52 protein-coding genes, 2 tRNA genes, 1 other RNA gene and 1 pseudogene are annotated in these 57671 nt (G+C 64.9%); 34 read left to right on the forward strand and 22 right to left on the reverse strand.

What is annotated here, in order from left to right; all coding sequences use genetic code 11:
- The 8 genes from J5X07_RS03760 to J5X07_RS03795 all read left to right on the forward strand — a co-directional run.
- On the forward strand, nt 1–132 hold a 132-nt coding region (locus J5X07_RS03760; protein ID WP_208478801.1), incomplete at its 5' end, for an integrase core domain-containing protein.
- A gap of 9 nt (nt 133–141) precedes the next feature.
- The gene (lipB, locus tag J5X07_RS03765; RefSeq protein WP_124934572.1) at nt 142–882 is read left to right on the forward strand and encodes a lipoyl(octanoyl) transferase LipB; all 741 of its coding nucleotides are present in this window, start codon (nt 142–144) and stop codon (nt 880–882) included.
- A gap of 370 nt (nt 883–1252) precedes the next feature.
- A complete protein-coding gene (locus J5X07_RS03770; protein ID WP_243896444.1) occupies nt 1253–2242 on the forward strand; it encodes a lipoyl synthase in 990 nt (329 codons plus the stop codon).
- A 52-nt stretch (nt 2243–2294) separates the two neighbouring features.
- Nucleotides 2295–3020, forward strand: a complete 726-nt coding sequence (locus J5X07_RS03775; RefSeq protein WP_124934571.1) for a DUF4191 family protein — start codon at nt 2295–2297, stop codon at nt 3018–3020.
- A gap of 202 nt (nt 3021–3222) precedes the next feature.
- Nucleotides 3223–4647 carry a type I glutamate--ammonia ligase gene (gene glnA, locus J5X07_RS03780; RefSeq protein ID WP_124934570.1) on the forward strand — a complete coding sequence of 475 codons (1425 nt, stop codon included), beginning with the start codon at nt 3223–3225 and terminating at the stop codon, nt 4645–4647.
- Nucleotides 4648–4879: 232 nt separating this feature from the next.
- Entirely contained in the window at nt 4880–5800 is a 921-nt protein-coding gene (locus J5X07_RS03785) for an ABC transporter substrate-binding protein (protein WP_124934569.1), read from the forward strand.
- Between the two features lie 3 nt (nt 5801–5803).
- A complete protein-coding gene (locus J5X07_RS03790) occupies nt 5804–6811 on the forward strand; it encodes an amino acid ABC transporter permease (protein ID WP_208478730.1) in 1008 nt (335 codons plus the stop codon).
- Complete coding sequence (locus tag J5X07_RS03795; RefSeq protein WP_208478731.1) at nt 6808–7659, forward strand: amino acid ABC transporter ATP-binding protein; 852 nt, start codon at nt 6808–6810, stop codon at nt 7657–7659. Before J5X07_RS03790 ends, J5X07_RS03795 begins: the two co-directional genes overlap by 4 nt.
- A gap of 153 nt (nt 7660–7812) precedes the next feature.
- Here the strand turns inward: J5X07_RS03795 and J5X07_RS03800 are convergent, their stop codons facing one another.
- From J5X07_RS03800 to J5X07_RS03810, 3 genes are read right to left on the reverse strand one after another with little or no spacing between them, the layout of a single operon-like run.
- Nucleotides 7813–8451, reverse strand: a complete 639-nt coding sequence (locus J5X07_RS03800) for a histidine phosphatase family protein (RefSeq protein WP_208478732.1) — start codon at nt 8449–8451, stop codon at nt 7813–7815.
- A gap of 46 nt (nt 8452–8497) precedes the next feature.
- Nucleotides 8498–12157, reverse strand: coding sequence for a bifunctional [glutamine synthetase] adenylyltransferase/[glutamine synthetase]-adenylyl-L-tyrosine phosphorylase (locus J5X07_RS03805; RefSeq protein ID WP_208478733.1), 3660 nt, complete (start codon nt 12155–12157; stop codon nt 8498–8500).
- 22 nt (nt 12158–12179) lie between these two features.
- Nucleotides 12180–13520 (reverse strand): glutamine synthetase family protein, encoded by a 1341-nt coding sequence (locus J5X07_RS03810; RefSeq protein WP_124934564.1) that lies wholly within the window; start codon nt 13518–13520, stop codon nt 12180–12182.
- Between the two features lie 381 nt (nt 13521–13901).
- Here J5X07_RS03810 and panB point away from each other — a divergent pair, with 381 nt between their 5' ends.
- The 3 genes from panB (at nt 13902) to J5X07_RS03825 (ending at nt 17163) form a co-directional block, all read left to right on the forward strand.
- Nucleotides 13902–14792, forward strand: a complete 891-nt coding sequence (gene panB / locus J5X07_RS03815; protein ID WP_208478734.1) for a 3-methyl-2-oxobutanoate hydroxymethyltransferase — start codon at nt 13902–13904, stop codon at nt 14790–14792.
- A gap of 68 nt (nt 14793–14860) precedes the next feature.
- The gene (map, locus tag J5X07_RS03820) at nt 14861–15763 is read left to right on the forward strand and encodes a type I methionyl aminopeptidase (RefSeq protein WP_208478735.1); all 903 of its coding nucleotides are present in this window, start codon (nt 14861–14863) and stop codon (nt 15761–15763) included.
- A gap of 362 nt (nt 15764–16125) precedes the next feature.
- Complete coding sequence (locus tag J5X07_RS03825; RefSeq protein ID WP_341769397.1) at nt 16126–17163, forward strand: hypothetical protein; 1038 nt, start codon at nt 16126–16128, stop codon at nt 17161–17163.
- A gap of 307 nt (nt 17164–17470) precedes the next feature.
- Here J5X07_RS03825 and rnpB read toward each other — a convergent pair.
- Nucleotides 17471–17861: RNase P RNA component class A (rnpB, locus tag J5X07_RS03830), an RNA gene on the reverse strand.
- Between the two features lie 53 nt (nt 17862–17914).
- Between rnpB and J5X07_RS03835 the strand changes: the two genes are divergently transcribed.
- Nucleotides 17915–18721: a YaaA family protein gene (locus tag J5X07_RS03835; RefSeq protein ID WP_185732101.1), complete on the forward strand. Its 807-nt coding sequence runs from the start codon at nt 17915–17917 to the stop codon at nt 18719–18721.
- 65 nt (nt 18722–18786) lie between these two features.
- Here the strand turns inward: J5X07_RS03835 and J5X07_RS03840 are convergent, their stop codons facing one another.
- Both J5X07_RS03840 and J5X07_RS03845 read right to left on the reverse strand, forming a co-directional pair.
- A complete protein-coding gene (locus tag J5X07_RS03840) occupies nt 18787–19521 on the reverse strand; it encodes a zinc ribbon domain-containing protein (protein WP_208478737.1) in 735 nt (244 codons plus the stop codon).
- A gap of 60 nt (nt 19522–19581) precedes the next feature.
- A complete protein-coding gene (locus tag J5X07_RS03845) occupies nt 19582–20526 on the reverse strand; it encodes a Nif3-like dinuclear metal center hexameric protein (RefSeq protein WP_208478738.1) in 945 nt (314 codons plus the stop codon).
- A gap of 438 nt (nt 20527–20964) precedes the next feature.
- Between J5X07_RS03845 and J5X07_RS13225 the strand changes: the two genes are divergently transcribed.
- Complete coding sequence (locus J5X07_RS13225; RefSeq protein WP_279596042.1) at nt 20965–22983, forward strand: glycosyltransferase family 2 protein; 2019 nt, start codon at nt 20965–20967, stop codon at nt 22981–22983.
- Nucleotides 22984–23063: 80 nt separating this feature from the next.
- On the opposite strand, the gene J5X07_RS03855 is transcribed toward J5X07_RS13225, so the two are convergent.
- The gene (locus J5X07_RS03855) at nt 23064–23843 is read right to left on the reverse strand and encodes a class I SAM-dependent methyltransferase (protein ID WP_124934557.1); all 780 of its coding nucleotides are present in this window, start codon (nt 23841–23843) and stop codon (nt 23064–23066) included.
- A gap of 212 nt (nt 23844–24055) precedes the next feature.
- Between J5X07_RS03855 and J5X07_RS03860 the strand changes: the two genes are divergently transcribed.
- Nucleotides 24056–24147 (forward strand) — tRNA-Ile (locus J5X07_RS03860).
- A 47-nt stretch (nt 24148–24194) separates the two neighbouring features.
- Here the strand turns inward: J5X07_RS03860 and J5X07_RS03865 are convergent.
- Nucleotides 24195–25448 carry a DUF1266 domain-containing protein gene (locus J5X07_RS03865; RefSeq protein WP_124934556.1) on the reverse strand — a complete coding sequence of 418 codons (1254 nt, stop codon included), beginning with the start codon at nt 25446–25448 and terminating at the stop codon, nt 24195–24197.
- Nucleotides 25449–25715: 267 nt separating this feature from the next.
- On the opposite strand from J5X07_RS03865, the gene acs reads away from it, so the two are divergent.
- The 3 genes from acs (at nt 25716) to J5X07_RS13355 (ending at nt 28929) form a co-directional block, all read left to right on the forward strand.
- Entirely contained in the window at nt 25716–27614 is a 1899-nt protein-coding gene (gene acs / locus J5X07_RS03870) for an acetate--CoA ligase (protein ID WP_341769398.1), read from the forward strand.
- 140 nt (nt 27615–27754) lie between these two features.
- A tRNA-Leu gene (locus J5X07_RS03875) sits at nt 27755–27839 on the forward strand.
- Between the two features lie 559 nt (nt 27840–28398).
- Entirely contained in the window at nt 28399–28929 is a 531-nt protein-coding gene (locus tag J5X07_RS13355) for a hypothetical protein (protein ID WP_341769399.1), read from the forward strand.
- Here J5X07_RS13355 and J5X07_RS13360 read toward each other — a convergent pair.
- Nucleotides 28843–30045: pseudogene (locus J5X07_RS13360) on the reverse strand (recombinase family protein); the annotation flags it as partial. The gene J5X07_RS13355 and the pseudogene J5X07_RS13360 sit on opposite strands and share 87 nt — an antisense overlap.
- Nucleotides 30046–30804: 759 nt before the next feature.
- Here J5X07_RS13360 and J5X07_RS03885 point away from each other — a divergent pair.
- The 4 genes from J5X07_RS03885 to J5X07_RS13465 are packed head-to-tail and all read left to right on the forward strand — an operon-like array spanning nt 30805 to nt 33540.
- The gene (locus J5X07_RS03885; protein WP_208478739.1) at nt 30805–31344 is read left to right on the forward strand and encodes a hypothetical protein; all 540 of its coding nucleotides are present in this window, start codon (nt 30805–30807) and stop codon (nt 31342–31344) included.
- Between the two features lie 52 nt (nt 31345–31396).
- Nucleotides 31397–32164, forward strand: a complete 768-nt coding sequence (locus J5X07_RS03890; protein WP_208478740.1) for an alpha/beta hydrolase family protein — start codon at nt 31397–31399, stop codon at nt 32162–32164.
- A 1-nt stretch (nt 32165) separates the two neighbouring features.
- The gene (locus J5X07_RS03895) at nt 32166–32822 is read left to right on the forward strand and encodes a class I SAM-dependent methyltransferase (protein ID WP_208478741.1); all 657 of its coding nucleotides are present in this window, start codon (nt 32166–32168) and stop codon (nt 32820–32822) included.
- A 13-nt stretch (nt 32823–32835) separates the two neighbouring features.
- Complete coding sequence (locus tag J5X07_RS13465; RefSeq protein ID WP_208478742.1) at nt 32836–33540, forward strand: WbqC family protein; 705 nt, start codon at nt 32836–32838, stop codon at nt 33538–33540.
- On the opposite strand, the gene J5X07_RS03905 is transcribed toward J5X07_RS13465, so the two are convergent.
- From J5X07_RS03905 to J5X07_RS03930, 6 genes are all read right to left on the reverse strand, one after another.
- Nucleotides 33497–33841, reverse strand: a complete 345-nt coding sequence (locus J5X07_RS03905) for a hypothetical protein (RefSeq protein ID WP_208478743.1) — start codon at nt 33839–33841, stop codon at nt 33497–33499. The genes J5X07_RS13465 and J5X07_RS03905 overlap by 44 nt on opposite strands.
- Nucleotides 33842–34102: 261 nt before the next feature.
- A complete protein-coding gene (locus J5X07_RS03910; RefSeq protein ID WP_208478744.1) occupies nt 34103–34978 on the reverse strand; it encodes a replication-relaxation family protein in 876 nt (291 codons plus the stop codon).
- Between the two features lie 228 nt (nt 34979–35206).
- Nucleotides 35207–37441 (reverse strand): type IV secretory system conjugative DNA transfer family protein, encoded by a 2235-nt coding sequence (locus J5X07_RS03915; protein WP_208478745.1) that lies wholly within the window; start codon nt 37439–37441, stop codon nt 35207–35209.
- A gap of 476 nt (nt 37442–37917) precedes the next feature.
- Complete coding sequence (locus J5X07_RS03920; RefSeq protein ID WP_208478746.1) at nt 37918–38535, reverse strand: MT-A70 family methyltransferase; 618 nt, start codon at nt 38533–38535, stop codon at nt 37918–37920.
- 311 nt (nt 38536–38846) lie between these two features.
- Nucleotides 38847–39152 (reverse strand): hypothetical protein, encoded by a 306-nt coding sequence (locus tag J5X07_RS03925; protein ID WP_208478747.1) that lies wholly within the window; start codon nt 39150–39152, stop codon nt 38847–38849.
- Between the two features lie 26 nt (nt 39153–39178).
- Complete coding sequence (locus J5X07_RS03930) at nt 39179–39490, reverse strand: phosphoenolpyruvate carboxylase (RefSeq protein ID WP_208478748.1); 312 nt, start codon at nt 39488–39490, stop codon at nt 39179–39181.
- Between the two features lie 196 nt (nt 39491–39686).
- Here J5X07_RS03930 and J5X07_RS03935 point away from each other — a divergent pair, with 196 nt between their 5' ends.
- The 4 genes from J5X07_RS03935 (at nt 39687) to J5X07_RS03950 (ending at nt 44043) form a co-directional block, all read left to right on the forward strand.
- Nucleotides 39687–40508, forward strand: a complete 822-nt coding sequence (locus J5X07_RS03935; protein ID WP_208478749.1) for a hypothetical protein — start codon at nt 39687–39689, stop codon at nt 40506–40508.
- Between the two features lie 464 nt (nt 40509–40972).
- Complete coding sequence (locus J5X07_RS03940; RefSeq protein WP_208478750.1) at nt 40973–41449, forward strand: hypothetical protein; 477 nt, start codon at nt 40973–40975, stop codon at nt 41447–41449.
- 189 nt (nt 41450–41638) lie between these two features.
- Nucleotides 41639–42859 carry a hypothetical protein gene (locus J5X07_RS03945; protein WP_208478751.1) on the forward strand — a complete coding sequence of 407 codons (1221 nt, stop codon included), beginning with the start codon at nt 41639–41641 and terminating at the stop codon, nt 42857–42859.
- A gap of 44 nt (nt 42860–42903) precedes the next feature.
- Nucleotides 42904–44043, forward strand: a complete 1140-nt coding sequence (locus J5X07_RS03950; RefSeq protein WP_208478752.1) for a hypothetical protein — start codon at nt 42904–42906, stop codon at nt 44041–44043.
- A 142-nt stretch (nt 44044–44185) separates the two neighbouring features.
- On the opposite strand, the gene J5X07_RS03955 is transcribed toward J5X07_RS03950, so the two are convergent.
- Nucleotides 44186–44521 carry a DUF6907 domain-containing protein gene (locus tag J5X07_RS03955; protein WP_208478753.1) on the reverse strand — a complete coding sequence of 112 codons (336 nt, stop codon included), beginning with the start codon at nt 44519–44521 and terminating at the stop codon, nt 44186–44188.
- Between the two features lie 179 nt (nt 44522–44700).
- Here J5X07_RS03955 and J5X07_RS03960 point away from each other — a divergent pair, with 179 nt between their 5' ends.
- On the forward strand, nt 44701–45102 hold the full coding sequence (locus J5X07_RS03960) for a hypothetical protein (protein WP_208478754.1): 402 nt from the start codon (nt 44701–44703) through the stop codon (nt 45100–45102).
- A 149-nt stretch (nt 45103–45251) separates the two neighbouring features.
- On the forward strand, nt 45252–45473 hold the full coding sequence (locus J5X07_RS03965; protein ID WP_208478755.1) for a helix-turn-helix domain-containing protein: 222 nt from the start codon (nt 45252–45254) through the stop codon (nt 45471–45473).
- Between the two features lie 151 nt (nt 45474–45624).
- On the opposite strand, the gene J5X07_RS03970 is transcribed toward J5X07_RS03965, so the two are convergent.
- The gene (locus tag J5X07_RS03970; RefSeq protein WP_341769400.1) at nt 45625–46170 is read right to left on the reverse strand and encodes a GNAT family N-acetyltransferase; all 546 of its coding nucleotides are present in this window, start codon (nt 46168–46170) and stop codon (nt 45625–45627) included.
- Between the two features lie 140 nt (nt 46171–46310).
- On the opposite strand from J5X07_RS03970, the gene J5X07_RS03975 reads away from it, so the two are divergent.
- The 6 genes from J5X07_RS03975 (at nt 46311) to J5X07_RS04000 (ending at nt 51296) form a co-directional block, all read left to right on the forward strand.
- Nucleotides 46311–46511, forward strand: a complete 201-nt coding sequence (locus J5X07_RS03975) for an antitoxin VbhA family protein (RefSeq protein ID WP_208478757.1) — start codon at nt 46311–46313, stop codon at nt 46509–46511.
- Nucleotides 46512–46514: 3 nt separating this feature from the next.
- Complete coding sequence (locus J5X07_RS03980; protein ID WP_208478758.1) at nt 46515–47225, forward strand: Fic/DOC family protein; 711 nt, start codon at nt 46515–46517, stop codon at nt 47223–47225.
- Nucleotides 47146–48783, forward strand: a complete 1638-nt coding sequence (locus J5X07_RS03985; RefSeq protein WP_243896432.1) for a hypothetical protein — start codon at nt 47146–47148, stop codon at nt 48781–48783. Before J5X07_RS03980 ends, J5X07_RS03985 begins: the two co-directional genes overlap by 80 nt.
- A gap of 153 nt (nt 48784–48936) precedes the next feature.
- Complete coding sequence (gene rhuM, locus J5X07_RS12855) at nt 48937–49245, forward strand: RhuM family protein (RefSeq protein ID WP_341769401.1); 309 nt, start codon at nt 48937–48939, stop codon at nt 49243–49245.
- 112 nt (nt 49246–49357) lie between these two features.
- Nucleotides 49358–50137, forward strand: a complete 780-nt coding sequence (locus tag J5X07_RS12860) for a DUF6414 family protein (RefSeq protein WP_243896433.1) — start codon at nt 49358–49360, stop codon at nt 50135–50137.
- Nucleotides 50127–51296, forward strand: coding sequence for an AAA family ATPase (locus J5X07_RS04000; protein ID WP_208478760.1), 1170 nt, complete (start codon nt 50127–50129; stop codon nt 51294–51296). Before J5X07_RS12860 ends, J5X07_RS04000 begins: the two co-directional genes overlap by 11 nt.
- Nucleotides 51297–51429: 133 nt before the next feature.
- On the opposite strand, the gene J5X07_RS04005 is transcribed toward J5X07_RS04000, so the two are convergent.
- From J5X07_RS04005 to J5X07_RS12865, 3 genes are all read right to left on the reverse strand, one after another.
- Nucleotides 51430–51966 (reverse strand): hypothetical protein, encoded by a 537-nt coding sequence (locus J5X07_RS04005; RefSeq protein WP_208478761.1) that lies wholly within the window; start codon nt 51964–51966, stop codon nt 51430–51432.
- 38 nt (nt 51967–52004) lie between these two features.
- Nucleotides 52005–52595: an ImmA/IrrE family metallo-endopeptidase gene (locus J5X07_RS04010; protein ID WP_208478762.1), complete on the reverse strand. Its 591-nt coding sequence runs from the start codon at nt 52593–52595 to the stop codon at nt 52005–52007.
- Between the two features lie 392 nt (nt 52596–52987).
- The gene (locus tag J5X07_RS12865) at nt 52988–53476 is read right to left on the reverse strand and encodes a hypothetical protein (protein ID WP_243896434.1); all 489 of its coding nucleotides are present in this window, start codon (nt 53474–53476) and stop codon (nt 52988–52990) included.
- Between the two features lie 871 nt (nt 53477–54347).
- Between J5X07_RS12865 and J5X07_RS04020 the strand changes: the two genes are divergently transcribed.
- Entirely contained in the window at nt 54348–55172 is an 825-nt protein-coding gene (locus J5X07_RS04020) for a hypothetical protein (RefSeq protein WP_208478763.1), read from the forward strand.
- A 25-nt stretch (nt 55173–55197) separates the two neighbouring features.
- Here the strand turns inward: J5X07_RS04020 and J5X07_RS13365 are convergent, their stop codons facing one another.
- Both J5X07_RS13365 and ppgK read right to left on the reverse strand, forming a co-directional pair.
- The gene (locus J5X07_RS13365; RefSeq protein WP_208478764.1) at nt 55198–56382 is read right to left on the reverse strand and encodes a DUF418 domain-containing protein; all 1185 of its coding nucleotides are present in this window, start codon (nt 56380–56382) and stop codon (nt 55198–55200) included.
- A gap of 468 nt (nt 56383–56850) precedes the next feature.
- Nucleotides 56851–57597: a polyphosphate--glucose phosphotransferase gene (ppgK, locus tag J5X07_RS04030; protein ID WP_208478765.1), complete on the reverse strand. Its 747-nt coding sequence runs from the start codon at nt 57595–57597 to the stop codon at nt 56851–56853.
- Nucleotides 57598–57671 lie beyond the last annotated feature (74 nt).

Consider the following 57671-nt stretch of genomic DNA (forward strand, 5'->3'; position numbering starts at 1 on the left):
ACCAGCCAGACCCAGCGCGAGACCGCCTACCAGGACTGGCTGCACTCCTACAATCACCACCGCCCCCACACCGCCCTCGACGGCCAAACCCCCGCCAGCCGCGTCCACAACCTCACGGGGAAGTACAACTAGGCTGGGCCTGTGCGCCGTGAGGATGTCGAGCTGGGATCCAGGCTCATCCCCTACCGGGAGGGCCGCGAGCTCCAGCGCCGCGTCCACGAGCAGGTCGTGGCGGGCGCGGCGCCCAGCACGCTGCTGCTCCTGGAGCACGAGCCGGTCTACACGGTGGGGCGGCGCACCCGCTCCTGGGAGCGGCCCCCGGGCGACGTCGTCGAGCCGGGGGCGGTCCCGGTCATCGAGGTGGACCGCGGCGGCAAGACCACCTGGCACGGCCCCGGGCAGTTGACCGTCTACCCGATCGTGCGCCTGGCGGCACCGATGGATGTCATCGCCTACGTGCGCGCGCTGGAGGCCGCGGTCATGGAGCTGTGCGGGCTCTACGGGCTGCCGGCCATGCGGGTGGAGGGCCGCTCGGGAGTCTGGGTGCCCGGGCCCTCGGCCGACCCGGAGGAGAGCGGCGGGCCCGGGGCCGGCCGGGGCGGGTGCGACGGGGATCGGGCGGCCCGGGCGGAGCGCAAGGTGTGCGCCCTGGGGGTGAGAGTCTCGCGGGGCGTGACCCTGCACGGCATCGGCCTGAACGTCGATCCGGATCTGGAGGCCTTCTCCCTGGAGCGGATCATCCCCTGCGGCATTGAGGATGCCGGGGTGACCTCGTTGAGCCGGGAGCTGGGACGGCCCCTGGCCACAGCCGAGCCGGCCGACGCCCTGGTCCGGGCGCTGAGCGCCCATCTGTCGCCGCTGATGGCGGAGGCGCGGCCCTGAGCCCGACGCCATAGGCCTGAAGTCCTAATCCGGCCGGGTTGCGGTCTACACTGGTGCCCGCGCCCTGGGGCCCCATGAGGCAGCAGGTCAGGGCCGACCGATCCGAGGAGGATGCCCCGTGGCCACCACGCCCATCACAGCCACACCCGCGAGCGCGGCGCAGCAGGTCAGCGGCGCCGACCCGGGCCCCGGGCCCCGCAGCGCCATCCCCGCCGCGGGGGCCGTGGCCCAGGCCGCCGCCGGGGTCGCCGTCGAGCCCGTGGCGCCCACGGCACATGGCTGCGGCTCCGGATGCGGTTGCGGCCCCTCGCACGGGAGCGCCGGGAAGGCCTCCGGCGCCTCGGCGAAGGTCGCCCCCGAGGGCCGCCGGCTGCTGCGCGTCGAGGCCCGCAACGCCCAGACCCCCATCGAGTCCAAGCCCGACTGGCTGCGCACCAGGGCCGTGGTCTCCGAGACCTACCAGGAGGTCAGGGGCCTGGTGCGGGAGAAGAAGCTGCACACGGTGTGCGCCGAGGCCAACTGCCCCAACATCTACGAGTGCTGGAACGACCGGGAGGCCACCTTCCTCATCGGCGGGGAGCTGTGCACCCGCCGCTGCGACTTCTGCGATATCGCCACCGGCCGGCCCACCGAGTACGACGTCGATGAGCCAAGCCGCGTGGCGGCCTCCATCAAGGAGATGGAGCTGCGCTACGCCACTGTCACGGGCGTCTCGCGCGATGACCTGCCCGACGGCGGGGCCTGGCTCTACGCCGAGACCGCCCGCCAGATCCACCGGGTCTCCCCCGGCACCGGTGTGGAGCTGCTCATCCCCGATTTCAAGGTGGACCCGGCGGCGCTGGAGGAGGTCTTCTCCTCCCGTCCCGAGGTCCTGGGCCACAACCTGGAGACCGTGCCGCGCATCTTCAAGCGCATCCGCCCGGCCTTCTCCTACGAGGGCAGCCTCGAGGTCATCACCGCGGCCTCCGAGGCGGGCCTGGTGACCAAGTCCAATCTCATCCTGGGCATGGGCGAGACTCGCGCGGAGATCGAGGAGGCGATGGCCGCCCTGGTCGCCGCCAGGTGCGACATCCTGACCATCACCCAGTACATGCGCCCCTCCAAGCTCCACCACCCCATCGACCGATGGGTCAAGCCCCAGGAGTTCGTCGAGCTCAGCGAGATGGCCCAGGACATGGGCTTCGCCGCTGTCATGAGCGGCCCCATGGTCCGCTCCTCCTACCGGGCGGGCATGCTGTGGGGCCGGGCCATGACCAAGCGGGGCTGGCCCATCCCCGAGCACCTGGCCGAGCTGGCCAGGCCGAGCACTGCCCGCCAGGAGGCCTCCGCCCTCGTGGCCCAGCGCCTGGCAGCCTCCTGAGGCCGCAGGGCCCCCGCCCGCGCCCGCCCTCGAGTCGTCTATTGTGAGACCCGTGAGCACCACCCAGGACCCCAAGCCCGCCAAGAGGCGCCGCCTGGCGCAGTACGTCCAGAACGTCAAGGACTCCTACACGATCTCCCGGCGCACCTACCCGTGGGTGGGGTGGGCGATGCTGGGCGGCGCCCTGGCGGTCCTGGCGCTGGCCGTCGGGCTGTCCTACGCCACCGGGGTGGCGCTGTGGTACTGCCTCAGCCTGGGCCTGCTCGTGGCCCTGCTGGTGGTCATGACCATCCTGTCCCTCACGGTGCGGCCGGCCGCCTACAGCCAGCTCGAGGGGCACCCGGGCGCCGCCAAGGCGGTCCTGGACCAGGTGGGCCGCGGCTGGTACGTGGAGTCCGACCCGGTGGCCATCAATCCCAAGACCCAGGAGGTCGTCTGGCGCCTGGTGGGCCGCCCCGGCGTCGTCCTGGTGGCCGAGGGCGCGCTCCACCGGGCCCAGAAGCTCGCCAAGGAGGAGAACCGCGCCGTCCACCGCATCCTGTCCACCGTGCCGATCCACACCATCTACGTGGGCACGGGCACGACCCAGGTGCGGCTGAAGGACCTGCGCTCCGCGCTGCGCAAGCTGCCCACCAAGCCCCTGCGGCTGACCGACTCCGAGATCTCCCAGGTCGTCAAGCGCCTGAGCTCGCTGTCCAACCGGAGCATTCCCCAAGCCAACAAGGGCATCGATCCCACCAAGGCCCGCATCGACCGCCGCGCCATGCGCGGCCGCTGACGCCTGACGCCCATCATCGGCGGCGCCGTCTCCGGCCATCCAGGGCGGGGCCGGCGCAGGGCTCGCGCTGCGGTGGGGCGCACCCGGGCCGCGCATGCAGGCGAAACACCGGGGCAACATGCCCGCCACTCGCGCGTCACTGCCCGCTCCTAACCTTTTTCACGTCAGCCGCCGCCGTGCGGAGCCCCCTCCTGGAGGAAACATGTTCAAGGATGCAGCCGAGGCCCTGGATTTTATTGAGAAGGAGGGTGTCGCACTCATCGACGTCCGCTTCTGCGACCTGCCTGGCATCATGCAGCACTTCACCATCCCCGTGGCCGCATTCAAGGATGGGGCGCTGACCGAGGGGCTGATGTTCGACGGCTCGTCCATCCGGGGCTTCCAGGCGATCCACGAGTCCGACATGAAGCTCATCCCCGATGTCACCACCGCCTTCCTCGACCCCTTCCGCCGTGAGAAGACGCTGGTCATCAACTTCTCCATCGTGGACCCCTTCACCGATGAGGTCTACTCCAGGGACCCCCGCTCCATCGCGGCCAAGGCCGAGGACTACCTGCGCTCCACGGGCATCGCGGACACCTGCTACATCGGCGCCGAGGCCGAGTTCTATCTCTTCGACTCCGTGGAGTTCGAGTCCACCCCCGCCGTCTCGCGCTACGCCATCGACTCCGGCGAGGCCGCCTGGAACACCGGGCGCTCCGAGGAGGGCGGCAACAAGGGGTACAAGACCCGTTTCAAGGGCGGCTACTTCCCCGTGCCCCCCAGTGACCAGATGGCCGACCTGCGCGACGAGATGGTGCGCGTGTGCATGGAGGCCGGCCTGGACATCGAGCGCGCCCACCACGAGGTGGGCACCGCCGGCCAGCAGGAGATCAACTACCGCTTCAACACCCTGCTGGCCGCGGGCGATGACATGATGAAGTTCAAGTACCTCATCAAGAACGTGGCCTGGCACAACGACAAGACCGCCACCTTCATGCCCAAGCCGATCCTCGGCGACAACGGCTCGGGCATGCACTGCCACCACTCACTGTGGAAGGACGGCAAGCCCCTGTTCTTCGACGAGCGCGGCTACGGCCAGCTCTCGGACCTGGCGCGCTGGTACATCGGGGGGATCCTGGCGCACGCCCCCGCGCTGCTGGCCTTCACCAACCCCTCGGTCAACTCCTTCCACCGGCTGGTCCCCGGCTTCGAGGCCCCGGTCAACCTGGTCTACTCCGCCCGCAACCGCTCGGCCTGCATCCGCATCCCGGTCACCGGCTCCTCCCCCAAGGCCAAGCGCGTGGAGTACCGCGTCCCGGACCCCTCCTCCAACCCCTACCTGTGCTTCGCCGCCGTCCTCATGGCGGGCATCGACGGCATCCGGGGCCGGATCGAGCCGCGCGAGCCCATTGACAAGGACCTCTACGAGCTGGCCCCCGAGGAGTACCACGACATCGACAAGCTCCCCTACTCCCTGGACCAGGCCCTGGACGCCCTGGAGGCGGACCACGACTTCCTCACCGAGGGCGATGTCTTCACCCCCGACCTCATCGAGACCTGGATCGACTACAAGCGGGCCAACGAGATCGAGCCCCTGCGGCTGCGCCCCCACCCCTACGAGTTCGAGCTCTACTACGACCTGTGAGCCGGGCGGAGGCCTCGCGCGCCGGACCTGATGGCCCCTGATGGCCAGAGGCGCGCCGATGCGGGCCCCGGGCCTCTCCGATGAGGCTCCGGGGCCCGCACTGCGCTGGGACGGGCCCCGGAGCGCCCGCGAAGGGCCCGGAGAATCACGTGCGGCACTTCACAGAATTTGCATATCTATGCCCCACCATGCATATTTGCCGCCGTTGCTGTTCCCCACAGAGGAGTCCCGCATGAGGATCCACCGCATCACCGCACTGGGCGTGGCAGCAGTGGTCTGCCTGGCGCTCAGCGGATGCACCCACGCCGCCGACTGGCGCACCAGTGATCGGGACGCCTTCCAGGGCTACGACGTCTCCGGCATCGAGGTCCAGCCCGAGATCGCCGCCCTCCTGCCCGCGCAGGCCCTGGAGGACGGCGTGCTCGACGTGGGGGCCGCCACCAACTACGCCCCGGCGGAGTTCCTCAACACCGAGGGCCAGCCCATCGGCTACGACGTCGACCTGACCAGGGCCATCGCCGCCGTCCTGGGCGTGGACTCGCGCACCCACACCGCGGAGTTCGACTCGATCATCGCGGCCATCGGCTCGAACTACGACGCCGGCATCTCCTCCTTCACCATCACCTCCGAGCGGACCGCCGAGGTGGACATGACCTCCTACATCAACGTCGGCTCGCGCTTCAACGTGGCCGCGGGCAACCCCGAGGGCATCACGGCCTCCAGCCACCTGGACCTGTGCGGGCGCACCGTGGGCGTCCAGGTGGGCACCGCCCAGGAGGAGACCATGCAGGCCTCCGCCCAGGACTGCGCCCCGGCGGGCAGGCCAGCGATGGAGGTGCGCTCCTACGACGACCAGGACGCGGCCACCAGCGCGCTGGCCGGAGGCACCATCGACGCCACCTACTCCGACTCCACAGTGGCCGGCTACGCCGTCGAGCGCACCGAGGGCGCGGTGGAGACCATCGGGCAGGTCGAGGACGCCCTGCCGCAGGGCATCGTCACCTCCAAGCAGGACAAGGAGCTGACCGCAGCGATCCAGGCGGCCGTCCAGTACCTCATGGACCAGGGCATCTGGCAGGAGATCCTCCAGGCCTGGGGCGTGGAGGACGCCGCCCTGACCACCAGTGAGCTCAACCCGGCAGTGGAGGGCTGAGGCATGGGCGCAGCATCGGGCACCACCGGCGCGGGCACCCGCCCCGCGCCCGCCGCCGAGGACTCCAGGAGCACCATCGCGCTCAACAACCCCAAGCCCGTGCCCCGCCCGGGGACGTGGATCAGCGCCGCCATCGTCGCGGTGCTGGGAGCCATGCTCCTCAACGCCCTCATCACCAATGAGAAGTTCCACTGGGACACCGTCTGGTTCTTCTTCCGGGAGGTCCGGGTCATCGCGGCGGTGGGATGGACCCTGCTGCTGACCTTCATGGCCATGGGCATCGGCATCGTCCTGGCGGTGACGACGGCGATCATGCGCCAATCCTCCAATCCCGTCCTGCGGGTGGTCTCCCTGGCCTACCTCTGGTTCTTCCGCGGCACCCCGATCTACACCCAGCTGGTCTTCTGGGGCGCCCTGTCCGCGCTCTACCAGCACCTGAGCCTGGGGGTGCCCTTCGGCCCCGAGCTGCTGACCTTCAAGACCACCACGGTCTTCACGCCCTTCGTGGCCGCGGTCCTGGGACTGGGCATCAATGAGGGCGCCTACCTCTCCGAGATCGTCCGCTCGGGACTGAACTCCGTGGACCGGGGCCAGTCCGAGGCGGCCCGCGCCCTGGGCATGGGCAAGGGCCAGATCCTGCGGCGCATCATCCTCCCCCAGGCGATGCGCGTCATCGTGCCGCCCACGGGCAATGAGACGATCTCCATGCTCAAGACCACCTCCCTGGTGCTGGCGGTGCCCTTCACCCTGGACCTGACCTTCGTGACCAACGCCTACGCCTCGTGGACCTACCAGACCATCCCGCTGCTCCTGGTGGCGGCGATCTGGTACATCATCATCACCTCGATCCTCATGGTGTGCCAGCACTACATCGAGCGCTACTACGGCCGGGGATTCGAGTCTGGGCGCGACCCGCGCCGTGGTGCGAGGCGATCCCTGTCCGCCCGCCAGCAGGCGATCCTGGATGCCCACACCACCAAGGACGACCCCTTCCTGGAGTACACGCCATGAGCCCGACCACCAGCCCCGCAGACCGGCCCTCCTCCGCGCGGCCGGAGCCGGCCCAGCCCCAGGCCGCGCCCCCGCGGGTGCCCAAGGTCGAGATCACCGGACTGCATAAGTTCTTCGGTGAGCTGCACGTCCTGCGGGGCGTGGACATGACCGTGGAGCCCGGCTCGGTGACGGTGCTCGTGGGCCCCTCGGGCTCGGGCAAGTCCACCCTGCTGCGGTGCATCAATGAGCTGGAGACCATCGACGCCGGGCGCGTGCGGGTCGACGGCGAGCTCATCGGCATGCGCGAGGTGGTCAAGAACGGCCGCACCCGCCTGCACGCCCTGTCCGACAAGGCCAGTGCCGCCCAGCGGGCCAAGATCGGCATGGTCTTCCAGCGCTTCAACCTCTTCCCCCACATGACGGCCCTGGGCAATGTCATGGAGGCGCCCGTCCAGGTCAGGAGGATGGCCAAGGCCGAGGCTCGCGAGCGGGCCCTCCAGCTGCTGGACCGCGTGGGCCTGGCGGACCGGGTGGACCACTACCCCTCCCAGCTCTCGGGCGGCCAGCAGCAGCGCGTGGCCATCGCCCGGGCCCTGGCCATGGATCCCGAGCTCATGCTCTTCGATGAGCCGACCTCGGCCCTCGACCCCGAGCTGGTGGGCGAGGTGCTCCAGGTGATGAAGGACCTGGCGGCCTCCGGCATGACGATGGTGGTGGTCACCCACGAGATGGGCTTCGCCCGGGAGGTCGGCGACCAGCTCATCTTCATGGACGGCGGCGTCATCTGCGAGTCCGGCCTGCCCTCCCAGGTCCTGGACAGCCCCCGGGCCGAGCGCACGAGGGCCTTCCTGTCCTCCGTCCTGTAGATCCAGGGGCGGCCTTCCGCACTTCTGCCCCTCAAGACGCGGATTCACCCTGATAGAGGAGGCCAATCCGCGTCTTGAAGGGCCAATCCGCGTCCTGAAGGGCCAATCCGCGTCTTGAAGGGCCAATCCGCGGGTGGAGCCCCGATCAGGCCGTCACGGCGCCCGCCAGGCGCCCTCGTTCCAGTCCACGAGGCGCCAGCCGTCCTGGGCGCCCTCGATGAGCGTGATGCCGGTGTTCCCCATGGGGTGGTCGGCGATCCAGGCGGGGTCGGCCCCGGCGGCCTCGGCGGCGGCCAGGGCGGTCCACAGGCGCAGCACCGTCCCGTGGGCCACCAGGAGGGCCGAGCCGCCCTCGGGGGTGGCCTGGGCGATGCGCGACACGACCTCGTCGAAGCGCGCGAAGGTGCTCTCGCCGTCCTCCAGCGAGCCGGGGATGCGGGCGGCCAGGCGCCCGACCATCCAGGAGCGGGTGGTGTCCACATAGCAGCGCATGGACCCCGCCGCCGTGCTCATCTCCAGGTCACCGGCGAGCACCTCGCGCAGGCCCGACTCGATGCGCGCGCTCAGGCCGGTGGCGGCCTCGATGGGGGCGATGGTCTGGCGGGCCCGAAGGATCGGGGATACCCACAGGGAGGAGATGCCCTCCAGATGCCCGGCACGGGCCAGGCGCCCGGGCAGCTCCTCGGCCTGAGCCAGCCCCACCTCATCGAGGGGGTTCCCGGGGAAGGCCGTGTCCAGGGCCCTCATGACATTGGCGATGGTGCGGCCGTGACGGACCAGGATGAGCTTCACGCCCCCGATTCTGCCAGGTCAGCGCCCCGCGCCCGTCCCTGATCCCTCAGCTCCAGGGGTAAGGGCCCTCACGGTGGGGGCGGCGTCGCGCCGCGGGCCCGCGCCTCGAAGCCGTCGGGGACGCCGGGGCCCCGCCCGACGGGCTGCGCCCCGGCGCCTGCGGCCGCGAGGTCGAGCCCGGAGCCGTGGAGGACGCCGGCCCCGCCGCGCGCCCATCCTCCCGGCCCGAGGACGCCGGCCCCGCCGCGCGCCCGGCCTCCCGCCCTGCCGGTGCAGGCCCCCATCGGCCGCGCCGCTGGCCCTCCCGCGGCCTGTCGCCCTGGGGCCCCTGGTGCTGCTTCCCGGCCCGATCCAGGCCGGCACGGGGGATCGCGGCGCCCGGGACCCCGGCCCGGTTCGGACCGTCGGCGCCGCCAGGGCGGCCAGTGGGCTCGTGCCCCCCGAAGATGATGGTCTCGGCCACCGCCCGCGCATGGCGGGCGCTGCGCCGGTAGAGGTCCTCGATCTGCCGCTCGGCCCCCGACTCCAGGCCGATGAGCCGCCCCACCAGGCGGATGTCCCTGATGGCGTCCGGGAGGGCCTGGGAGCGGGGCCCTGAGGCGCGCCCCGTGCCCAGGACGATGGCCGAGCGCAGCCTGGAGGCCAGGATCCACGCGGCGGCCAGGCGGCCGGCCTCATCGGCGCCCAGGAGCCCGCCGGCCGCGGCCGCCTGGAGGGCCTCCAGGGTCGAGGTGGTGCGCAGCCCCTCGACCCTCCCGGCGCTGCCCAGCTGGAGGATCTGGGCGCTCCACTCCACGTCGCTCAGCCCGCCCGGGCCGAGCTTGAGGTGACGGGCGGGGGCCACGCCGCGGGGCAGGCGCTCGGCCTCCACCCTGGCCTTGATCCTGCGGATCTCCCGCAGCTCCTCGGCGCTCAGGCCCCCAGGGGCCCAGCGCAGGGGGCCGATGAGCTTCTCGAAGGCCCGCCCCAGCGCCGCGTCCCCGGCGCAGGCCCGGGCCCGCAGCAGCGCCTGGCGCTCCCAGACCTGCGCCCAGCGCCCGTAGTAGTCCGCGTAGGCGCTCAAGGACCGGCTCATCGCCCCCTGGCGGCCCTCCGGGCGCAGGTCGGCGTCCACCTCCAGTGCGTGGGGGCGGGCGGCGGCGAGCAGGCGCACCATGGTCCTGGCCACGGCGTCGGCCTCCCTGGCGGCAGCATCCTCATCGGCCCCGGCCCGGGCCCGGTGGACGAAGAGCACATCGGCGTCGGAGGCGTAGCCCACCTCCCTCCCGCCCAGGCGCCCCATGGCGATGACGGCGTGGTCGGCCAGTGCCCCCGGCCAGCGCCCGTGGGGGCCGGGCCCCTGGGCCAGGGCGGCGGCGCCCTCGCGCTGGGCGATGACCAGGGCCGTGGCCACGCTCATAGCCCCGGACAGGACGGCGTCGGTGGCGTTGCTCAGGACGGTGGCGGTGCGCTGGGGGTCGATGCCGTCGAGGCAGTCGGCCAGGGCGGCCCGCACCTCCTCGCGGGCGCGCACGCGCACCACGGCCTGGACCGCCTCCAGCGCCTGGGCCTCCAGTGAGGCCTCATCGGGCCCGCTCAGGGGCCGGCGGCGCAGCACCGCGGCGATCTCCTCGGCCAGGGCGGCGGGCGGGCGGGCGGCCAGCTCGGCGTCGCCGTCGAGCCAGGCGATGGACTCGGGGAACTCCACGAGCCTCTCGGCGGCCCAGTGGGACCCGGACAGCACCTGGCACAGGCGCTGGGCGGCCACCGGGGAGTCGCGCAGCATCGCCAGGTACCAGTGGGATCCGCCGATGGCCTCGGAGACCTTCCTGAAGGACAGCAGCCCGGCGTCGGGGTCGGCGCCCTGCCCGATCCACCCGATGATCACCGGCAGGAGCTGGCGCTGGATGGCGGCCCGCCGGCTCACCCCCTCGGTGAGGGCCTGGATGTGGCGCAGTGCGCCCTCGGCGTCGATATAGCCCACCGCCTCCAGGCGCTCCCGGGCGGCCTGGGGGCTCAGGGCCATCTCATCGGCGCTCAGGCGCGCCGCTGCCCCCAGCAGGGGCCGGTAGTAGATGTCCTCGTGCAGGGCCCGCACCCGGCGGCGCAGCTCGCGGAAGGTCGTCCGCAGGGAGGGGCCGTCGGCCAGGCTGCGGTGCACGCTGCGCCCCAGGCGCCGCAGATCCTCCTCCTTGGCGGGCATGCTGTGGGTGCGGCGCAGGCGATGGAGCTGGGCGCGGTGCTCCAGCAGGCGCAGGCCCTTGTAGCAGTCGGCCATGGCCGCCGCGTCCTGGCGGCTGACATACCCGCCGGCCGACAGCGCCTCCAGGCCCGCCAGGGTCTGGCGCACCCGCAGGGAGGCATCGGCCCGCCCGTGGACCAGCTGGAGGAGCTGGACGGTGAACTCCACGTCGCGCAGGCCCCCAGGGCCCAGCTTGATGCGCAGGTCGGGGCCGGAGCGGGGACCGGACTCCCGCTCCACGCGCCGGCGCATCGCCCGGGCGTCCTCCACGAAGTTCTCCCGGCTGGAGGCCTGCCACACCAGGGGGGCGATGGCCTGCTCGTAGGCGGCCCCCAGCGCCGCGTCCCCCGCGCAGGCGCGGGCCTTGAGCAGGGCCTGGAACTCCCAGGAGGCGGCCCAGCGCTGGTAGTAGGCCAGGTGGGAGTCCAGGGTGCGCACCAGGGCGCCGTCCTTGCCCTCGGGCCGCAGGGCGGTGTCCAGGGGCCACAGGGCGGGCTCGGGGCCGGTGGCCGAGGTGGCGCGGGCCAGCTCGGTGGCGATCTGGGTGCCGGTCTCCACCAGCCGGGCCTCGGTGATCCCGCACCCCTGGGCGGGCCCGACGACGTAGACCACATCGACATCGGAGATGTAGTTGAGCTCCTGGGCCCCCGTCTTGCCCATGGCGATGATGGCGAGGGCCACGTCCTGGGCGGGAGGCCCGACAGCGGCGCGGGCGATGAGCAGGGCGCCGTCCAGGGCGGCGTCGACCAGGCGGCTCATGCGCTCGCCGACCACCGGCACATGGTCCAGGGGGGCCTCGCCCACCAGGTCGTCGGCGGCGATGGCCAGGAGCCTGTCCTTGTAGGCGCAGCGCAGGGCGGCGGTGGCCCGGGCCACCGGGTCATCGCCGTCCGGGGCCGGGCCCCTCGCACCGGCCCGCTCCCGGCAGACCGCCTCCTCGCGCGGGCCCGGCCCGCCGGCCTCCAGGGCCTGCACGACGGCGCCGCGCAGGTAGTCCTCGACGGCGGGGGCGCCCGGTGCCTCCCAGGCGCGGGCCGGGCCCAGGGCGCTGATCCGCTCGGGGTGGGCCACCAGGAAGTCCCCCAGGGCCTGGGAGTAGCCCACCACGCGCAGCAGCCGACGCCGGTGCTCGATGAGCGCCGGCGGGTCCTGCTCCCCGGCGGTGAGGATCCGGCGCAGCAGCGGCACGGGCTGCTGCGGGGCGGCCCCGGCGGCCCGGGGCCCGGGGGCGCAGGCCTGGGCCAGGCGCACCAGGGTCAGCAGGGCCAGGTCGGGGTCGGCGCACTGGGCCAGCTCGGGGACCAGGGCGAGGCCGGTCCCCTCCGGCTCGGCGGCGTCGGACAGGCAGGCGGCCAGGGCGGGGTCCTCCAGGAGCACGGCCGCCCGAGCGGCGTCGGCGAATCCCGCCCTGATGAGGCGCCGCCGCGGTGAGGTGCGGCGCGATGCCAGGGGGCCCTCCTGCGCGCGCCCCGCCGTCCCGCTCACTGCCCGCCCCGGTCCGGCCCGCTCAGGCGCGGGGGAAGAACTGCTCGATCTCGAAGGGGGTGACCTGGGCGTCGTAGGCCCGGTACTCCCGGCGCTTGTTGCGCAGGAAGTACTCGAAGCTGTCCTCCCCGAAGGTGTCGGCCACCAGGTCGGAGTCCTGCGTGGCGGCGACCGCGCTCTTGAGCGAGGTCGGCAGGGCCCGGATCCCCAGGGCCTTGCGCTCGAGGTCGGACAGCGCCCACACGTCGTCCTCGGCCTCGGGGGGCAGCTCGTAGCCCTCCTCGATGCCCTTGAGGCCGGCGGCGATGATGACGGCGTAGGCCAGGTAGGGGTTGGCCGAGGAGTCGATGCCGCGGTACTCCACCCGCACCGACTGGGCCTTGCCGGGCTTGTGCATGGGCACGCGCACCAGGGCGGAGCGGTTGTTGTGCCCCCAGCACACATAGCTGGGAGCCTCGTCGCCGCGCTTGCCGCTCCACAGGCGCTTGTAGGAGTTGACGTGCTGGTTGGTCACCGCGGTGATCTCCGAGGCGTGGTGGAGCAGGCCGGCGATGAAGGCCCGCCCCGTGGCCGAGAGCTGGTACTGGCCCGCGGGGTCGAAGAAGGCGTTGCGGTCGCCCTCGAACAGGGAGAAGTGGGTGTGCATGCCCGAGCCGAACTCGTCGGCGAAGGGCTTGGGCATGAAGGTGGCCACGCAGCCCTCCTGGAGGGCGACCTCCTCGACCACGGCCCGGAAGGTCATGATGTTGTCCGCCATGGACAGGGCGTCGGCGAAGCGCAGGTCGATCTCGTTCTGGCCCGGCCCGCCCTCGTGGTGGGAGAACTCCACCGAGATCCCCATCTGCTCGAGCATGAGGATGGCCCGGCGCCGGAAGTCGTGGGCGGTCCCGCCCGGGACGTGGTCGAAGTAGCCGGCGTAGTCGGTGGGGCGGATACGGCCCTGCTCGTCGCGCTTGACCAGGTAGAACTCGATCTCGGGGTGGATGTAGCAGGTGAAGCCGGCCTCGGCCACCCGGGCGATCTGGCGCTCGAGCACCGAGCGGGGATCGGTGCGGGCGGGCTCGCCGTCGGGGGTGAGCACATCGCAGAACATGCGGGCCACGCCATTGGCGCCCTCCCTCCAGGGAAGCATCTGGAAGGTGGAGGGGTCGGGGGCCAGGAGCATGTCGGACTCGAAGACCCGGGTCAGGCCCTCGATGGCCGAGCCGTCGAAGCCGATGCCCTCCTCGAAGGCCCCCTCGACCTCGGCCGGCGCGATGGCCACCGATTTCAGCTGCCCGGACACATCGGTGAACCACAGGCGCACGAAGCTGATGTCGCGCTCCTCGATCGCGCGGAGCACGTACTCCTGCTGCTTGTCCACAGTGCCTCCTGAGCGGGTTGAGAGCACGGCTGCGGTCGGGCCGACGGTGGTGGCCCCCGTGCACCCACCACCCTAGCCGCACTTCCTCGGGAGGTTGTCAGCAGGGAGGGTGGTGGGGGGGTGGCGTGCGGCGGGTGGTGGTGGGCCGCGGTTCGAATGGGCGTCACTTCGCGACAGAGGCGTCACTTCGCGGAAAGAGCGACACCTACAAGTACCGTCCAAGTCGCGAAGTATCGCGCCTGTCGCGAAGCGACGTCCAACCTGAAGCCCGAACCACACAGGTATGAAACGACCAGTGCGGGACGCGGTGGAAGGACCTCCACAGCTGCCACCGCGCCCACTGCGAGCCTCGCCTGGCCGGCGCTCGAGTAGCCTCGGGGCATGGCTACTCCCGCACCCTCCGACGCGCAGCACCCCGACTCCTCCCCCGCGGCCGCCGCCGCGGGGCCCGCCGCACCGCCGTCGGGGGCCGGCGGGGGCCGGCCCGTGCGCGTCCACCACCTGAGGGACGCCAAGGCCGCCGGCACCAGGCTGGTCATGCTCACCGCCTACGACGCCGTCACCGCCCGGATCCTGGATGCCGCCGGCGTCGACATGCTCCTGGTGGGCGACTCCATCGGCAATGTCATGCACGGGCACGACTCGACCCTGCCGGTGGAGCTCGACGAGATGGTGGTGGCCACCCGCTCGGTGGCCCGCGCCACGAAGCGCGCCCTGGTGGTGGCCGACCTGCCCTTCGGCTCCTACGAGGCCGGCCCCCAGCAGGCCCTGGCCAGTGCGGTGCGCCTGATGAAGGCCGGCGCCAGCGCCGTCAAGCTCGAGGGCGGGCGGGCGCGCTGCGAGACGATCCGCCTGCTGTCCCAGGCCGGCATCCCGGTCATGGGGCACCTGGGCTTCACCCCCCAGTCGATCCACGCCCTGGGCGGCTTCCGCGTCCAGGGCCGGGGGCCTGCAGGTGAGGAGCTGCTGGCCGACGCCCTGGCCATCGAGGAGGCCGGCGCCATGAGCATGGTCCTGGAGATGGTCCCCGAGCCGCTGGCCGCCCGCGTCACCCGGGCCCTGGGCGTGCCCACCATCGGCATCGGGGCGGGCGCGCGCACGGACGGCCAGGTGCTGGTGTGGACGGACATGGCGGGCATGACCGACTGGTCGCCGCGCTTCGCCGCGCGCTTCGCCGAGCTGGGCCAGGAGCTGGGACGGGCCGCCTCGCAGTACGCAGCCGAGGTCCGCTCCGGCGCCTTCCCCCGCCAGGAGCACTGGTTCGACTCCTGATCGCGGGCGACGGCGGAGGGCGAGCCTGCCCGCGCACCCCGCCCCTCCTGTCCTCCTATGCTGAGTCCATGAACTCCGCCGCCCCCGCGACCCCGGACCAGCTCGCCGACCGCGCCCCGCGAGGCACCCTCGTGCCGGGCCGGCTCAGCCCCCAGCGCCAGGTTCCCAGCGCCATCGCCCGCCCCGAGTACCTGTTCCACGACGGGCCCGAGCGGGTCACCGCCCCGGAGATTAAGAGCGCGGAGACCATCGAGCGCATCCGAGTGGCCGGGCGCCTGGCGGCCCGCGCCCTGCAGGAGGCCGCCAAGGCCATCGCCCCGGGGGTGAGCACCGATGAGCTGGACCGGATCGCCCACGAGTACCTGTGCGACCACGGCGCCTACCCCTCCTGCCTGGGCTACATGGGCTTCCCCAAATCCATCTGCACCTCGATCAACGAGGTCATCTGCCATGGGATTCCCGACAGCACGGTGCTCCAGGAGGGCGACCTCATCAATCTCGACGTCACCGCCTACATCGGCGACGTGCACGGGGACACCAACGCCACCTTCCCCGTCGGCCAGGTCGATGAGCAGAGCGCACTGCTCATCGAGCGCACCCGCACCGCCATGGAGCGCGGGATCAAGGCGGTCAGACCCGGCAGGGAGGTCAATGTCATCGGCCGAGTCATCGAGGCCTACGCCAGGCGCTTCGACTACGGGGTGGTGCGGGACTTCACCGGGCACGGCGTGGGTGAGGCATTTCACTCCGGCCTCATCATCCCGCACTACGACGCCGCGCCGGCGCACAACGACGTCATCGAGGTGGGCATGGTCTTCACCATCGAGCCGATGCTGACCCTGGGCGCCATCGACTGGGAGCAGTGGGAGGACGGCTGGACGGTGGTGACCAAGGATCGCTCCCGCACCGCCCAGTTCGAGCACACCATGGTGGTCACGGAGGACGGCGCCGAGGTCCTGACCCTGCCCTGAGCAGGTGGGAGGCGGGGGTGCGGGGGTCGCACCCGCGCCCATGGGCCGGCGGCACCGGCCCGCGCTCCGGCCCTCGCGGCCCGGCGCACGGGTTCGCGCTGGGGCAGCAGGTGGGCAGCGCTCCCCACCGTCTTCGCGACAGGCTTCTGACCTACCCTGCATGATGACCGTGTACATTCGGTCCGTGAGAAGGCCGCTGTTCCCGGTGGCCCCGCCCGATCTTTTCCTTCCCGGAGGTTCACATGGCACTGCGCTTCAACCCACCGCCGAACTGGCCGGCACCGCCCGAGGGTTTCCAGCCGCCCGCCGGCTGGCAGCCCGACCCGGCCTGGGGGCCGGCGCCCGAAGGATGGCAGCTCTGGGTGGATGACTCCGCCTCCTCCGGCGGCTCGGCCTCCTCCGCGCCTGCGGCTGCCTCCGGCGCCGACCCGGCGTGGGCTCCGACCCAGGCGGTTTCCACCGGGGCCACCGCCCCGGTCGCCGACCCCACTGGTCAGTCCGCCTCCGTGCCCCCGGGCGACTTCCCCTCCCCCGCGCCTGCGGGAGGGGCCAGCCCCTACGCCCCCAGTGGCGATTACGCCCAGTCCCCCACGCCCTTCCAGAACCAGGCCGCGCCCCAGGGAGTCCCCAGCGCGCCGGGGGCCCCCGGCGGCTGGCAGCCCATGGATGTCGGCGGCCAGCCCGGCTACGCCGCGGCCGCTGCCAAGCCGATCACCAAGCAGTGGTGGTTCTGGGCCATCATCGCCGGCACCCTCGTCGTCGTCCTGGTCCTGGGAATGGTCATCGTCAACAGCCTGGGCTCGAGCGGGGACAACAACAGCCGTGGAGGCTCCAGCTCCTCCCAGGGCTCCGGCAGCGGCACCTCGGACAAGTCCGACAAGAGCGATTCCGACAGCTCTGACAGCTCAGATGACTCTGACTCCTCCGCCAACAAGGACCAGCCGGGCACGGACCCCAACAACCCGGCCGACCCCGACAGCAGCATCCTCACCTTCACCGCGGGCAAGTACTCGTCCAACAAGGGCGCCACCGCGGATGTGGAGATCACCGAGGTCAAGTGGGACGCCACCGCGGAGGTCGAGCAGGGTCAGAACAAGTACAGCTACGAGGCACCGCCGGAGGGCTCGGTCTATGTGCGCGCCAAGGTCAAGCTGACCTACCACGGCTCGGGCCAGTTCAACGAGTTCGACTTCAAGATGGACTACACCAAGGACGGCAACACCGTCGAGGCCACGCGGATCTACGACATGGCTGATGAGTTCGCCCAGCAGGCCATGCCCCGCGACGGTGGCTCGGCCGAGGGCTATATCACCTTCGCCATCCCCAAGGAGAACGCCAACACCGGGGCGTGGGCCATCAGCGTCTTCGGTGGCGACGAGCTGTACATGGCCGCCAAGTGACCCCTGAGCCCCGCCTCGGCACTCGCGACGCGCTCCGGCATCCTTGAAGCGCGGTCGCTGCTCGCCGAAGGCCCCAGAGGGACTGAGACGGTGCCCCTGCCCGGATCGGGCAGGGGCACCGTCCTGCCGTCGGGGGCGCGCCGTCCCGTGGCCAAGGGCTCCCGGCAGGCACGAGGGGCCCGCACCATGGGCCATGGGGACGCGGATTAGCCCTCCTAGAAGGGGTGGGACTGCGTCTTGAGCGGGAGGAGCGCGGGTGCCCCCGCCAACGATGCGCCTGATGAGGCGGGCAATGAGAGCAGGTGGGCGGACGAGCCGACCTGTACGCCGGGTTCTGTTGCCGCCCGCCGTTGCCGGCCCTGGGCGGTGGCGACCATTCATCTTGGACCACCGTTGCCGATGGCCTCGCGCGACCAACCCGCCGGCTCGGGCGAGCAGCCCTCAATCGCCGGCTGTGCGGTCTTGCTCCGGACGGGGTTTACCCAGCCGCGACGGTCACCCGCCGCGCTGGTGGGCTCTTACCCCACCCTTTCACCCTTACCGGCCCCATCGGGCCGGCGGTCTGCTCTCTGTGGCACTGTCCCGCGGGTCACCCCGGGTGGCCGTTAGCCACCGTCCTGCTCTGTGGAGCCCGGACGTTCCTCAGCCCCGGGAGCGCCCGAAGGCGCCACGGGTACCGCGGCCGCCCGGTCGGCTCGTCCGCGGGCACAGCATACCCCGAGGACCGCAGGGGCTGATCTAGCATGTGCCCGTGCTCATCCTGCTCCCGCCCTCCGAGGGCAAGACCCCGCCCTCCTCGGGCCCGCCCCTGGACCTGGCCGGCCTCCTGGGCAGCGCCGAGCTGGGCGCCGCCAGGCTCACGGTCATGGAGGCCCTCTCCCGGGCCAGCGCCTCCCCCGATGCTGCGGCGCTTCTGGGCCTGGGTCCCAGGAGCGCCGCTGATGCGGCCCTCAACCTGCACCTGGCCACGGCCCCCTGCGCCCCGGCCCATGAGCTGTTCACCGGGGTGCTCTACGAGGCCGCCGCACTGTCCCGCCATGCCGGCGGCCAGCCGGGGCGCAGGATCCTGAGCAGCAGCGTCGTCATCCTCTCCGGGCTGTGGGGCGCGGTGCGCGCCACCGACGCCCTGCCCGATCACCGCCTGTCCATGGGCCTCGCCCTGCCCGGCCTGGGCCGGATGTCGGCCTTCTGGAAGAGGCCGCTGGCGCCGGTGCTCGACGGTCTGGCCGACGGCGTCGTCGTGGACTGCCGCTCCTCGGCCTATGCCGCTGCCTGGCAGCCCTCCGCCCAGGCGCCGCCGGCCGGCGGCCTGCTCAGGGTCGCGGTGGTCAAGGAGGCGCCCCATGGCGCGCGCACGGCGGTCTCCCACCACGCCAAGCACACGCGCGGTCTGCTGGTCGGGGCGATCATCGACGCCCTAGCAGGCGCAACCCTCGCCCAGGAGGCCGACGCCGAGTCGATCGCCGGCATCGCCCAGGGCCTGGAGGCCGTCCACGCCGTGGAGCTGGGCGAGCCCGACAGGCGCGGCAGGCGCGATCTGAGACTCGTCCTGCGCTGACGGGCTCATCATGCATGGTGGTCGGGTGCGGGCAGGCGCCGGCCGTCCCTGGCCCGCGCCCGGGCTCAGATGTCCATGCGCACGATGATGACGTCGTTCTCCTCGGCATGCAGGACGGCCTCCGGCGGGGCGGCCGCGATCCGGGCCATCTCCTGCGGGCTGATCTCCAGCGAGCCGCCCTCGATGCGCCGTCCGCGCAGGGCCACCGCCCCCAGGCCGCCGGTGCGGGCGCGCACGGCGTCGTAGTCCTCCAGCAGTCCGGCATCGATGGTGCCCGCCAGGTCGGCGCGCTGGTCCTCCACTGAGGCGATCTCCTCATCGAGGCGCGCGAAGCCGGCGTCGCGCTCGGCGGTCAGCTCCCGGCCCGCGGCACGGATCTGCTGCTCCTCCTGGGCGAGGCGCTCGACCTCGGCCCGGGCCTGCTCCAGCTCCTCCATCGCGGCGATCTGCGCCTCCTCCAGGACTCCCTGGCGCACCCCCAGGTGGTCGATCTCGTGCTGGATGGCGCTCAGGTCCCGGGCCGCATCCCGGCCGGACAGGAGCCGCTCGCGCAGCGCCTCGGAGCGGCGCACGACCTGGTCGACCTCCTCCTCGCGGCGGGTGGAGGCCTCCTTGGCCTGGGCCAGGGCCGCATCAGCCAGGACGGCCTGGCGCTTGTTGGCGGTGAGCCGTTCGATGGTGGCCTCGATGCGCGCCAGCACCGGCAGGTGGGTGCGCTCGTGGCGCAGCCGGGCCAGGCGGGAGTCGAGGGCCTGCAGCTCGATCAGCAGGCGCTGCTGGGCGATGGGAGCGCTCATCACGGGTGTCCTTCGATGCTGGAGGTGGTGTGGTGCGGTGGACCGGGGCCGGGTCCGATCCTCTCACGCGCCGTCGGCCGTGGTCAGGCGCATGGTCCACGGGTCGGTGACGGTACGGGACACGACGGCGCTCAGGCCGGCTCCCTTGGCGAGCGCCTCGGCCTCCAGGCGCCGGGCCAGTGGTGGCAGCCCCACCCATTCGGTGGCCCAGTGGGTGCCGCACAGCAGGTAGGGCCGTCCGCCCTCGAGGTGCTCGGAGGCGGGGTGGTGGCGCAGGTCGGCGGTGAGGAGGACATCGGCACCCACCTGGCGGGCGCGCGCCAGCAGGGAGTCCCCGGCGCCCCCGGACACGGCGATGGTCCGCACCTCGGCCTCGGGGTCGCCGCCCAGGAGCAGCCCGGGGGCGGAGTCCGGGAGGGCCCGGGCCGCGGCGGCGGCGAAGTCCCGCAGGCTGACGGGCCGGGGCAGGCGCCCGACCCGGCCGATCCCCTGGGCGGGGTCGGTGGGGTCCGGCTCCAGCGGGACGACGTCGTCAAGCCCCACGGCCGCGGCCAGGGCGTCCGCCACTCCCCCGTGCGCGGCATCCAGGCTGGTGTGGGCGTTGAGCAGGGCGATGCCCGAGCGGATGAGCCGGTGGATGAGGCGGCCCTTGGGATCGGTGGCGGCCACGGCCTCGGTGCCGCGCAGGTAGAGGGGGTGATGGGTGATGATCATCTCCACGCCGCGCTCGATGGCCTCGTCAATGACGGCGGTGACCGGGTCGACGGCCAGCAGCACTGAGGAGACCCGGTCCTGCGGGTCGCCGCAGATGAGCCGGTTGGAGTCCCAGGAGGCCGCCAGGGCGGGGGGCGCGACCCGCTCCACCAGGTCCACGACCTCGGCCACGCTCAGGCAGGCCCCGTCAGCGCGGCCGCCCGGGTCGGGGGCCGGCCGTGCGCCCGGGGCGCCGTCAGGGGCGGGGGCGGGAGCATCTGTGGTCGGTCTCGTCAGGTCTGCCGGCTGCGTCATGGACCCAGGCTAGAGGACACGGGCGGGTCTGAAGCGGCCCTGGGGATCAGACCCGGCAGGACGATCTCTGCGCGCCAGCAGAGAGTCTCCTGGGATCTCGGGGCGAGGTGGCGCACATGGGACGAGCCCCTCGCACAATCCCGGCGAGTGCATGTTGCGCGGTTGCTACAAACGTGGCAGCGTAAAGCCAGAGAATCACAATCCAGTATCTTTTCCTACCTTCGGTTCAATTTTTCGTGGGGTGGCGCATCCAGTGACCTGTGACGAGCAGACGCGACGCCGGGAGGGCGCGGCCGTGCGCCCGGGCCCGTGTCGGGACCGGGAGGCACCGACCGGCTGACCCCCGGTGCGAGGGCCCTCCGGCCGCCTCGTGGTAGAGGCCGTGCCGCGCCCCGCACGTCCCCGCTCCGCACCTGTCCCGTCCCAGAAGAGGTCCCCATGTCCTGGTCCTTCGGAATGTTCGTCGTGCTCATATGCGGCGTCATCCTCACGGCCGCCATCGGCGTCAAGCTGTTCTTCAAGCGAGGCCTGCCCCTGAGCTCGCGCCGGGGCCCGCAGGAGCGCGAGGGCCGGGCCGCCGCGCCGACGGCGCAGCGGCCGGAGGAGCCGGACTGGCGCGGGCGCGGGTCCGACCGGCCCCAGACCGCCCGCTACCGCCTGGACTCCCCCCGACAGGCCCAGGGCTTCGCCGATCGCACGGGGCTGCCGCGGGCGCTCATGGACTCCTCCCCCTACCTGCCCCTACTGGTGCTGGTGGGCGCCTACCTGGTGGTGTGGTTCTTCTGGCGGATCATCGTCACCCGGCACGGCAGCTTCGACCCCTGGCTGATCTGGGCCTTCAACATCGTCTTCCTCTTCGTGGCGCTCCAGCTGCTGCTGGCCTTCTCCGAGCAGCGCCTCATCGGCTCCGGGCCCACGCCCCAGCGGGTATCGGTGCTCGTGCCCCTGTACAACGAGGACCCCGCAGTGGTCCAGCGCATGCTCACCGCGCTGCTGGTCCAGAGCCTGGTGCCCTCCGAGATCCACGTCGTCGACGACGGCTCCACCCAGGGCACCTACTTCGAGCAGCGCCAGTGGTTCCTGCGCGAGGCCCGCGCTCACGGGGTCTACGCGACCTGGCAGCGCACCCCCAATCGCGGCAAGCGCCACGCCCAGGCGCAGGCCTTCCAGCAGATCAGGGAGGCGGAGGTCTTCGTGACGGTGGACTCCGACTCGATGCTCGACGCCGAGGCGCTGCGCGAGATCACCCTGCCCTTCTGCGACCCCCGGGTGATGTCGGTGGCCGGCGTCATCCTGGCCACCAACAACCGGATGAACCTGCTGGCACGGGTCACCGACATCATCTTCGTCACCCAGCAGCTCACCGACCGCTCCTCCATGTCCCGGCTGGGGATGGTGCTGGTCAACTCCGGAGGGCTGGCGGCCTACCGGGTATCCGTGCTGGCCGACCACATCGACCTCTACATGAGTGAGGAGTTCCTGGGCCGGCACGTGGAGTTCTCCGACGACTCCCTCCTCACCCTCTTCGCGGCGCTGAGGGGCCGCACGGTCCAGCAGCCCACGGCCTTCGCCTTCGCCTGGATGCCCGAGCGCTTCAGCCACCACCTGCGCCAGCAGATGCGGTGGTTCCGCGGCTCCTTCATCCGAGGGCTGTGGCGGCTGCGCTTCCTGCCGGTGATCTCCTGGGGCTGGTGGCGCCAGCTGCTGGGCTGGCTCCAGCTGTGGGTGGTGGGCGCCACCTTCATCTACCTGGTGATCTGGCGCCCCCTGATGACTGATCACGGGATCCCCGTGGAGGTCGTCATCATCCCGGCGATCATCGGCCTGGTGCAGAACATGCGCTATGCGGGCGTGTGGCGGTCGGACACCTCCGAGCGGCAGCGCTACAGCGCTCTGGTGCTCTCCCCGCTGGCCACCATGTGGACCACCGTGCTGCTGCGCCCCCTGCGCGTGTGGGGGATGCTCACCAGCACGAGGATGGGATGGAACACCCGCCAGCAGGTGGAGGTCTCCGAGGACGGCGGGATGGTCAACCAGGTGCTGGCCCACGCCGGGGCTCTCAGTGCGCCGGGCGAGATCGCCGCACCGCCTCCGCCGGGGCGGGCGGCGGCGGCCGCGACTCCCCCGCCCCCGAGTGAGGCGCCCATGGCTGCCGGGACCGCCGTCATCGCGGCGAGCCCGGAGACGGCGGGCCCTCCTCCCCCGCCGCCCCCGCCTGCGCCCGCACCGCCACCGCCGCCTCCCCCGCCGCTGTCGGGCCACGTGGCGCGCCCGCCACGGCACAGCCCGCTGCCACCGCTGCCGCCGAAGGCACCGCTGGCAGGCGCCTCGAACTCCGCCTCCTCACCGCCCTCGGCACCCGCCAGCGGTGCGAAGTCACCCGCCTCCGTGCACAAATCCTCCCAGGGCAGGCGGCCCTACCCCCCGGGTCACCTGTCCGTGGGCTCGTGGTCCTGAGCGGGAGTCGCCCCCGAGCCGCACTCAAGAGGCCCGCAGTGGCCCCCGGTGGATCGTCACCGGGCCCCTCACATGGCCCCTCAGTGGCTGCGGATGTAGGAGTAGAGCAGGAGATCGGGGCGTGAGGGCCCGGGTCGGCAGCCGGCGGTGGCGGCCTGAGCCGCCAGCTCCTCCGGGGTGCGGATCCTCCAGGAGGTGGTGGCCTCGCGGGTCTCGAGGACCTCGCCGGCTTCATCGGCCCCAGTGCCGGCCCCGTCCTCAGGGCGGGCGCAGGCGCTGATGGTCCACCGCATGGTCCAGGAGACGGCGCCGTCCCGGGCGGCGTCGGCCCTGCCCTCGGTGCGGTAGGCCAGGTCGCCGATACGGGTGGTGCCGAAATCGGTCCAGGGCAGCGCGGCGCCGTCGAGGGGGCCTTGGAGCGCGATGATCACCGGCGCCCCGGGCACCAGCCGGGAGCCCACCAGCTCCCAGAAGCCGGCCAGGGCGTCGTCGTCGAGGTGCCCGATGACGTTCAGGGCCGTGATGGCCCCCAGGCGGCGGGGCAGGAGGTGGGCGACCTGGTCGAGGGTGCCGGCCAGGACGGTGGTGCGCTCGGCCAGCTCCTCGCTGGCGGCGACGGTGGCCATGAGGCCGGCGCGCATGGCGGCGGAGGGCTCGACGGCATACAGCCTGCGGTGCCCGGTGGCCAGGGCGGGCAGTGCCGTGCCGATACCGGCACCGAGGTCGAGGGCGGGCTCCTCACCTCCCTGCGCGCTGGCGAGGATCCGGCTCAGGGCGGCGTTGATGGGCGGGGTGAAGGGGCGCGTGAGGGCGCCGTAGATGTCGGCGTTGCCGGTGTAGAAGTCGTGCGGCTCGTTCATCTCGCCCCCAGTGCGGTGCCATGCGGTGGGAGGAATCCTCCCACGGGGCCCGCCGGCCCGGCGCCATCGGACTGCGCGACCAGCGCCCTGGGCTGTACAGAACTCCCCATGGGAACGGTCAGGAAGGGGTGCCGCGCTGGGGTAACCTTCGGTGTGTCGTCCTCCCCGACGGCGTCCTGAGCCCCGCGCGCCGGCGCGAGAGCACAGGCACTGCCCCCATAGCTCAGCGGTTAGAGCAGCGAGCTTATACCTCGTTTCGTGCCTGATAAGCACAAGGTCCTGGGTTCGAATCCCAGTGGGGGTACTCCTTATCGGTGGGGTGCTGCAGGGCGCTGCGGCATCCCGCCGCGCTCACAGCGGGTGGGCGGCGCTGAAGGAGCGCACTCGGGCTCCCAGGCCGCTCAACAATCCCTCCAGGCGCCAGGTGAGCTCGGCACTGGCCGGCCCCAGTGCCCCCCAGTCCGGGTAGAGGGTGCCCAGAAGCGCGCCCCCGGCATGGAAGGCGACCTGCTTGCCGGGGCTCACGGTGGCGGTGATCCTCGCCTGCTCCCAGGGCACGGGGGTGAAGGCGCGGTGCACGCCGGTCCTGGAGACCAGGACGCAGGCCTGCTCGGTCAGGACCGCGGTGAGCCTGCCGCCGTCGCTGATGCGCAGGAAGGGCACCCCCGACCAGTGCTCGCGCTCGAGGCGGACGTCGCGCCAGAACGTCTTCGCGGCCCGGCCATCGCCGTGGGCGGGCAGATCCCACGGGGGCAGCCGCGAGCTCCTCAGATCCTCGAAGACCGGCCAGAGCCGGGCCATGCCCACGGGGCGCCAGAAGACCTCCTGTGCCAGGGAGCGCGAGCGCAGGAAGGTTCCCGTATCCGTTGCGGTGGCCTGGAGCACTTTGGTGGTGGCCGCATCCAGGGGGTGGCTGGCGGTCGCCACCCACCCGCCGGCCCCCAGGCGGGCGGCGCGGGCGCGCTCAGCGGGGATGATCGCCTCGATGGCGTCGATGAGGGCACTGAGGTCCTCCGGGTGCCACAGTCCGGCGCGGAACAGGGTGACGGGGGCGCTGAGCGCCATGATGTGGACGGCTTCGAGAATCCTCTGCGATGGGACGATGCAGTGGCTGCCCGACGTGGCGCCCATGGCCTGGAAGGCGGTTTTGCCGACGATGACGGAGGCCAGGTACTGGCCCCAGCCGGAGTAGTGCACGAGGGTGCGCCGAGCGTGGCTCTCCAGGAGGCCGGCCAGGGCGCCGTCGTCGATGTAGCCCGCGGTGCGGGCCCGGGTGAGCACGTTGACGATTCGGCAGTCGTCGAATCCCCGCGCCCCGGCCGCGCCGGCAAGCATGGCGAGGGCGGGCACCTGCTGGGCCGCGATGAGCGGATCGGCCCAGGAGCCGGCCGCTGCCGCCAGCTCCTCGCATTGGGCGATCGCCGAGGGCCCGTCGATGACGCCGAAGGCGTTCTTCAGGGCCCTGGCCGAGGCCGGACGGTTCAGTGCCGCCCAGCCGGGGCCCTGCGTGTCGCGCAGCTCCTCGATGGCGGCGGGGTAGGACTTGGCCAGCAGGGTGTGGTCGGCGCAGTAGGGAGAGGCGAGCAGGTTGAGATTGCTGAGCACGAGGAGACTCCCTCCTGGGGCCGGTCATTCTCCCGGCGATCCTGGCAGAGGCGGTGGAGGGCTGACAAGAGCCCGCTTCCTGGGTGCAGGGCGCGCCCGTGCCGGTGGGCCAGTGAGGCCGGCCCGGCCGCGATCGTCGGGGCGCGGTGGTCGGTCCCCCGATCTGCTGGCTGTCTGCCATGGCCAGCGGGCCGCACTGCGGGTACTGTTCTGCGAATCGCTCCGGGGAGCCGGCCCGGGGCACTGAGCGCCGTCGAGGAGGACGTCGTGACGCAGGCACACGAGAGCACGGATTTCATCGCCCCCGACCCCGAGTCCCTCAAGGGCGCCTGGGTCCAGGACTGGAGGGCGCTGGAGGAGCAGGCCCTGGCAGACCCCCAGGGGTACTGGGCCGGGCGCGCCCGGGAGCTGGAGTGGTCCCGGCCGTGGGAGGAGGTCCTGGACGACTCCGGGGCTCCCTTCTACCGCTGGTTCGTGGGGGCAAGGACCAATATCGTCACCAACGCGGTGGACCGCCACCTGGTCACGGCCCGCAAGAACAAGCTGGCGCTGGTGTGGGTCGGTGAGGACACCGACCAGGTGCGCACCTTCTCCTACTTCGCCCTGGCCAAGCAGGTCGAGCGCATGGCCAATGTGCTCAAGGCGATGGGCGTGGGCAAGGGGGATGTGGTGACCATCTACCTGCCGCGCATCCCCGAGGTCTTCTTCGCGATGCTCGCCTGCGCCAAGCTCGGGGCCATCCACTCGGTGGTCTTCGCCGGGTACTCCGCCGACGCCCTGACCGCCCGCATCGATGACTCGGAGTCCAAGGTGGTCATCACCGCCGACGGGTCGTGGATCAACGGCAAGGTCTTCCCCCTCAAGGAGATCATCGATGAGGCGGTGCGCTTCTCCCCCACGATCCAGAACGTCATCGTGGTGCGCAACACCGGCTCTGAGGTCGCCATGGACCCGATCCGCGACCACTGGTACCACGAGCTGTGCAAGCTGCCGGTGGCCAAGGGCCGCTGCGAGACCGTCCAGGTCGATGCCGAGGACCCGCTGTTCATCCTCTACACCTCGGGATCCACGGGCCGGCCCAAGGCGATCCTGCACTCCCATGGCGGCTACATGGTGGGCACCTATGTCACCCTCCACGACTGCTTCGACATCCATGACGAGGACCGCTGGTGGTGCACCTCCGACCCGGGGTGGATCACCGGCCACAGCTACCTGGTCTACGGCCCCCTGCTGTGCGGCGCGACCGTGTTCATGTACGAGGGCAACCCGACCTTCCCCTACCCCGACCGGTGGTGGGACCTCATCGAGAGCTATGGGATCACCTCCTTCTACACCGCGCCCACCGCGATCCGTACTCTCATGCGCTTCGGGCAGGCCTGGGTCAAGCGCCACGACCTGTCCAGCCTGCGGCTGCTGGGAAGCGTGGGCGAGCCGCTCAACCCCGAGGCCTGGACCTGGTTCCACCAGGTGGTGGGCGAGGGCCGCTGCCCGATCATCGACACCTGGTGGCAGACCGAGACCGGCATGTTCCAGATCACCACGGTGCCGACGATGCCGGCCAAGCCGGGTGCGGCCGGCCGCCCGGTCTTCGGCCAGGAGGCGGCCGTCGTCGATGAGCAGGGGCGGGAGGTGCCCGACGGCGTGGAGGGCAACCTCGTGCTCAAGCGCCCCTGGCCCTCCATGCTGCGCACCCTCTACCGGGACCCCGAGCGCTACCGGCGCACCTACTGGGGAAAGTACCCGGGCCTGTACCTCACGGGGGACTCGGCCAAGCGCGACGCCGATGGCTGGTTCTGGATCATCGGGCGCACCGACGACATCATCAAGGTCTCCGGGCACCGCCTGGGCACCGCGGAGGTGGAGTCCGCGCTGGTCTCGCATCCTGCGGTGGCCGAGGCGGCGGCCGTGGGCCTGCCCCACGAGGTCAAGGGGCACGCCATCCACGTGGCGGTGGTGCTCCACCAGGGCGTGGAGCCCTCCCGCAGGCTGGAGGCCGAGCTGCGCCAGCATGTGGCGGCGACGCTCTCGCCCATCGCCAAGCCCGAGTCCTTCGACTTCCCCGAGGCGCTGCCCAAGACCCGCTCGGGCAAGATCCTGCGCCGGGTGCTGCGGGCCCGCGCCCTGGGGCAGGACGAGGGAGACCTGTCCACACTGGACACCGACTGAGCCGGGGCCGCCGCGCCCCGGCACGTGCCGGGGCTGTCGGCTGAGCAGGGAAGGCAGCCCGCATCGGGCCTCCGAAGGCCTGACCTGAGGGAGCGGCGGTGCTAGGTTGTTCCGGTGCCCCGGCGCGAGCCGGGGCACCGGCCCCTGTGGTGGAATCGGTAGACACCGCGACCTTAAAAGTCGCTGCCTTCGGGCGTGCGGGTTCGAGTCCCGCCGGGGGCACCACGGTGCTCGAGTACGAACCCGCAGCAAGCGAGGTCGTGGCCGGAGCCATCTCAGACGACGAGTGATGCTCACCCTTGGCGGTGGGCGTTTTTCGTTGGGATGAGAGGCCTGGGTCCGGGGCCGGGCTCAGGGCGGTCCGGCTGGATCGGCTTGCAGTGGTGGCGCTGCCGTGGTCGGCAAGTTCCTGGGAAGGGGCACTGGTCTGGGCGTGCTGGTGCGCCGCCTGCCGTAGCCCGGGGCTGGTCAGGTGGTCGAAGGGGAAGCTGAGGATGGCGGCGGCGCTGGTGCGCTGCTCGGGGTCCTGGGTCAGGATGAGGCCTGTGCTCGGGGCTGGGTTGCGGGCGGTGTGGTCGTCGGTCACTCCGGCGCCTTTCTGCCGTCCGGCAGAACCTGCCTCCGACTGGTTGGTCGGCCAACCAGCATCGCCCCCAGCGTCTCCGGTCTCCCCGGTGGCCGTATGCCCACCATCACTCCCAGGGCCGTCGCCCTCGGGTTGGTGGGGATCGGCTGGTAGCACCACTCGTCCGTCCTCATCGACCGCTGGGTTGACCAGGATTCGTTGGAAGAAGACGCGGTCGAGCTGTTTCTTCAGGTGCTCCGGCGCTACGGCGTAGAGCCGCTGGCAGTCCTCCAGCAAGTCCAGGGCCTGGGTCAGGTGCTGGCGGACCTGGGTGATGTCTGCCTGGTAGCCGTCGAGCTGGCGCTGAATCCCAGTGATCTGCCGGGTCAGGCGCTCCTGCTCCTCCTTGAGCAGTTCCAGGGGAACGGCGCCGGCGTAGTGGGCCTGAAGCAGCTGGCGGCGCTGGTCCTCCAAGCCGGTGCGCCGGGTGGTCAGGGAGCGGATCTGCTGCTGGCGCCCGGACTTGATGTGGTCCAACTCGGCCAGCAGGTAGGTCTCAACAGCCTGCCTGTCCTCGGGTGTCAGGCAGATCCTCCCGTACAACTCGGCTACCCGGGCCTCGACCTGGTCGATGAGGACGGCTCGGAAGGTGCAGTCGTGGGTGCGGTGGCGCCGGGCGCACACGAAGTAGGGGTAGGTCTGGCCGTGGCGGTTGGTAGCCTTGTGCACCAGCAGGCGGCAGCCGCATAGCCCGCACACCACGGTGGATTTCAGGTGGTGGTTGTGCAGGCGCTGCTGCTCCCCGTGACGGTGGGCGGCCAGGATGTCCTGGACCTGCTGCCAGGTCACCTCATCGACCAGCGCCTCATGCCGGCCGGGATACTCCACGCCCTGGAAGGAGACCACCCCACGGTAGTAGGGGTGGCGCAGCAGGGTGTGCAACCGGTTCTTGGTCAAGGGCTTGGCCGGCTTACTGGGGGTAGCGGGGATGTCCAGGCCCAGGCCGGCCAGGTGCTCGGCCAGGCGGGCCACCGTCCAATTGCCGGTAGCGTACTCGCTGAAGGCCAGGCGCATCAGGGGCGCGCGGTCGGGGTCCAGCTCGACAGTGCGGATCTCGCGGCCCTGGGCATCCTGGCCGCGCACGTTGCGATACCCCAGGGGTGCCTTGCCGATAGTGCCGCCGTTGCGGGCCTTCTGCCCCATGCCTTTGAGGACCTCGTTGGCCAGGTTGCGCGAGTAGAACTCGGCGATCGAGCTCATGATGCCGTGCAGCAGGATGCCGCCCGGGGTCTGGTCGATGTTCTCGCTGGTGGAGACCAGGCGCACCCCGGCCTGCTCGAAGGCCCGGTTGATCTCCACGTCATCAGCCCGGTTGCGCGCCAGGCGGTCCAGCTTGTGGACGATGACGTAGTCGATGCCGCGATCGTCCTGGAGGTAGGCCAGCATCCGCTGCAGCTCGGGGCGGTTGGCGCTGCGGGCCGACTCGCCGCGGTCGACGAACTCCTTGACGATGAGGGCGCCCATAGAGGCGGCCTTCTTCTTGTTGGCCTCCCGCTGGGCCGGGATGGAGAACCCCTCCTCAGCCCCCGCCCGCTGAGCCTGCTCACGGGTGGAGACCCGGATGTAGGAGACAGCCCGCTTGGGCTCCAGAGCGGCAGACATGGCCTGAAGCGGGTCAACGCCCGGCGAAGCCGCTGCGGCGGTGGGCGCGTCTGAGGTGGTTGTTGTCGGGTTCATGAGGTCCTCCTTTCGGCGTGATTGCTGTGTTGGGGTCTGGCGGTGAGGTTGGCAGCCGACGGCGACGCGAACTTGCACAGCGCTGGCATCCTGGCGCCACTGGCAGGGCTGACCACCCCAGACCGTCATCTCACTCAGTGAGATGGCCTGTCTCCATTGACGCTCAGATGGGCGGAAGAGTCAAGGGGGATCATTGAAATCGCAACAATAGCGGGACGCCTCACCAACATGCCCAAGCCGAGGGCAGTACCCCCTACCAACGCCTCTACGTCGCCATCTCGACCACCATCATGCAAGGCTTGGTGTGTGGTGCTAGCAAGAACCACCGACTACGTGTACAATCTCATACAAGACCTCCCCACAAGCCAACCTAGCACTCCACACTCCTCTATGGGACATCAAAGAACTCATAACACTCCTCACTCTCCCCCACGCATCCTTGACGCATGTCGTGAATCTTGCCGAGAGTAGGACACAACCCTACCGCCAACTATTACCTGAAACTACTCTCAATTGAAAAGACGTGGAACCAATCGAAAATTTTATCGCAACATAAACCACCAGCCCTTATCGTCTAAATAAAAATACGCCACATACTCTCGCACCTAAATTCCCCCTAGTTTTCTATCAGGAATGGACCATAAGAATGACAGCCCTTAGCGAAATTATCTCAGGTTTACGAAATTTTCGATCCTCACTTTTAACAGGCACATTGATTGGCGCCACGATTTATGTAGCATTCTACAAACAACTCGAGTTGTCCATAAATCCCAGTCCTGCGATAATAAATCTATATTCTTTTCAATCCTGGATGCCTCTAGCGATGACAGCCTTATGCGCTTTTTTAGTAGGTTCTCTGTACGTAACTGCTCTTGAAGGTGCTGTTGATTGGGTTCATCGCAGGCGGCTAGGCAAGAATTGCAAGAAAAAAAGTTCCCTTTAAATCGCATTTGTTTAACAATCTCACCCATATCGCAAGCGTCTCTTGAGCGACTTCAAATTGAAAGCGAGCGTTATTACCGCGAATTAACTATTCCTTCAAATGCTCCGTTTTGGCTGAGAGACGAAGATAGTTTTCTTTATAAAAATCAAGCGGATATACTATGGATGGAAGGAAAACTTGCAGGGTTGCCGCTTAAAGCCGAGTATCGTCAGTATCGTGCTGAAGGAGAGTGGCAGTTAGCAGTCGCAATTTTATTGCCGTTCACTAGTGTTGCTATGTTAAGCGGATTTGGAATCTCGAAAATTCAAATAGCCATCGCCTGTATCGTCATCGTCTCGCTTTCTATTAAACTTGCAGGGTATGGGCTTTACTACTATCGTAGAGCTAATAGTCTTATTGCTCATCATATTGCGGATGGTTCTTTAATGACACCAGCAATGGAGACCGCCAGTCGCATATGCAGTTCCCAAGATGTCTCGAATTAAGGTATTATATAATTATCAGTCAAACGAATCAGAAGACAGGAGTCTAGAAATCATGCAGATCGAACGCGAACTATTTGAGATTCCCTCTCAAGATGGCCCGCTTATTGCAAGTCTGAGTGATACGCCCGAGGTAATTCGCAAGAACAGAATACCTCTAATCATTCTCGCTACTGGTGATGGCCCTTCCGGCAGCAAAGGGCAAACTTGGACGCAACTTTTGCCAATGATAAAAAATGCAGGAATGGCATCATTATTATTTGATTTCCGCGGTCTTGGATATTCCGATGGAACTTATGAAGATCTTACTTTAAGCATGGGCTGTCGAAATCTGGAGGCGATTCTCAAGTATGTTACTAGCTCTAATTTACAGGGGGATAAAGGCGTGGGAATTCTAGGGTCTAGCTTTGGAGGAAACGTGGCCTTGCTCACTGCTGGTAAATATACTGAAGTAGGCGCTATTGCTTTAAAGTCTCCAAGTTCTTTCCTTCCTGAAGGGTACCAACTACAATATGGTGCTAAGTTGATGAAAATATGGAGCGACGAAGGTTATCATCCAGAAGTTGGATTGAAATACACTGCAGTGATTGATTCACTGATGCACAACACGTTCCTTGAAGCATCAAAAATTTCCGTTCCTGTGCGGATTGTTCAAGGAGATGCTGACACTGCAGTTCCCATTCGTCATTCTCGAGACTTGGTTCAAGTCATGAAAAAAGCGAGTCTTCTTGAACTTCCCGGAGTTGATCACTGGTACGCAGAGACCGGCGCCTGGGACGCCATGTCTAACGATCTTATCTCTTTCCTCAAGGAGAATCTGTGAAATGGATAACTTCATCGACGCTTCTGAATATGAAATTCAGTACTCGAGTGTTTTTACACAGAGTCAAGTGGTTGGCGCCTATACAAATTGGAATGAATTTTCGGAAACTGAATCCGAATTGCTGTCTTCTCTCTTGCCTCAAACGGATAAGGTTTTAGATCTCGGTTGCGGCGCAGGTCGAGCATCTTTACTAGTGCCGAAGGCTACTTATTATGTTGGTGTTGATCTTTCCGCTGAGATGATAAATAGCGCCAAGATAAGGTTTCCTGATAGGAATTTCATACAGAAGGATATCCTTGAATATTTAGTATCACTCAACGCAGATTCCTTCGATTGCGTGCTATTGCTCAATAATGTGATCGATATACTGCATCCGCTGGAGCGTAGAAAAATGGTACTCTCAGAAATTAAAAGAATCCTAATTAGTGACGGAAATTTGGTATTATCATCTCATATTTTGTCAGATTATCAACCTACTTCCGGGTATTATAAAGAAATGTATCATGGAAACTATATTCAAATTTACAGGAGTCGCCATAGTTCTTTTATACGAGAACTAGAAGAGATTGGTTACGGCGTGATTAAATCTGCCATTGACTATCGTGACTCCCGTGGTGATTGGGTGTATGTATATGCAAAAGTTCATTCTCGCTCTTAACAAAGGAGATTAGATGAATATCACTTGCGTCACATCCAGATACATTCCTAACGTCCCGCATTTAGTTCGTCTGCTGGAAGTTGATCGTTCGATCGTACTAGATTTGTCTCTAATGCCAGATCGAAACAAGAATTCTTTTGTCAATAGAAATAGGATTCTGACCGCTAATGGCGATACATGGTTGACGATTCCTGTACACAGGCAGCGAGGGTTGCCCGTGTGTGATATAAAAATATGCGAAGAGCAATCGGATTGGCGTCAGAGACATTTATCTATATTGAGGCAGGCATATCCAAAACTAGATTCAGATGGAGAGCGTTTCCTTGAGATATACCGTTCGACTTCTATTGAATCAGGATCGCTGGTGCATGTCAATATGATTATCTTAGAACATCTATTTGATTGCCTATCCATAAAATTTCCAAACATTTCTCTTGAAAGCAGTCTAACCTGCACCCATCCTCATTTCCATCGTTGGCATTTATCAGAGATCCTAAACGCAAGTACCTATGTCGCGGGCAGTGTGGAGTTTGAGGTCATGCGTAGGAAGGGTAGGGAAATTAGCAGGTTTCACCAGAGCAAAATCTCTATCTTCGAAGGCAGGAAAGTGAAGCAAAAGGAATTGATTCATTATTCTGCAATCCACTGGCTTTTAAATAGAGGATCCGCGTGGACTAGGGAACAAATAGAAGCGCTTTATAAGGGCGACGAGTTCTAGAGACAATATCATGTCTCAGGACTTCGGTGACGGACAGGGCGTCCTCGGCGTCGAGGCTGGTGGGCGGCCAGCTTGTAGTGCACAGGTAGCGGATGCCGGGCTCCTGGATGGCGCGCAGCGCCATGTCCAGGCCGATGGTGTGGTCCCCCAAGTCGTGGAACTCGGTCATCACCTCCAGACCTGCGTGCCGGCAGTAGCGTCGCAGCTCGGTGCTCTGCCAGGCGATTTCGGCCGGGCGCTGGCCGTGGGTGTAGATGACGACACCCTCGATGCTGGATTGAGTTGGCGTGGTTTCGGGCATGAGATTATTCCTCCCCTCAGTGATTCTTAGCTATTCATGCAAGAGACTGACACAGTCCCGTCTCTGCTTCTATTGACGCTCAGTTGGCCCGAAGAGTCAAGTCCGAATACTCCAATTCCACCCGCTCCGCTCATTAGTAGCCCTAGATGGCGGCAGCAATAGGACGGAGAACGCACCTCCGAAGTTGACGGGTGATCGAATTAGCGGCATGGATGCGTGGATCTCTCTTTTTACTCTGATGGATGATCTCCAGGGGTGGCGTTATGGGCCTTGCTGGATGAGGCGGGTCAACTGCTCGGCACTGGCTACGATCTTGAACAACCCTGGCATCAGGTACTGGTCAGCCTGGATCTGCCGCTCCAGCCACTCCGCCCGCATGGAGCTATTCATCACCCACACGACCTGCGGGTAGTACCCGCCATTACCTGTTTGCTCGGTGCCGCTGTTCAGGTGGTCTTGGTAGGTGTGGCATTTGGCTATGAGGCGGGCGGGGTTCTCAGTGCCCAGGTCGATCTCGATGAGCCAGTGGTCCTCCTCGCCGCCAGCGGTGGTGGTGATGGCTTCCAGATCGGGTTTGAGCCAGCGTTGGGCCCCGGAAGGCATGATCCAGTTGCGCCAACAGGCCGGCTCGGTGGCCAGGAGGGTGAGCCTGCCCCCGGCGTCCCGAGCAGCGCCCTCGATGGTCAGTCGGGCCTGGGTGATAGCCAGGGTGTGGGTCAGGAAGGCGTGGGAGGGCTCGCTGTGGCGCCAGCGCCTACCGGCACCTGGTGGGGCCTGGGCTCGGGCCTGCCGGACGTCATTGGCATGCTGCTGGGCGACGAGTCGATGGCCGGGCTCCCGAAGGTGCCAGACGAACCCTGTGGAGCCGGCTCGTACTCCCCCGATGCGCCTGGCCAGGTGGTCGACCAGGCCCAGGCAGTGGTGGCGGCTCAGGCGTCGGGTGGTCTGGCGCAGTGCGGAGCGCTGGGTGGCCCAGCGGCCGCCCAGGTTGGTGATCTGGGCCAGCTGGCCGGTGGTGGCGTATCGGTGGGTGGCCAGCAGCTCAAGGAGGCGGTGGTCGATGGCGTCGAGCTGGTCGGCGATGGCCTGGAGCTGGCGGCGCCCGATGCGCCTGCTGGTCTCGGTGGTGGCTGGCATTGCTTGTCCTCCTTCCTCTTCCTTGTCTCACGGTGGCTGCCGGCCCGGCACGGGTGGGATGGCAGCCAGCAAGGGCTGGCAGTCGCCTCCGCTGTTGGCTGGTGTGGGCCGGCATGCCGCCGAAAACGGCGAATGCTTATCGTCGCGAGTGGTCTGGCGATTGGTCGCCCGGCTCGTGGCGCACCGGTGCGCCATCGGCATAACTCATCGGCTGCTTCAACCACTACTTCATATGCCGCTGTCTGGTCTGCTGGTGGCCTTGCGTGGTCGTCGCCCGATGATTGTCTCCGCCCCGCTCACGGCCCCGGTCGGTGGCGCTGGGCCGGCTGTGGTGTGGGGTGTGAGTCCGAGGCGCTCGAGCAGCTGGGCCTCGACCTCTGGGGCATCTCGTCCGTAGCGGGCGGTGCTGGCGACATGCAGCTCCACCGGGTCAGTAGTCGGAGGTGGCAACGGCATGGTGGTAGCCATCGCCCAGGGCTGCGCCTGGCCCCGGTGCAGGGTCTGGGTGTAAATGCCGAAGCGCGGCAGCAGCTGGAAGTCGGCCGGTTCCACTCCGGTGGCCTGGCGGGCCATCTCGGTGGCATCACTGGCGGATAGGCTGAAGATGATCTTATTCCTGGCATTGGTGTCGATGCCGGCCCGCAGAGCTGGTGGCAGCTGGGCGCGGTACTGGTGGGCCAGGTGGAAGGCCGCCCCCAGCGATCTGGCTTGGGCTAATGCGTCGGCCAGGTCGCCGGGCAGGGCCAGGTAGTCCTGGACCTCGTCGATGTAGAGGCTGACGATATGCCGGCGCTCGGGCGGCAGAGCGGCCCGAGCCAGGATGAGCGGCCATAACTGCCCGATCAGCAAGCTGCCCAGCAGGCGGGCCGACTCCGCCCCCAGCACGCCCTTGTTCAGCGATACCAGGACGATGCGCCGGCGGGTCAGCAGCTCGGCCAGGTCGAAGCGTGGTGTGGCCTGGCCCAGGGTGGCGCGCAAGTGGGGGCGGATGAGGAAGGGCTGGAGCTTGTTGAGCACCGGGGCGATCCACTGGCTGCGCTGAGCCTCGGGCAGTGCCTCGTACTTGGCCCAGAACCGATCGGTACCCAAGGGGTCAGGGGCGGCTGTAGTGATACGCCGGCGGTGGGCGGGGCTGGTCAGCAGCAGTGGCAGATCCACCAGAGTCGCGCCCGGGGTACGGGCCAGGGTCAGCAGGCCGGCGGTCAGGATCTCCTCGGTGCGCGGCCCCCACGAGTCGGCGAACAGCGTCTTGAAGGTGGCCAGCACGGCATCGGCGATGAGCTCCGGCCGGCGACCTCGCCTCATACTGGTTGGCGAGCCGGTGGTCGTGGCCAGTGGGTTGATACCCACCGGCGTGGGGCTGGTCGGATCGATCACCACCACGTCATCGTGCCGCTCCGGCGGTATGCGGGCCAGCAGATCATGCACCAGGTCGGCCTTGGGGTCGATGAGCAGCACGCCGCGCCCGGCCTGGATGTCGGCCAGCGCCAGCTGAGCCATAGCGGTGGACTTACCCGCACCAGTAGGGCCCAACAGAACGGTATGGAACAAGGCATCATGGATGGAGATGCCCAAGCGTCCCGGCCGGTGCTCATCCACCCCGGTGGCGAAGACGCGGGTGGTGTCTCGATGCTCGGGCAGCGCCAGACGGCGCGGGTGCGCCCCAGGGGTGGCCGGCAGCTCGCCGGCCCCGATGGGCCACCCGATAAGGCAGGCCAGCTCGTGCGCGCTCAAGGCCAGTGGGTAGCGCCAGGGCCGGCGCGCCTGGGTAAGGCGCTCGGGCTGCTCGTCACAGGCCCGCAGCCGTACCCCGGCGCCCTCGCTCATGCGCAGCGCCCCCAGCAGGCCGCTCAGGAGGGCTCGCCATCGGGCAGGGGTGGCGGCACGGGCGCCGAGCCGGAGCATCACACCGGCCTGGTGCTGGCCCTCTCGCCGGCGGATCGCAGCGCTCAGCCGAGGCTCCTGGACGGGGTGGGCGAATCCGAGCAGCTCCATCCAGCCGCTGCGCGTCAACTGACCGCTACTGAGTGAGGGCCGGTAGCGAGGCCCGATCATGGCCTGGATGACCAGCTCCTCCCCCGCGCCGGTAGCGGCCATCGCCGCCAGGACCGCCCTGACAACGGTCTCGATGCGCTCGGTGTTCAGCGGCAGCAGCGGCCGAGACACCTTCAGCCGCAGCGCCGCATCGACGCTCTGCCTGTCCTCAGCGGAGGTGGTGACACGGCTACCGGGCACCAGCTCAGGGATCGTCGCCTCAAGGCTGGCACCGGGCCTGGTGGCCACGAGGGTGCGCGCCCGGCCACCACTGGCCCTGGTCTCCAGCACCACCCGGCCCAGATGCCTGTCAGCCAGGATCCGATCCAGCAGCCCGGCGGCATCAGCGGTGCTCAGCGGCTGTCCCAACTGCACCTGAAACCAGCTCAATGGTGCGGCGTGAGCGGCCTGGCTACCCCAGGGGGTCATCGTCCGCCTCCTTCGGTTCAGGCCGGCTGGCGTCGTGAAGAACTGCGCCGGCCTGCCCGGCGGTGTCGTCGTCGGCCGCCGTCGGTGCACTGTCTTGAGTGTGCTGGTGGCACAGCAGCGCCAGCAGGACTCGGGCCAGCTCCTGATGATCCAGGAGTCGTCGGCGCCCAACCACCCAGACCGCGTGGGACGAAGCCGGGCGGCCACCACGACGCCGGACTGGTTGAGGGCTCGGGCTCATGTCCGCCTCCTCACCACTGATCCCGGCCCCGCCACCAGGACACTGCTGCGGCGCAGGCTCCCGCGACGACGAGCCCGCCGGCGAGCCACATCCAGGCGCTTTGCAGCACGCAGGCGATCCACTTCAGCCCAATCGCGACCAGGACGAGTCCGACGCCGGCGCGCAGCAGACTCCCGGGCAGCGAGCTCCTCGAATCCCCAGACATCCCAGCTTCTTCGTTGTGCTCCGTACCGACTCATGGCCGGGCCTCCTGACTGCCAGCGGTGGCGCGCTGGCTGTAGCGCGGCACCGGGTAGCCGGGGATGCGGATGTCGGAGACGATCTCGTTGCCCCAGACGGCCCAGTCCTGGTTGGACTCCGGGTGGCGGCGGGCGAACAGCTCCAGGTATGGCCCGGGGCTGATGCGCTCGATGATGGCGAACTGCTCGGCGGGTTTGCGCGAGTGCTCGGTAACGGGGGCGTTGAACCAGGTGGGTTGGGAGTGGTTGCCCAGCGGAGCTCGCCCTCGGGTGCAGAACAGCAGCTGCTCGGTAGCGTTGCGCAGCTGGTTGGCCCCGGACAGGCCCAGGCGGAATTTGACCCAGGTCAGCGGGCTGCGCACCGTGAAGCCCCAGGCGGTGGCCACCTCGTAGGCCCGCGGCAGCATGGCGTTGGTGGTCCACAACCACAGGTGGGCATCACCGGCTGCCAACTGGCTCACCGGCAGGCCCATGATCCGCTCCAGACTCATCGTCCGGTAATGGCGCTCCCCGCTCTGGGCCGGCCAGGGCGGGTCAGCCAGGATGGTGCGGAAGCCACCGGCCGGTAAGCCCAGCACTCGGCGCTCATCGCTGATAGTCGTCTTACTGTTCATGGTCGACTCTCCTTTCTTTTTGCTTTCTTGGTGATAGCAGCAGAGGAATGCTCCACTGCTGGCGCATTCATAGCGCCCTGCCTCCATATGTCGCATAAACCAGTGCTGCCGACAACACCCTGAGATCGCTCCTTTCCAAGCGATACGACACCACCGGCGACCAGCAAGGTCGGGAGGGTGCCAGCGGTCAGAGATGGAAGGAATCGCTGTCGTGACCCCTCATTCCGGCCATTAAGGGAGATGACAGTGCTTGCTGTTGTTTCCACAACAGTCACTGGTGTGCGGGGTTCAGGGAACTGCTGGTTCTATGGCTAGCGCTGGTCATCCCGGCACGCGTGCGCGACGGCCAACATGAGCCTGGCGGCGTGGAGGGCAGCCGCATCTTGCTCTCGTTTGGTGGCCACCATGCGACGCTGCAGGGCTCGATGCTCTGCGGCCGATTGACAGTGCAGACAGCTGCATACCTGCTGCGGCAGCAGGGCCGGGTCGAGCCTCTTGGCAGTCCGACGACGCTGCTCCTGACGGCTGGCCTGTGCGCGCCGGTGGCTGGCTCGAGCGACCAGGTGGAGCGCCAGCAGGACCAGGACGCCCAGCAGGATGGCGGTGGTGGTGCTCATGTCGAGTGCTCCTCCGGGCGTCATGCTCAGAACCGGGCGATAGCGCGGGCCGCGCCCAGACCGTAGGCCTGCATGATGGCCTCGTAGTACGGCGCTCCGGCTGGTGCCGCCTGGTAGCACTGCTCGGCCAACCCCGCCAGAGCACTGGCGTTGCTCAAGGCGCCCGCTGCCAATACGGCACGGGCCTGGTCGGTCGCGTGCGCCACCTCAGCTCGAGCCAGGACAGTGTCGGTCTCCCGCCTGACACTGCGCGCCACCGCCCGCGACGACGGCTGGCCGAACGGCATGATGCCGGTGGCGTAGGACTCCGGAACCTGAGGGATGATCTCGTTTGACATGACATGGACTCCTTCTTACGCCCTTTGGCGCAGATCGAACCGACCGGCCGAGACCGCTGCCACCAGGGCAGATGTGTACGGTGCCTCTCGGCCACGAGACCAGGGCGACCTCGCGCATCTAGGAGACCTCGGCGGGGTGGGTGGAGTCGTGACACAGAAGTGACATCGTGTTGCTCCAGCCAGGTACCCTGCGCCTGTGTCCGACGACGCACATGACCCGGCAGATCAATCGCGACCAGCGCTGGTCGAGCAGGTCCTCAGTGAACTGCTCGCGGCTCGCAAGCGTCCGGCTGGCCTCTCTCCCGCTGGTATGACAGCGCTGCCTACTGTTGTTGCTCTCCTGGGCGGAGGCGATCCATCGGTGGCCTTCACTCAACTACAGGACCGCGTTCTCCAGGTCATCGATCAAGACGACGATGTCCTACCCATTCAGGCTGCCGCCTACTCCCTGGGGTTTGCCTCTGGTCGGGAAACCCACCTCGCACGGCTCAACGATTTCGGTGCCGACTACGGCTTTGAAGCCCGACAGGCCCGCCGCCACTCCGATGTGGGACTGCAGCGCATCGCTCACCTGATATGTAGCACCTGGACGGTTCAGCTCGTGCCGGCATGCCATGTCTGGCTGACCGGCCAGGCAGACGGAACTCTCGAAGTCCAGATCTCCAAGGCTTGGCCCTGGTTCATCGACATGCGGACTATGAGTCTTGACACTTTAGATAGTGACAGCCGATGGATTCCATGGCAGTCGACTCTGCGGTTCACGGCACCACCCGATCCCACCGCAGACCCGGAGACTCTCTGGCTCCGCTGTCACCTGGAGCAGCCGCTTCACCTCCGACCCGCACTGCCGGTCCGCCTCCGATGGCCTGGCGAAGTCTGGCCACAGTTCACGACCATCACCATCGATCTGCCATCTGGAGCGCCGCTCAGTATCACCACCCTGGGCAACACATGGATCCTGTCCAGCACCCCTTCGCTCCTGGTCAGCCGGGAAGAAGGGGAGAGAATCCACCCGTGACGCAGATCATATCGTCTGACGAACCTCCATCTCCATCCTACCGCTCCGGCGATACCTCTGGTATCCTGTATGGTCTTCATTCGTACCGATCGAGCCCGTCCTGCGATGCTTCAGGACGCTCCGCCAGGGGCGAGTCAGTGCGACCCGCTCGGAGCGTCGCCGCACCGCGAGCCCCATCTCGCTCTACACTGACCCCAGACAGTCGCCTACGATGAGCGATCGCCTGAGACAGCAGATATGAACGCACTTTTTCGGAACCCCGGACTGGACGTCCGACAGGCCGAGCGGCAGCCACGAGGGTCGTTCGGACATACCCGGTGCGCCATTTCTTCCTTGACGATGTTGTTGGTGGATTTCCGTGCCACCAATGATGCTACCCTCCATCTTCATTCTACGCCGCAGTGTGCCGATTTTGCGCCCAAGGTTATTGACTTTGGGTGTGCGAATTGGTATATGTGGAGTATATGGAGAAAGTACCACGATATATTCCTGAAGATGAAATGGCGCCAGACTACGCGCCGAATACGCCGCCGATGTTGGGCGAATATACCAAAGATGCGCGCGACAACATCTTAAAGATGCGCACATGGAAGAAAATTGGAAGATTAGCAATGAGTCGGATCGCATATCTTTTACCTCGCACCAGCAAGAAAGACCGCACCGTTCCTAACGACTTCGACGGCCAAGAAGCAACAGAACTTGTCCCTGACTCGACTATAGTTGTTGATTCCAACGTTCCGGCGGACGGTGTGTCGGACGAGCCGTCTAGCGATACGTCCGACTTGGAAAAAGAGTTCAGCCCGGAGATCATTAAGCTCGCCGACGAACTCATGGCTTGCAATTTCGATATACCAGCCATGTACGCTGTGCTCGATGAGCATGAACGAAAGCGTAGAGAAGATCCGTGGGAGCGTTATATCGACAATCTCGGCTGGGTCTAGTCTCAGCGCCACCTAAACTGCTCAATTTCACATCTGAAGGATGTCATTTTGCGCACCGATACTCCTCGCACTATTCCAGAGTCAGGCAACATTGCTAGTTTTTACCGCGACTTATATGAAGACCGAAGGTGGATTACTAGGCAGGTCATATCAATTGAAGCGATAGATGCAAAAACCTACTATCGGAAAGTGACGTATGATATCGACTGCGACCACATCGAGTATTTAATCAGGAAACATGGAATCCCGAAAGACTTCTGTTCACTAATCTACCTTCCACTTCGGGTCGGCCCTAAAACACCGCCATTAGAAGTTGACGTCAGAGATGCATCCGGTTCACCTCTTTCCTTAGCGACAGGTGCTCACAACACCAAGATCGTTAGCCTAATTCTGTGTGGATACTTAGGTAGTTACTACAGTAACCTAAACGGCATATTAAAGGAGGATCTCCGAGACGCCTTCTCCAGCATGCTGCGCCGAGCTAGCTTGTCGCCCAAAGAGGAACTGGCTTGGAACAGACTTCAAGCGGATGCTAGCACCGTAGCGACATTCGATTTACGTAAATTTCTTTCAGCGTTCGCCGCCCTCACCGAGACCAGAGTATTCTCTGTAAGCATCGGAGAATGCGCCTCTTCTGGTGTTAGGATTATTAAGACTAAAGAGATGGTGAAGGGCCTGGAGTTAGATAAAAACCAAATGACGATGCAACTTCGCACTTCTTCTATCGGTACTGCCCGATCTAATCACATAAGCGTACGCGCCCCCGAAGGAACTTGGATAATGGGAATGGAACTATTTCGCAACGGAGAGCGCGTGCCCTTTAAGCGTAACAACATCAGTGAAAAGAACGATTACGTTATTAGATCCCACTATATGCGATCCGTATTAGCCGACAAAAATCTTCCGTCTTTCAAAACTGGAGCTAGCAGTTATACTGTTAAAATTCACCTTCGCCCAATGCGGTCATACTTCCTAGGTCCACATATGGCCGTCACGGCAGTCTCCTTAGCGATTCATGCCTTCCTCGTCGCAATGATCATTGTCATATGTCATTGGTCGTCTCAGTCGACCATACCCCTCAATACGGGCGCGTTCGTCCCCGTCATTGCGATTATTCCGACTATATACGCGGTTTTCTTGCATCACGTGGGAGAGCATAAAATTTTATCTTCTCTGCAGAGAAATTGGCGAACCCAAGGCTATCTTGCGGTATCATTCATTATCCTCATGGCGATTTTATATTCCCTGATCCCGTCAAACAGTGACGGCGTCGACGCCTCCTGGCTCTTTGTCGCGTCCTCTATCGGGACAGTAGTTTCATTAGCCTTCTTCGCATATGGATTTCGGCAGTTCTACAAGTTGGGTCAAGATTTGAAGAATAACGAGGGGTCCTCGGACGGCACATGGTGATTTCTGGCATAACATTCGTACAGTTATGATAAAATAGAAAGGCAATGACTAAAAGCAGTATAGTTTATTCAAACCGCCTCCGCCGTCTCAAAGCGGCCCTAGTTGCCGTGTCTCTGACTCTAGCCGGCATCCTCCTCATGATGCTTAACGGCTGGATAGTAAACCTGGATCTGGAGTCATGGTCGTGGCTGCACGCACTTCCCCTGGGTGAACTGGGCGGAACGCTGTTCGGTGCAGGTCTGCTGGGTACGCTGTTCGAGTACACCTTCCGCCGAGACCAAGAAGAGTCGACGGTGGAGCGGTTCCGCGAGATTATCCGGGAGCAGGCGCCGGCCATGCGGGATGCAGTGGTGGAGGGATTCGCCATCCATCCGGAGGATCTGAAGCGAGTGGCGAACCCGGAGCTACTGGATGACATCGCCAGCAACGTCATGTCGCTGCGGTTGGGTGATGAGCAGTTCGCTCGGGAGATCTACGCCGACATCCGAGATCAGGCCATCCGTGCTGCCGAACGGTGGTACGACGTAGAGGTGCGTGTTCGTCTCTCTAACATGTTAGAGAGTAGTACCAAAGGTACTACTCTGTTCGACGTTACTGTGGAATGGGAGTACACGACGGTTCCGAGTGGTTCGGTGCGCAGGTTCGCGTGTGTGTCGGACCGAGAGGAGTACCGAGAGCTGCTCCTGGACGTGCCGGCCACATCTCCATGGCTCATGCAGAATCGCCCGGGCGTCGATGCCGCCAGTCGTGAGTCTTACGAGCTCCTGGAGCTCACTGTCGACGGCCGGCCGCAGAGCATCCGCCGCAGCACCCGCAAAACCGGCCAGACCTACAGTGTCCACCTGGATGCCGCGGCATGCAGTGGGGAGGCGGTGCGGATCAGGCAGGTGTTTCGTGTTGTGACACCGACCTGGGGACATCGTTTGTACTTCGAACTCCCCCAGCCGTGCCGCAGCCTGTCCTTGGATATCGACTACACCAACACCGACATCGCCCAGCTGACCGTTAGCGACACGGTCGCGACGAGCAGGACTGCTCAGATCACCAGGTCTCCCGCCAGCGTTGCCAGCCGAGTGGTCTCAGTCGATCTTCAGGGCTGGCTACTACCGAAAAGCGGCTTCTCCGCCAACTGGACCCTGGAAGCAGAACTGCCTCACGATGAAGCGCATCGCAAGGCAGCCTGAGCATCGGATCTTCATATCCGACGCCATTCACGTCAGTCGCCGCCGCCCATCATGATGCTCACCTCCCCAGTGCTCGTCCGACCTGTCAGCAGTTGATGCTACTCATAAGTCTGCGAATCAGCAAGTCCGTGACCAGCACTGTTCACAGAAGCTCCAGATCCTCTAGCGCTGCCAAGACCGTACGAGCCAGCCGCCGAGCACTCTCTGGGCTGAGGTCCAAGCCACTGTGTCCATCGCCGATGTAGATCCACTCTTCATGATCGCCCTGGTAGCAGTAGCGGACGACACTGAGCTCCACGGCCACCGGCTGGCGTCGAGGAATGTCGCCCACGCCAGCGTGGCGCTCCGTCACGATGCCAGGGACCAGGTGGGCTGCCGCCTCGTGGATGACCTCGGCAGGAGCCTCGACATCCTCATGAGGCAGCACACACCAAGCAGGGCAGGTCGCAGCTGCTCCGTCCCATGGCTCTTCGCTCATGCCAGTACCTCCACTCCCCCGGGCACTCCTGATGGACCACCGACTCAACCGCACCGTGATCCCAGAAGCCAGCGGACGGCCACAGCCGAGGGAGAACGCCGGCCTCGAACCCCTACGGGACCGTCTGGATACAAGGAAATTTCATTGAGCTGAACAGCATTATATGATTAAATAGATATATGACGAACGAAGATATATCCAAGCAGATTCAACAACTGAATGAGACCGTCGCCGCAATGGCGGGGACTATGCAGGATAAATTCCAGCAAATCGACCAAAGATTCGAGGCGATCGATAAACGCTTCGAGAAAATCGATGAGCAACTGGCTGATGTTCGCAAGGATAATAAGAACCTGAAGGACATTATTCGAGACATGGATCTGCGCATGAACATCCGTTTCGCTGAACTGCAAGAGGGGCAGGCCGAGCTGCGCTCCAGCATCAGCGATCTTCGTTATCAGCTCTTCCACGAGGAGGGCGCTCGTGAGATAGTGGATGAGTCAATCTACCAAGATCTGGACAAGCGTCTCCGCCTGGTCGAGGCCAAGTTCCCAGACCTGGCGCAGCAACCTGTCGCGTAGCAGATCGGGTTGTCCTATCTGTCGACCCCATGTGGACGCTGTTGGATCGCGCCCTGCCAACACCCCGCATGAGGTCAACACTGGCTTCAACGCTGCCGCTACTCATCAGTCTGTAGACCATGAAGTAGCGGTCGGTGAGGCTACAGGGCGTGGCCTTGGGAGATCTGCAGCGGACGGTGGGCGCCAACCTGCGTGCCTACCGCAAAGAGCGCGGTCTGAGCCAGGAGGCGTTCGCCGAGGTCATCGGCGTACACCGCACCTACATGGGCGGTGTGGAACGCGGCGAGCGCAACCTGACACTCAAGAGCGTGGAGAAGATCGCCGAGCAGCTGGGCATCGAGGCTCTGGAGTTGTTGTTACCCAAGGACTGAGAGGTCATAGCAGACAACTCGCCTCCGGGTAGGGCGAACTCCAGAACCAGCCTCCGCTGGATGGGTGTACGCGCAAGAATCACCGCCAGCCCGTAGCGCCTTTCCTTGTCAGCGCCAACTATCCGGAAAGTCCGGAGAGTTGAGGACGCCTTCACCTCACCAAGCCATAAACGCAGACGTCATGCTGCCGACCGCCATGCCGGTAGCGGCCGGCCAGTGTGCCCTCGTGAGTGAAGCCCAGCCGAGAGAACAGCGCCCGCGAGGCGCTGTTGCTAGCCAGGATCCACGCCTCCAACCGCAGCAAGCCCAGCTCGTCGTGTGCCCAGGCCATCATCTCGGAGACTGCCCGGCGACCGTAGCCGTTGCCGCGGTCCTGCGGCGACCAGAGGCAGACCCCGACCTGAGCGTGCCGGCTGCGCCAGTCGATGGCGTGTAGCGAGCACTCCCCCACCAGGCGGCCATCCGTCTCGATGACGAAGGTGTACTCCGTGGCCGGCGTTGGGCCCGACATGGCAGCGATCTTGCGGTCGAGTTCAGCCGTAGCGCGGGGCCGCCAGTACGGTGGGCCGTGCTGCGCCAGTTCCCGCCAGTCCGCGCAAGCCTCGACCACAGCAGGGACGTCCGAAGGAGTCATGGAGCGAATCCGAACCTGAGCCATGGCGAGACCTGCCTTCCTGCCCAGATGGGGCACCGGCATACCAGGCGCGCCGTCCGGGCAGGATGGATGATACGTATAGGTGTACAGAGAGGCAAGTCAGGGCCCTTCTTACGGAGGCACCACCCACCAGTACATTCTATTGTTGTCCACTCGCAATCTTGTTATAATTATAAGTAGATATGACAGCGAAAGAACTGAATCATCGCAAGCGAATCATCCGAGCAGTCATCGGTTCGCAGGAACTGGAAGGTGCACTGGTCACTCCACAGACCAAACAACTGCTGGAGGAGCTCGCCAGCGGCAAGCTGACCGACCAGGATCTGCAAACTGCTATCAGGCGAATATATACCGCAGCTGCGTCAAAGGGAGACTCTCGATAGCGCATGGCGGTCTATGACCTTGTGCGTGATCCGTATCTTGATCCTGCTAGTGGCGTGTTGCGCAATCGGCTCGATATCTCCGACCCACAGGTATTGGCCGAAACAGAAGAAGTACTAGTAGCGACAGCTGCCTTCAGTCTTCTCGAATCTCTAAAGCCCGACCATTGGGATGCCGCACTCCTCAAACATCTGCATCACGAGTTGTTTGGCCGGCTCTATACTTGGGCTGGTCAGTATCGCACCGTGGAGATCAGCAAGGGTTCCTCGCGCTTCGCCATGGCTCAGTACATCCCGTCGCAGACAGAAGTTGTCTTCTCCAACCTGGAGCAGGAGCGCCACGACTGGCAGCCGGGCGATCCTGCCGTGATCGATCGACTGGCGCACTACTACTCCGAGCTCAACGCCATCCACCCCTTCCGTGAGGGCAACGGCCGCACCATCCGCTTGCTGCTCAGTTTGTTATCCAACCGTTACGGTTGGTGGCTGGACTGGGCGGCCATCACCGCCGAAGAGAACACCCGAGCGAGTACACTAGCGTTCCATGGGGATGAGAGTGAGCTACGCGAAGTGTTGCAGAGAGTAGCGGGCCGGATCCAGGCTAGTGAGTCGATCAGAAAGGACGATGGTGGCAGTTATGAATGGACGCGAGAAGCAGGAAATCAGGCAACGACTTCTCCAGGAAAAGGTCATCGAAGAAAGTCTCGCCAATGGTGATGGCCCATGGACAGTTGTCTATGACACATGGGGCCAAGACAGCCAAAGGGGGGCTCGATATGTTGCGTTAGCACAACCCGCTATCCGAGACAAGGTGCTCAGTAGTTCAACCTGGGATCTCTCTATAGGAGCAGGGACGCCAGGCTTTATTCAACGCAGCAATAGTGATGTGGAGGCAGAATACTATCGAATTTACGAAGCCCCCGAACTTGAACCTCTTATTATCGTCCAGGAATTCCATGGCGTGGCCCCTAATGCAACTCTGGTATCTGAAGAGTTCATTCTTCTCATGAATCTATGGAAAGATCCGAAGTCGGGAAATTATTTTAAGATTGGCGACGACGGCTCTAAAGATCTTGCTATCAAAATTGACGGAAGCAAGATCGAGATACGCACCCCCATACTAAAGAAATATCTTGCGGCGCGGCAACTTGACGCCATATTATATGTTGACTCGGTAGTTTCAGTGCCGACCGCACTGTCTGGCAAGGAGTTTTCTGGTATAGAGATCGAAGATCGATCCAACGGACGAGATGAGTGTCTTTCTCGTAGTGTCGGTGAGATGCCGTACGGCCATCAAAAAGTATTTTCTCGGGTGTTAGTAAAACATGTTTTAATTGCTCCGCCTCAAGAGACTTGCGGTATCTGGCCGTGGGATGAACTGGATCCGCTAGATTACCCAGATTTCGTTATTGGTGAAGATGAGATAGGCAAACCAATCAAGTTCACTTGCGATCCTGATCAACTGGCAAACTATTTTGGAGCTAATCCAGATGCGCCTCATTACCTCACTCCTGTATTCTTCAAGCCGGAAGTACTTCAAAAATATTATGATAATTCTGACCTCTATACAGTGAGCGCTGGTAGAATCTCTTGCGGCTGCAAGTGGGCTGTAGATATAGACAACTACGACTCTGGCGCTGTATCGGTGTTTCTAGGCGACATTGGACGTGATATACCTCGCGGAGATTGGAGTCACTGGCTCGCACACAATGTACCGCCCACACAAAAGATGAGCGAAACCAACATACGCTTATCCTTTCTCAATCAATCTGTTGAAAGCCCCAATCCTGAGCATCGTTTTAAGCTCTCCTATCAAAACCTTCTGGGTGTGTGGAATGAACGTTGGGGATGGACGCTATACAGAGACGCCACCGGATCGGACGCTGGCATTATCAAACGGCTTCGCATTCCACTTAATGATACTGACGCCGAGTTGAGGCTGCAACTACTTAATCTAGCACTTGTGCTTGTTGATCTTCTCAACGAAAAGGCATTATCAGCAGAGATCTCAGCAGACAAGAACGAGAAAGGAATCGCTAAATTAAGAAGATTCCTTGAACTAAAGGGCTACCCTCAGGTGGACCGGGATATCAAACTCCTCCAAAAGGTGCAGCAAATGCGTTCTCGTATCGCTGCGCATGCTTCAGGTAGTAGTGGCGCGCAGTTGCTAGATTCAGAACTCGACGGTAAGTCACCACGCGAGTATATAGCGCGGTTGATGTCAGATGCGACACAGATGTTGAATGATCTGACTGAGTTCTCTAAGTGCAAGTGACTCGACAGACGCATCCGCAACGTCACTGCCGAGTTCCTGATCTTCACCGCGCAGGACGGCGGGGTAGCATTGAGGCGCGCTACGAAGATGCGCCGGTCTGGCTGACTCAAAAGTTGATGGCCGAACTGTTCGGTGTCGATGTGCGTACTATCAGTGAGCACCCTGGGCAACGTCTTCAGGTCAGGAGAACTGGAGAGCGACGCAGTTATCCGGAAGTTCCGGATAACTGCCACCGACGGCAAGGTCCTCCCCAGCGACGTCGCCATCGGCAAGAACTACCTCACCAGCGAGGAACTGGCGGACCTAGGGCGCCAGGTCAATGCCTTCCTTGTCCTGGTCGATTCCCGCGCCCGTCGCCAGATCCTCATGACCATGGAGGATTGGGCTAAGCGCCTCGACGCCTTCCTCAATCTCGACGACCGCGAGATCCTTGAAGGCGCTGGCCGCATCTCCAAGACCTAAGCAGACGACCACGCCCTGAGTGAGTTCGAGAAGTTCAGGGTGGTGCAGGACCGCAAGTATGTGAGTGATTTTGATAGACTAGAAGATGCGCGCATTGAAAGGAGGGTAGACAATGACGAAGAAAACGACTAAAGACGATAAGCCTAATCTGATCAAAGTCGTCTACTTCGACGAGGAGTCAGCCTCGGACTACTTGGATATGTCCGCCGGCGGTAAAGCCGCATCCACGAGCGAAGATGTAAAAGAGCGGACCAATCAGGCCCATGGTAAAGTCGAAGCTGGCCTCATCACGAAGCTCAGTTGGTTGCCGTTTTTTGGTGCGTCAGGCGATCTGAACGCAGGTGCCGGAGTGGCCGCAGCTGGCAAGAGCATCCTGAGCAAGACGCTGTCGAACACGATCCTGACAGACTACCTCGTCAAGTCGGATAGTGACCCTCGAGTGGTCCAGTTACGAGATCTTCGCGTGACCGCGCCTAAGGGGTCTATGACGTACATGAAGATGTTCACACCTTACATGGTGCTGCTCAAGCTGGACGATGTGCCTTTCGACTTGGCGCGCATGGATGAAGTGCTTGCGAACGCGAAAGGCTATTATGAGTTACTCGGTGAATATGATAATGGTTCCAAGTGTGTACTGCGATTCAACCTCAAGGCGTTCCGGAACAACTACGGGCTCACAGATCTCGGACGTATGCACCTCGTCTTCCACGGCGTACTCGTCGGACAGACATCTGAGCAAGCGCTCGGCATGGAGGCCGAGATGTCAGGCGCTACGGACTGTGCAGTTGTGACAGCTGCCGAACTCGTTGATGGCGAAGACACGGAGAATGACGACCTCCTGGATGTCTACGACGTCATCCTTGCAGGAGTTGAGGCCGAGTATGCCAAGTGATACGACGGTCACCATCTACTACGGCCCGCTGTCGTGGTTCAATGAACAACTGGGAGAGAAGGGGTACACGCCCCTTCTCGACATCGTTTACGAGCGCGACGAGGCCAATCGACGCTATATACATATACATGTCGCTGAAGGCCAGGAGCCCCCTCCGGCCGAGGAACCTGGACCGAGACCGAAGCGGGTGGCAGTAGAGTCGAGCGATTACGCCAGCCTGAACGAACACGCCATCACCAACTTTGCTGGCCTCATACGATCGATCAACCCCAAGCACCTTCATCTGCACAACCCACCGGCCTACGTTCACTCACAGCTTGAGCGTGCTTTCACGACCGAGGAGAAGCGCTATGAGTACCCGGTGGTAACACGGGACATGCTCGTTGGCTTCCACGACGGCTTTGCCGACCATCTCGTGGGTCAGGCCAAAGTGAAGGAGGCGCTGCTCGCGGCGCTGTATCCACTGACCACGGCACGGCAGACGAAGCCAGTCGTTTTAATGTTCTACGGCCCGTCTGGTGTCGGTAAGACTGAAACCGCGCAGTTCATCAACGGTTTACTCGGGGGGAAGTTGCTGCGCAAACAGTTCTCTATGTTCCACAATGACAAGTTCGCATCGTATTTATTTGGCGGAGCGCACCTCGAGGCCTCCTTCGCACGCGACTTACTCGATCGTGAGTCCGGTGTCATCCTTATCGATGAGTTCGACAAAGCAAACTCGGTCTTCCACAGCGCCTTCTACCAGTTATTCGACAGTGGCGTGTTCGAGGATAAGAACTACAGCGTCAAACTCGGCCCATCCTTGATCATTTGCACCTCAAACTACGCCACCGAAGACGAAATCCGCAAGACTCTCGGCGACGCTCTCTATTCACGATTTGACTCCTTGATTCACTTCAAGCCACTCTCCAAGAATGAGATCTATCAGGTTATCGACAGGATTGTTGATAACCGCTTCTCGAAGCTCGGACCTGACGAAAAAGCGCGACTGGACCCCAGTGTTATCAAGACCATACTGTATCCGCTAGCCAACAAGGGAGGCAATGTCCGCAAGCTCGGTAAGTTAGCCGACGAGGTTATTTCGCTGGTGTTGGTGCGCGACATACTGAAAAACACCAGCCAGACCAGTAGCGAAACCAATGCGGAGGATGGGTCATAAACGACGAATCGCGACAATGCTATCAGTAAAATACTGTTCATAGCATTTGCATCTTTAGTGGGTGTATTGCTTATTTATATACGTCTATTCTGTTCGACATTCATCCAAGTAGAGGTTAAGAATATATATTCGATCAACGTTGAACTTGCGATATCACATCGCTCAATGAACTTGGCGCAAAGACACCTCTAAGAACAATCGCATAAAGTCCAATAATCTCAACGACGGTCGAAGCGAACCATCCTAGAATCACTTTATCCGACGGCCACATTCCATGAACTGCTTGAATGACCGCTAACAGCATAAACGAACCATTAACGACCCATACTTGAATTTTTGTCAGCCGTATAATCTCTGATGCTAACTTATTCCTCATCTCAAGGCCAGTTCTAAGATCTTCGATGAAGGCATCATTCAGGGCGGATTTTCTCTTAGATTCTTCCAAACGCAGAATTTTTTTGAACGACAGAACTGAATCAGACTTAAAAGTGTCATCAGTGTTCTTTAATTGAAATGAGCGCTTTGGTGAGCCTATATCACTGTCGCTAGCTTTGGATCCACCAGGCGGCGGAGCGATTGGCTTGCTGGCAGTGTTCAATAAAGGAATGTAATCCTCGATTTGTTGAATCGATAATTCTGAATTATTTGATTGAAACTGGCTGTCAGACACAAATGACTCCAAATCTCACTTAAGGCATCATTGTTTCTCTATAAAATGACATTAAGTTCATGCAAGCGATTCTGCATCGTGACCTCCGACACCCCGAAAGCATGTGCTACAAGTTCAACGGGCATTCCGAGCCCCGCAAATTCTTCAACTTCTGCCCGAGGCATCAGCAACGAATGAGCAAAACGGTCTGCAAATAATTCAGACTGATGCTGATCAGGTAAACCTGAAGGAGTAGGCCTACGACCTGCGAGGATTAGTAGGTCGCTTGTCATGGCTTCATCAGAAAACCCAAATGGCCCCCTAATTGGCTTATCGAGACTTTCAATTTTCTCAATATAGTGACCAATTTCGTGGGCAATCGTGAATCGCTTGCGTGGAGTACTTGCACCTTCGTCGACAAATATCGATGGCATCGACTGATCGGCGGTCTTTAAAATTAGACCAGCCAGACGCCCTGGAATTCGCGCAAAATACACGTCCATACCCATCGACACAGCGATAGCGTTCGGGTCTACCGGATACTCACCGTCCCAGTACCTTTCCAGTACTGCATTAGCCCAGCACTCTGCTCGACGCAAGTCGGCAGATTCACACATTCCGTCCATAGTGTCGGAGCTGTTTGCAGCCATCTGGAGCGTCCGCCGCCTCTCTGTGTCCTCATCCTGAAGTTCATCAACCCGGGTAAACTTATATCCAAGCCTACAGGCATATGATCCCAGACATCGCTTCAACCGCGATGCTGGGCCGCGCTCACCATCATAAAGTTCTCGCATAATTACGAGCTATTATATCTATTTATATCGACAACATCAAGACTCATAGGTGACAGCAATCGCCTGGTGTACCGCCGGCGCTTAAGTCCGCTGTGTTGTCGAAGTGAATCTACCTCTTCCGTTTGGGAAACGATCGTCCGGTCAAGTAAAAAGTACATGTGATCTTGGGCACTATTCAGACTCAAGCCATGCAGTGCGCCTGTCACGGCTGTCGTCTCGCTTCCGTCCTTGTTGGCGGCGATCATCTTCTAAGCATCGTTGCCTCTCGCGCTCAGATGCCTCCGCACCGTCCCCCGATCGAACCCAAGCTCCAGGCCGATGTCGATGAGGGACACGCCCTGGGCTACGAGCACCTCGGCGCGCTGTCGGTGCTCCTGGGTGAAGCGATGGGGTCCTCGATGGGCTGGCCTGGGACGCTCCCGCCAGATGGCACGCACCGTGTTCTCGTGCACGCCGTGACGCTCCGCTACCGCCCGGGCCCCAAGAGACCCGCTGGCCTCTCGCCGGATGGCAGCCCGCTTCTCGCGCGAGATGGGGCGTTTCTCGGCGTGGATGATCCTCCGCACGACCTTGGACTGCTCGGGCGGCGGGGTGGTGTCGCCGTCTGCCGGCTTCGCGGTATCGTCGAGATCCCGCTCCTCCGAGCCGAGCCTGGGCCACCCTCGCTGCAGGAAGCGCTCACGGAACCGGAGCAGGCTCCTCCAGTTCTTCGTGTCGAGGGTGCTGAGGCGCACCACGGTGCTCGAGTACGAACCCGCATGAAGGGGCGTCCTAGCAGGGGATGCCGGGGACGACGAGGGGTGTTTCCGCTGGTAGACGTGTCTCACAGTGGGACCAGGTGGCTTCCGCTGACGCAGAGGCCGCTGTATTCGCCTCCGCTCCCGAGCCTGGTGCCTTCACTCCAGGCAACCTCGCCGGCCCCATCGGCATGGTGATACCGGCGCTCACTGCGCTTCAGCCTGTGCTGTGTCGTCGACCCGCCCGTCTCAGGTTGAGCACTGAGCCGGCATCGGCAAGCAGGGCGTCTCAGCCCGGGGTCACGCATCCGATGATGAGCAGGGCTCCCAGTGTTCCGAAGGGGAGGTACCACAAGCCCGCGACTGCGAGGACGACCATCAGCACTGCTGAGCCGGGGATCCCCACGAGATGACAGATCAGAGTGAGCAGGATCAGGGACCCTTGCCCACGAACCAACTGGCGACGAGGCGGGATCGCGGGTCAAGGCCGACCTGCCGCAGAACTCCATATCCGGAGCACCAAAGGACGGCTGGGAAACGACATTGAGAATCTCAGCCCGGCAGGCCCCACCGGAGTCGCAATCCTGCGACATGAGTCAACTGCGGCGGTAAAGCACCATACGCTGAAGCCATGACTAGCACGCCACCGCCGAACACACAGGATCCCATGCGCCCAACGGGCATGCCACCTCAGACTGCTCGACTCCACAGCCCGGCCACCGGAAGCGCCACTCACACCACTCCCCCGCCATGGACCCAAGGCGGCGCCGTTGAGCAGCACCCTCAGCCTCACATCCACACACCCGTCTACTACCGACCAGAGCGGCCGAACATTACCGCAATACTAACCCTATCCCTGACCGCCTCAGGCATGTCATTCCTCCTACTATTATTGACTATATTCAGTCTTGCTATCTTCGCGCGCGAGGGCACGGACGCCGACATCCTCACGCCAGCCGCCCCTCTTATCGCATGGCAGGCGATAAATATTGGCTGCATCATCCAAGTGGCCATGCGTAGAGCACCGAGCCTACTCATCGCCAATGCAGCGCTTCCCCTATCCTCTTTTTTGAACTACTCCTTCTACGAAATGAACCTGAGCAGCCCACAGGATGCCGCTCATTCCATACAGTCAACTATCATCATGCTGGCATTGGCGCTGCCATGGACTGCAGCCGGAGCCGTTGCAATTTTCGAGAAGAGAAGCCATCATCACTCTCGTTCCTCGGTTGCGGCAAGCGGCGCGGCTGCTGCAGCCCTGATCACGCAGCTCCACTCCATGGCAACAACCAAGATCATCGAATCCCTATGCCCCAGCAGGACGCATCATCTAGGCGACTCATGCACGACAACCGACATCTTCTCATTGAAGCACGGGGCTGTTCCCGCTATGATCATCATCGTATCCACAGCCGTTCTGGCCATGGTGGCCCGTCGCCGCAACCTCAACCGCATCAGAGCCGGAATGGTCACCCTCATCATCCTCGTCATCGCCGATGTCATCACTCACCAGACGCCCGAATCCTACACAAGCCAGCCGCTACCACCCCTGTTCTCCAGCATTCCGCTCATCGGCCTGGCAGCAGCAGCCTTCCTGCCATCCTTCAGAGAATGGATCACCAGAGGAGGCCAGCTCCCGCAGCACACCGCCCCACCCGGTACCCAGACCCCACCACCAGTGGCGAGGGCCGACTAGATCCCCTCCCCCAGGCACACCCATCTCAGGGCTTCGCTGCCGCACCGGTCGAGGTCTGAGCCTTCCCCTCCCTCCAGCGCGTGTACCTGCCGGCCAGGGAGTTGTAGGACCAGTGCCATAGGAGCTCGACCGGACCACGGGCGCGGAACCGCAGCCACAGCCTGCTCGCCATCACTAGGAGCGCCGCGATCAGTACATAGATCACCAGGGTGTACAGCTCCAACCACGGCCCCCGGATGACCTTCGCCATACCCAGCCCGTAGTCATAGAACACGAACGCCGCAATGAGATTCTGCGCCAGGTAGCAGGTCAGGGCCATCCGGCCGACATCACTCATCGCCCGGCCGAGCAGGCCAAGACGATCACGGCGGGCGTAGAACGCCGCCACCGCAGCCAGAAGACCTATAGACACACCAGCCGACGTCACATACCTCGTGAACGCCGCGACCATCTCATGCGCACCCGTCAGACGAATAGCCCAATCCACCGGCAGGCCGACACCGAAGGACAAGCACATGATGATCCGACGCAGACGAGCCCCCTCCGGAGCGAAGATCCCCGCACGATAGAGGTGGACCCCCACCAGGTACAACGCCGCCCCCATGAGGAGGATAAAAGGAATCTCCAGCCGCATGAGCAGCACGTGCTGAAGCCGAAAGAGCACATCACCCCAGTAGGACGAGTGATCATACTCCGCCAGGACCCCGATCGTATCATCCTTGAGCTCATCACGGTGCACGTAACCCACCACACTGATCGCCGCCATGAGCACGACATGGACCGCCAGGGCCGCATACATCCAGATCTTCTGCGCCCTGGGACTACGGGCCGTCACAGCAGCAATGACCAGGGCCGTCAGCCCATACCCCATGAGCACATCGAACTCGAAGATGAAGATGAAGTTCAGCACGCCGTCAAGGATCAGCAGTCCAGCCCGGATCGGGTACGTCCCGGGCCAGGGCAGCCCCTTGCGGATCGCCGACTGCCGTTGAATCTCCAAGCCAATACCGAACATGATCGTCAGCAGTCCGATGAACTTGCCATCGGTCACCAGGTCGAGGCAGGCCCTGATGACAGTATTCGCCATCGACGTCACCTGCTCTTCACGGTCGATGGATGCGAAGATCGCGATATTCGTCAGCAGCGTCCCAAGGATCGCCAACCCCCGCAATACATCCAGCGCCACCAGGCGCCTGTACTCGGTGAACACAGCGGCTCTCATCATCGTCCCCCATCAGTGGCTCAATCGTCGGCCCCGGTCACCGACCGGCGGGCGAAGGACCGGTGCACCATGGGCACGCCAAGTTTCATGTCACGATGGAGTATCCGCATCGGCCCCCGGGACGAGCACCGCCTCCTTCTTGGGACGGCACGTCAACAACGCGTGCCGCCCCCCCCTGTCACTTCCCCGGGAAGGACTGATTCCCTTCCAGAGCACGACCCGAGGAGGAGCATTCTTCTCTCCTCCCGATGGACACTCTCTCCTCCTCCATGCGAGTCGCCAGCCGATTGCTCCGCACGGCCCGGACTGCCCCCGCACCACCCCACCGGAGCGCACACGACGGCGCGGCCACCGATTCGGTGGCCGCGCCGTGCTCCTCTCCGCCAGCATCCGCCAGCCTGCCCGCCCCTCATCGGAGCGGGCCGCCTCAGTCAGGCTCAGGCCCAGCAGCTCCGCTCAGACCCGGGAGGCCTGATAGGCGGCGCCGACGATGCCCGCCGTGTTGAGCAGCTGGGCGGGCACGATCGGCGTCTTGAGCTCCAGCAGCGGCAGGAACTTCTCGTGCTTCCGGGACACCCCGCCGCCCACGACGAACAGGTCCGGGGAGAAGAGCATCTCCACATGCGAGTAGTAGCGCTGGAGGCGCTTGGCCCACTTCTTCCAGGACAGGTCCTGGAGGGTCTTCTGCCCCGCCGAGGCCTGCTTCTCAGCGTCATACCCGTCGATCTCCAGGTGCCCCAGCTCGGTGTTGGGCACCAGGGTGCCGTCCACGATGACCGCCGAGCCGATACCGGTGCCCTGGGTGGTCACGATGATCGTGCCCGGCACTCCCTTGGCCGCGCCGTAGGCGACCTCGGCCAGGCCCGCGGCGTCGGCGTCGTTGAGGGCCACCACGGGGCGGCCCAGGGCGGCCTCCATCACCTCATTGACATCGGCGCCCGTCCATGACTGGTCGAGATTGGCCATGAAGGGCACGCGCCCGTGGACGATCGGGGCGGGCAGGGCCACCCCCACCGGAACCTCCGGGCCCACCCCCAACTGCTCCAGGAGCTGGCGGCACACCTCGGCCACCGCCTCGGGCGTTGCGGGGACCGGCGTCTCGATGCGCACCCGCTCCCCTGCCAGCTCGCCCGTCTCCAGGTTCACCAGCGCGCTCTTGATCCCCGAGCCGCCGATGTCGATTCCGCATGCCACCGCTGCCATGTTCCCTCCAAAGTGACGCCGCAAGGCGCGATAAGACTCACGGCCAAGGCTATAGCACGGCCCACGCCGCAGGT

Origin of the sequence: Actinomyces bowdenii (assembly GCF_017592395.1) — a bacterium.
In the GTDB taxonomy this organism is placed as follows: domain Bacteria; phylum Actinomycetota; class Actinomycetes; order Actinomycetales; family Actinomycetaceae; genus Actinomyces; species Actinomyces bowdenii.

What these genes read in the sequence shown, in the direction of transcription:
- J5X07_RS03910 (WP_208478744.1), bottom strand. Translation starts at nt 34,978, where the DNA reads ATGCCAGCCACCACCGAGACCAGCAGGCGCATCGGGCGCCGCCAGCTC.
- J5X07_RS03985 (WP_243896432.1), top strand. Translation starts at nt 47,146, where the DNA reads ATGAATGGACGCGAGAAGCAGGAAATCAGGCAACGACTTCTCCAGGAA.
- J5X07_RS03790 (WP_208478730.1), top strand. Translation starts at nt 5,804, where the DNA reads ATGGGCGCAGCATCGGGCACCACCGGCGCGGGCACCCGCCCCGCGCCC.
- J5X07_RS03940 (WP_208478750.1), top strand. Translation starts at nt 40,973, where the DNA reads ATGGAGAAAGTACCACGATATATTCCTGAAGATGAAATGGCGCCAGAC.
- J5X07_RS03980 (WP_208478758.1), top strand. Translation starts at nt 46,515, where the DNA reads ATGGCGGTCTATGACCTTGTGCGTGATCCGTATCTTGATCCTGCTAGT.
- J5X07_RS03785 (WP_124934569.1), top strand. Translation starts at nt 4,880, where the DNA reads ATGAGGATCCACCGCATCACCGCACTGGGCGTGGCAGCAGTGGTCTGC.
- J5X07_RS03975 (WP_208478757.1), top strand. Translation starts at nt 46,311, where the DNA reads ATGACAGCGAAAGAACTGAATCATCGCAAGCGAATCATCCGAGCAGTC.
- J5X07_RS03895 (WP_208478741.1), top strand. Translation starts at nt 32,166, where the DNA reads ATGGATAACTTCATCGACGCTTCTGAATATGAAATTCAGTACTCGAGT.
- J5X07_RS03955 (WP_208478753.1), bottom strand. Translation starts at nt 44,521, where the DNA reads ATGAGCGAAGAGCCATGGGACGGAGCAGCTGCGACCTGCCCTGCTTGG.
- J5X07_RS03855 (WP_124934557.1), bottom strand. Translation starts at nt 23,843, where the DNA reads ATGAACGAGCCGCACGACTTCTACACCGGCAACGCCGACATCTACGGC.
- J5X07_RS03890 (WP_208478740.1), top strand. Translation starts at nt 31,397, where the DNA reads ATGCAGATCGAACGCGAACTATTTGAGATTCCCTCTCAAGATGGCCCG.
- panB (WP_208478734.1), top strand. Translation starts at nt 13,902, where the DNA reads ATGGCTACTCCCGCACCCTCCGACGCGCAGCACCCCGACTCCTCCCCC.
- J5X07_RS03925 (WP_208478747.1), bottom strand. Translation starts at nt 39,152, where the DNA reads ATGAGCACCACCACCGCCATCCTGCTGGGCGTCCTGGTCCTGCTGGCG.
- J5X07_RS03960 (WP_208478754.1), top strand. Translation starts at nt 44,701, where the DNA reads ATGACGAACGAAGATATATCCAAGCAGATTCAACAACTGAATGAGACC.
- J5X07_RS03795 (WP_208478731.1), top strand. Translation starts at nt 6,808, where the DNA reads ATGAGCCCGACCACCAGCCCCGCAGACCGGCCCTCCTCCGCGCGGCCG.
- J5X07_RS12860 (WP_243896433.1), top strand. Translation starts at nt 49,358, where the DNA reads ATGACGAAGAAAACGACTAAAGACGATAAGCCTAATCTGATCAAAGTC.
- map (WP_208478735.1), top strand. Translation starts at nt 14,861, where the DNA reads ATGAACTCCGCCGCCCCCGCGACCCCGGACCAGCTCGCCGACCGCGCC.
- J5X07_RS13225 (WP_279596042.1), top strand. Translation starts at nt 20,965, where the DNA reads ATGTCCTGGTCCTTCGGAATGTTCGTCGTGCTCATATGCGGCGTCATC.
- J5X07_RS03930 (WP_208478748.1), bottom strand. Translation starts at nt 39,490, where the DNA reads ATGTCAAACGAGATCATCCCTCAGGTTCCGGAGTCCTACGCCACCGGC.
- J5X07_RS13465 (WP_208478742.1), top strand. Translation starts at nt 32,836, where the DNA reads ATGAATATCACTTGCGTCACATCCAGATACATTCCTAACGTCCCGCAT.
- J5X07_RS04010 (WP_208478762.1), bottom strand. Translation starts at nt 52,595, where the DNA reads ATGGCTGCAAACAGCTCCGACACTATGGACGGAATGTGTGAATCTGCC.
- J5X07_RS03905 (WP_208478743.1), bottom strand. Translation starts at nt 33,841, where the DNA reads ATGCCCGAAACCACGCCAACTCAATCCAGCATCGAGGGTGTCGTCATC.
- J5X07_RS03950 (WP_208478752.1), top strand. Translation starts at nt 42,904, where the DNA reads ATGACTAAAAGCAGTATAGTTTATTCAAACCGCCTCCGCCGTCTCAAA.
- glnA (WP_124934570.1), top strand. Translation starts at nt 3,223, where the DNA reads ATGTTCAAGGATGCAGCCGAGGCCCTGGATTTTATTGAGAAGGAGGGT.
- ppgK (WP_208478765.1), bottom strand. Translation starts at nt 57,597, where the DNA reads ATGGCAGCGGTGGCATGCGGAATCGACATCGGCGGCTCGGGGATCAAG.
- J5X07_RS04020 (WP_208478763.1), top strand. Translation starts at nt 54,348, where the DNA reads ATGTCATTCCTCCTACTATTATTGACTATATTCAGTCTTGCTATCTTC.
- J5X07_RS03920 (WP_208478746.1), bottom strand. Translation starts at nt 38,535, where the DNA reads ATGAACAGTAAGACGACTATCAGCGATGAGCGCCGAGTGCTGGGCTTA.
- J5X07_RS03845 (WP_208478738.1), bottom strand. Translation starts at nt 20,526, where the DNA reads ATGACGCAGCCGGCAGACCTGACGAGACCGACCACAGATGCTCCCGCC.
- J5X07_RS03915 (WP_208478745.1), bottom strand. Translation starts at nt 37,441, where the DNA reads ATGACCCCCTGGGGTAGCCAGGCCGCTCACGCCGCACCATTGAGCTGG.
- J5X07_RS04000 (WP_208478760.1), top strand. Translation starts at nt 50,127, where the DNA reads ATGCCAAGTGATACGACGGTCACCATCTACTACGGCCCGCTGTCGTGG.
- J5X07_RS03970 (WP_341769400.1), bottom strand. Translation starts at nt 46,170, where the DNA reads ATGCCGGTGCCCCATCTGGGCAGGAAGGCAGGTCTCGCCATGGCTCAG.